Origin of the sequence: Streptomyces sp. NPDC002884 (assembly GCF_040295245.1) — a bacterium.
In the GTDB taxonomy this organism is placed as follows: Bacteria; Actinomycetota; Actinomycetes; order Streptomycetales; family Streptomycetaceae; genus Streptomyces.
In genome coordinates this window covers 297,439-353,818 of the sequence record NZ_JBEOVB010000007.1, presented here as the reverse complement: position 1 = coordinate 353,818, position 56,380 = coordinate 297,439, and the positions used below count along the sequence as shown (strand labels likewise).

The 56,380-nt window shown below is 71.3% G+C and carries 52 protein-coding genes; 31 read left to right on the top strand and 21 right to left on the bottom strand.

What is annotated here, in order from left to right; translation table 11 throughout:
• Positions 1 to 280 precede the first annotated feature (280 nt).
• Positions 281 to 3,634: an AfsR/SARP family transcriptional regulator gene (locus ABT070_RS18125; RefSeq protein WP_351761335.1), complete on the top strand. Its 3,354-nt coding sequence runs from the start codon at positions 281 to 283 to the stop codon at positions 3,632 to 3,634.
• Positions 3,635 to 3,640: 6 nt separating this feature from the next.
• On the opposite strand, the gene ABT070_RS18120 is transcribed toward ABT070_RS18125, so the two are convergent.
• From ABT070_RS18120 to ABT070_RS18095, 6 genes are all read right to left on the bottom strand, one after another.
• Positions 3,641 to 4,426, bottom strand: a complete 786-nt coding sequence (locus ABT070_RS18120; RefSeq protein ID WP_351761333.1) for an AfsR/SARP family transcriptional regulator — start codon at positions 4,424 to 4,426, stop codon at positions 3,641 to 3,643.
• Positions 4,427 to 4,868: 442 nt separating this feature from the next.
• A complete protein-coding gene (locus ABT070_RS18115) occupies positions 4,869 to 5,930 on the bottom strand; it encodes an ABC transporter ATP-binding protein (RefSeq protein WP_351761330.1) in 1,062 nt (353 codons plus the stop codon).
• Between the two features lie 26 nt (positions 5,931 to 5,956).
• Positions 5,957 to 6,994: an ABC transporter ATP-binding protein gene (locus ABT070_RS18110; protein WP_351761328.1), complete on the bottom strand. Its 1,038-nt coding sequence runs from the start codon at positions 6,992 to 6,994 to the stop codon at positions 5,957 to 5,959.
• Positions 6,995 to 7,042: 48 nt separating this feature from the next.
• Positions 7,043 to 8,023, bottom strand: a complete 981-nt coding sequence (locus ABT070_RS18105; RefSeq protein WP_351761325.1) for an ABC transporter permease — start codon at positions 8,021 to 8,023, stop codon at positions 7,043 to 7,045.
• 102 nt (positions 8,024 to 8,125) lie between these two features.
• Entirely contained in the window at positions 8,126 to 9,928 is a 1,803-nt protein-coding gene (locus ABT070_RS18100; RefSeq protein WP_451102476.1) for an ABC transporter substrate-binding protein, read from the bottom strand.
• Between the two features lie 37 nt (positions 9,929 to 9,965).
• Positions 9,966 to 10,955, bottom strand: a complete 990-nt coding sequence (locus tag ABT070_RS18095; protein WP_351761322.1) for an ABC transporter permease — start codon at positions 10,953 to 10,955, stop codon at positions 9,966 to 9,968.
• A 592-nt stretch (positions 10,956 to 11,547) separates the two neighbouring features.
• On the opposite strand from ABT070_RS18095, the gene ABT070_RS18090 reads away from it, so the two are divergent.
• From ABT070_RS18090 to ABT070_RS18070, 5 genes are read left to right on the top strand one after another with little or no spacing between them, the layout of a single operon-like run.
• The gene (locus ABT070_RS18090; protein ID WP_351761319.1) at positions 11,548 to 13,179 is read left to right on the top strand and encodes a peptide ABC transporter substrate-binding protein; all 1,632 of its coding nucleotides are present in this window, start codon (positions 11,548 to 11,550) and stop codon (positions 13,177 to 13,179) included.
• A 6-nt stretch (positions 13,180 to 13,185) separates the two neighbouring features.
• On the top strand, positions 13,186 to 14,109 hold the full coding sequence (locus tag ABT070_RS18085; protein WP_351761317.1) for an ABC transporter permease: 924 nt from the start codon (positions 13,186 to 13,188) through the stop codon (positions 14,107 to 14,109).
• A gap of 4 nt (positions 14,110 to 14,113) precedes the next feature.
• Positions 14,114 to 15,118: an ABC transporter permease gene (locus ABT070_RS18080; RefSeq protein WP_451102484.1), complete on the top strand. Its 1,005-nt coding sequence runs from the start codon at positions 14,114 to 14,116 to the stop codon at positions 15,116 to 15,118.
• A 7-nt stretch (positions 15,119 to 15,125) separates the two neighbouring features.
• Positions 15,126 to 16,154, top strand: a complete 1,029-nt coding sequence (locus ABT070_RS18075) for an ABC transporter ATP-binding protein (RefSeq protein WP_351761311.1) — start codon at positions 15,126 to 15,128, stop codon at positions 16,152 to 16,154.
• Complete coding sequence (locus ABT070_RS18070) at positions 16,147 to 17,235, top strand: ABC transporter ATP-binding protein (RefSeq protein ID WP_351761310.1); 1,089 nt, start codon at positions 16,147 to 16,149, stop codon at positions 17,233 to 17,235. The genes ABT070_RS18075 and ABT070_RS18070 overlap by 8 nt, the downstream gene beginning before the upstream one ends.
• Positions 17,236 to 17,391: 156 nt before the next feature.
• Here the strand turns inward: ABT070_RS18070 and ABT070_RS18065 are convergent, their stop codons facing one another.
• Entirely contained in the window at positions 17,392 to 19,509 is a 2,118-nt protein-coding gene (locus ABT070_RS18065; RefSeq protein WP_351761307.1) for a S9 family peptidase, read from the bottom strand.
• Positions 19,510 to 19,690: 181 nt separating this feature from the next.
• Here ABT070_RS18065 and ABT070_RS18060 point away from each other — a divergent pair, with 181 nt between their 5' ends.
• From ABT070_RS18060 to ABT070_RS18025, 8 genes are all read left to right on the top strand, one after another.
• Entirely contained in the window at positions 19,691 to 19,885 is a 195-nt protein-coding gene (locus ABT070_RS18060; protein ID WP_093781468.1) for a hypothetical protein, read from the top strand.
• Positions 19,886 to 19,949: 64 nt separating this feature from the next.
• Positions 19,950 to 20,900 (top strand): N-acetyl-1-D-myo-inositol-2-amino-2-deoxy-alpha-D-glucopyranoside deacetylase, encoded by a 951-nt coding sequence (mshB, locus tag ABT070_RS18055; RefSeq protein WP_351761304.1) that lies wholly within the window; start codon positions 19,950 to 19,952, stop codon positions 20,898 to 20,900.
• Positions 20,900 to 21,310, top strand: coding sequence for a DUF6113 family protein (locus ABT070_RS18050; protein ID WP_351761301.1), 411 nt, complete (start codon positions 20,900 to 20,902; stop codon positions 21,308 to 21,310). The genes mshB and ABT070_RS18050 overlap by 1 nt, the downstream gene beginning before the upstream one ends.
• A 153-nt stretch (positions 21,311 to 21,463) precedes the next feature.
• Positions 21,464 to 23,971 carry a hypothetical protein gene (locus ABT070_RS18045; protein ID WP_351761298.1) on the top strand — a complete coding sequence of 836 codons (2,508 nt, stop codon included), beginning with the start codon at positions 21,464 to 21,466 and terminating at the stop codon, positions 23,969 to 23,971.
• 91 nt (positions 23,972 to 24,062) lie between these two features.
• Positions 24,063 to 24,998, top strand: coding sequence for an ABC transporter ATP-binding protein (locus tag ABT070_RS18040; RefSeq protein ID WP_351761296.1), 936 nt, complete (start codon positions 24,063 to 24,065; stop codon positions 24,996 to 24,998).
• Positions 24,995 to 25,735, top strand: coding sequence for an ABC transporter permease (locus ABT070_RS18035; RefSeq protein WP_351761293.1), 741 nt, complete (start codon positions 24,995 to 24,997; stop codon positions 25,733 to 25,735). The genes ABT070_RS18040 and ABT070_RS18035 overlap by 4 nt, the downstream gene beginning before the upstream one ends.
• A gap of 5 nt (positions 25,736 to 25,740) precedes the next feature.
• Positions 25,741 to 26,940, top strand: a complete 1,200-nt coding sequence (locus ABT070_RS18030; protein WP_351761463.1) for a sensor histidine kinase — start codon at positions 25,741 to 25,743, stop codon at positions 26,938 to 26,940.
• Positions 26,937 to 27,554: a response regulator gene (locus ABT070_RS18025; protein WP_351761290.1), complete on the top strand. Its 618-nt coding sequence runs from the start codon at positions 26,937 to 26,939 to the stop codon at positions 27,552 to 27,554. The genes ABT070_RS18030 and ABT070_RS18025 overlap by 4 nt, the downstream gene beginning before the upstream one ends.
• Before the next feature lie 43 nt (positions 27,555 to 27,597).
• Here the strand turns inward: ABT070_RS18025 and ABT070_RS18020 are convergent, their stop codons facing one another.
• On the bottom strand, positions 27,598 to 28,440 hold the full coding sequence (locus ABT070_RS18020) for a transglutaminase family protein (RefSeq protein ID WP_351761287.1): 843 nt from the start codon (positions 28,438 to 28,440) through the stop codon (positions 27,598 to 27,600).
• On the bottom strand, positions 28,437 to 29,432 hold the full coding sequence (locus tag ABT070_RS18015; RefSeq protein ID WP_351761285.1) for a GNAT family N-acetyltransferase: 996 nt from the start codon (positions 29,430 to 29,432) through the stop codon (positions 28,437 to 28,439). The genes ABT070_RS18020 and ABT070_RS18015 overlap by 4 nt, the downstream gene beginning before the upstream one ends.
• Before the next feature lie 140 nt (positions 29,433 to 29,572).
• On the opposite strand from ABT070_RS18015, the gene fdxA reads away from it, so the two are divergent.
• Together fdxA and ABT070_RS18005 are read left to right on the top strand one after the other, a co-directional pair.
• Positions 29,573 to 29,893 (top strand): ferredoxin, encoded by a 321-nt coding sequence (gene fdxA / locus ABT070_RS18010; RefSeq protein WP_003973842.1) that lies wholly within the window; start codon positions 29,573 to 29,575, stop codon positions 29,891 to 29,893.
• A 130-nt stretch (positions 29,894 to 30,023) separates the two neighbouring features.
• A complete protein-coding gene (locus ABT070_RS18005; RefSeq protein WP_351761282.1) occupies positions 30,024 to 31,121 on the top strand; it encodes a bifunctional succinyldiaminopimelate transaminase/glutamate-prephenate aminotransferase in 1,098 nt (365 codons plus the stop codon).
• Positions 31,122 to 31,214: 93 nt separating this feature from the next.
• On the opposite strand, the gene ABT070_RS18000 is transcribed toward ABT070_RS18005, so the two are convergent.
• Both ABT070_RS18000 and ABT070_RS17995 read right to left on the bottom strand, forming a co-directional pair.
• Complete coding sequence (locus tag ABT070_RS18000; protein ID WP_351761279.1) at positions 31,215 to 31,664, bottom strand: ATP-binding protein; 450 nt, start codon at positions 31,662 to 31,664, stop codon at positions 31,215 to 31,217.
• A 320-nt stretch (positions 31,665 to 31,984) separates the two neighbouring features.
• On the bottom strand, positions 31,985 to 32,989 hold the full coding sequence (locus ABT070_RS17995) for a heavy metal transporter (protein ID WP_351761276.1): 1,005 nt from the start codon (positions 32,987 to 32,989) through the stop codon (positions 31,985 to 31,987).
• 94 nt (positions 32,990 to 33,083) lie between these two features.
• Between ABT070_RS17995 and dapE the strand changes: the two genes are divergently transcribed.
• Both dapE and ABT070_RS17985 read left to right on the top strand, forming a co-directional pair.
• Complete coding sequence (gene dapE, locus ABT070_RS17990; protein WP_351761273.1) at positions 33,084 to 34,163, top strand: succinyl-diaminopimelate desuccinylase; 1,080 nt, start codon at positions 33,084 to 33,086, stop codon at positions 34,161 to 34,163.
• Positions 34,164 to 34,311: 148 nt separating this feature from the next.
• Positions 34,312 to 35,070: an LOG family protein gene (locus ABT070_RS17985; protein ID WP_351761271.1), complete on the top strand. Its 759-nt coding sequence runs from the start codon at positions 34,312 to 34,314 to the stop codon at positions 35,068 to 35,070.
• A gap of 75 nt (positions 35,071 to 35,145) precedes the next feature.
• Here ABT070_RS17985 and folP read toward each other — a convergent pair whose 3' ends face one another.
• Positions 35,146 to 36,006 (bottom strand): dihydropteroate synthase, encoded by an 861-nt coding sequence (gene folP / locus ABT070_RS17980; RefSeq protein WP_351761268.1) that lies wholly within the window; start codon positions 36,004 to 36,006, stop codon positions 35,146 to 35,148.
• Positions 36,007 to 36,136: 130 nt separating this feature from the next.
• On the opposite strand from folP, the gene ABT070_RS17975 reads away from it, so the two are divergent.
• Positions 36,137 to 36,493, top strand: a complete 357-nt coding sequence (locus ABT070_RS17975) for a DivIVA domain-containing protein (protein ID WP_385675892.1) — start codon at positions 36,137 to 36,139, stop codon at positions 36,491 to 36,493.
• Positions 36,490 to 37,089, top strand: a complete 600-nt coding sequence (locus tag ABT070_RS17970; protein WP_351761262.1) for a DNA-3-methyladenine glycosylase I — start codon at positions 36,490 to 36,492, stop codon at positions 37,087 to 37,089. The genes ABT070_RS17975 and ABT070_RS17970 overlap by 4 nt, the downstream gene beginning before the upstream one ends.
• 66 nt (positions 37,090 to 37,155) lie before the next feature.
• Here ABT070_RS17970 and chcB read toward each other — a convergent pair whose 3' ends face one another.
• The gene (gene chcB, locus ABT070_RS17965) at positions 37,156 to 37,947 is read right to left on the bottom strand and encodes a 2-cyclohexenylcarbonyl CoA isomerase (RefSeq protein WP_351761259.1); all 792 of its coding nucleotides are present in this window, start codon (positions 37,945 to 37,947) and stop codon (positions 37,156 to 37,158) included.
• A gap of 378 nt (positions 37,948 to 38,325) precedes the next feature.
• Here chcB and ABT070_RS17960 point away from each other — a divergent pair, with 378 nt between their 5' ends.
• Positions 38,326 to 38,493: a DUF3117 domain-containing protein gene (locus tag ABT070_RS17960; protein ID WP_003966491.1), complete on the top strand. Its 168-nt coding sequence runs from the start codon at positions 38,326 to 38,328 to the stop codon at positions 38,491 to 38,493.
• A gap of 157 nt (positions 38,494 to 38,650) precedes the next feature.
• Here ABT070_RS17960 and ABT070_RS17955 read toward each other — a convergent pair whose 3' ends face one another.
• Positions 38,651 to 39,349: an O-methyltransferase gene (locus ABT070_RS17955; protein WP_351761460.1), complete on the bottom strand. Its 699-nt coding sequence runs from the start codon at positions 39,347 to 39,349 to the stop codon at positions 38,651 to 38,653.
• Between the two features lie 163 nt (positions 39,350 to 39,512).
• Between ABT070_RS17955 and sigE the strand changes: the two genes are divergently transcribed.
• The 5 genes from sigE to ABT070_RS17930 all read left to right on the top strand — a co-directional run bounded on the left by sigE (position 39,513) and on the right by ABT070_RS17930 (position 45,418).
• Positions 39,513 to 40,304, top strand: a complete 792-nt coding sequence (gene sigE, locus ABT070_RS17950) for an RNA polymerase sigma factor SigE (protein WP_351761256.1) — start codon at positions 39,513 to 39,515, stop codon at positions 40,302 to 40,304.
• Positions 40,301 to 41,260: an anti-sigma factor family protein gene (locus ABT070_RS17945; RefSeq protein ID WP_351761254.1), complete on the top strand. Its 960-nt coding sequence runs from the start codon at positions 40,301 to 40,303 to the stop codon at positions 41,258 to 41,260. The genes sigE and ABT070_RS17945 overlap by 4 nt, the downstream gene beginning before the upstream one ends.
• Positions 41,261 to 41,432: 172 nt before the next feature.
• Positions 41,433 to 43,832 carry a trypsin-like peptidase domain-containing protein gene (locus ABT070_RS17940; protein ID WP_351761251.1) on the top strand — a complete coding sequence of 800 codons (2,400 nt, stop codon included), beginning with the start codon at positions 41,433 to 41,435 and terminating at the stop codon, positions 43,830 to 43,832.
• Positions 43,833 to 44,117: 285 nt separating this feature from the next.
• Positions 44,118 to 44,588 carry a sec-independent translocase gene (locus tag ABT070_RS17935; protein WP_351761249.1) on the top strand — a complete coding sequence of 157 codons (471 nt, stop codon included), beginning with the start codon at positions 44,118 to 44,120 and terminating at the stop codon, positions 44,586 to 44,588.
• A 170-nt stretch (positions 44,589 to 44,758) separates the two neighbouring features.
• Complete coding sequence (locus ABT070_RS17930) at positions 44,759 to 45,418, top strand: hypothetical protein (protein ID WP_351761247.1); 660 nt, start codon at positions 44,759 to 44,761, stop codon at positions 45,416 to 45,418.
• 86 nt (positions 45,419 to 45,504) lie between these two features.
• On the opposite strand, the gene ABT070_RS17925 is transcribed toward ABT070_RS17930, so the two are convergent.
• Genes ABT070_RS17925 through ABT070_RS17915 form a run of 3 tightly spaced genes read right to left on the bottom strand, consistent with a single transcriptional unit; the run spans position 45,505 to position 48,563 of the window.
• Positions 45,505 to 46,638, bottom strand: coding sequence for an Mrp/NBP35 family ATP-binding protein (locus tag ABT070_RS17925; protein WP_351761244.1), 1,134 nt, complete (start codon positions 46,636 to 46,638; stop codon positions 45,505 to 45,507).
• Between the two features lie 43 nt (positions 46,639 to 46,681).
• Positions 46,682 to 47,278, bottom strand: a complete 597-nt coding sequence (locus tag ABT070_RS17920) for a DUF1003 domain-containing protein (RefSeq protein WP_351761242.1) — start codon at positions 47,276 to 47,278, stop codon at positions 46,682 to 46,684.
• Positions 47,268 to 48,563, bottom strand: coding sequence for a magnesium transporter MgtE N-terminal domain-containing protein (locus ABT070_RS17915; protein WP_351761240.1), 1,296 nt, complete (start codon positions 48,561 to 48,563; stop codon positions 47,268 to 47,270). Before ABT070_RS17915 ends, ABT070_RS17920 begins: the two co-directional genes overlap by 11 nt.
• 211 nt (positions 48,564 to 48,774) lie before the next feature.
• Between ABT070_RS17915 and ABT070_RS17910 the strand changes: the two genes are divergently transcribed.
• Complete coding sequence (locus ABT070_RS17910; RefSeq protein WP_351761237.1) at positions 48,775 to 49,527, top strand: hypothetical protein; 753 nt, start codon at positions 48,775 to 48,777, stop codon at positions 49,525 to 49,527.
• Between the two features lie 68 nt (positions 49,528 to 49,595).
• Here ABT070_RS17910 and ABT070_RS17905 read toward each other — a convergent pair whose 3' ends face one another.
• Entirely contained in the window at positions 49,596 to 50,114 is a 519-nt protein-coding gene (locus ABT070_RS17905) for a hypothetical protein (protein WP_351761235.1), read from the bottom strand.
• A 32-nt stretch (positions 50,115 to 50,146) separates the two neighbouring features.
• Positions 50,147 to 51,277 (bottom strand): magnesium and cobalt transport protein CorA, encoded by a 1,131-nt coding sequence (locus ABT070_RS17900; RefSeq protein ID WP_351761232.1) that lies wholly within the window; start codon positions 51,275 to 51,277, stop codon positions 50,147 to 50,149.
• Positions 51,278 to 51,768: 491 nt separating this feature from the next.
• Here ABT070_RS17900 and ABT070_RS17895 point away from each other — a divergent pair, with 491 nt between their 5' ends.
• Entirely contained in the window at positions 51,769 to 52,353 is a 585-nt protein-coding gene (locus ABT070_RS17895; protein ID WP_351761230.1) for a suppressor of fused domain protein, read from the top strand.
• 61 nt (positions 52,354 to 52,414) lie between these two features.
• On the opposite strand, the gene ABT070_RS17890 is transcribed toward ABT070_RS17895, so the two are convergent.
• A complete protein-coding gene (locus ABT070_RS17890; protein ID WP_351761227.1) occupies positions 52,415 to 53,638 on the bottom strand; it encodes an MFS transporter in 1,224 nt (407 codons plus the stop codon).
• A 158-nt stretch (positions 53,639 to 53,796) separates the two neighbouring features.
• Between ABT070_RS17890 and ABT070_RS17885 the strand changes: the two genes are divergently transcribed.
• The 3 genes from ABT070_RS17885 to ABT070_RS17875 all read left to right on the top strand — a co-directional run bounded on the left by ABT070_RS17885 (position 53,797) and on the right by ABT070_RS17875 (position 56,129).
• Complete coding sequence (locus ABT070_RS17885; protein ID WP_351761224.1) at positions 53,797 to 54,438, top strand: DUF6758 family protein; 642 nt, start codon at positions 53,797 to 53,799, stop codon at positions 54,436 to 54,438.
• 173 nt (positions 54,439 to 54,611) lie between these two features.
• Complete coding sequence (locus ABT070_RS17880) at positions 54,612 to 55,469, top strand: PHP domain-containing protein (protein ID WP_351761222.1); 858 nt, start codon at positions 54,612 to 54,614, stop codon at positions 55,467 to 55,469.
• Positions 55,470 to 55,523: 54 nt separating this feature from the next.
• Positions 55,524 to 56,129, top strand: a complete 606-nt coding sequence (locus ABT070_RS17875) for a MarC family protein (RefSeq protein ID WP_020127905.1) — start codon at positions 55,524 to 55,526, stop codon at positions 56,127 to 56,129.
• A 77-nt stretch (positions 56,130 to 56,206) separates the two neighbouring features.
• Here the strand turns inward: ABT070_RS17875 and ABT070_RS17870 are convergent, their stop codons facing one another.
• On the bottom strand, positions 56,207 to 56,359 hold the full coding sequence (locus ABT070_RS17870) for a DUF8834 family protein (RefSeq protein ID WP_351761219.1): 153 nt from the start codon (positions 56,357 to 56,359) through the stop codon (positions 56,207 to 56,209).
• Between the last annotated feature and the right edge of the window lie 21 nt (positions 56,360 to 56,380).

Sequence of the window (56,380 nt, the reverse complement as noted above, 5' to 3'; positions counted from 1 at the left end):
GGGTCGCCGCCGGCCGGGCCGGGGCGCAAGGCGGATGAAAGATCGCCGAAAGGCTCCGGAAAGGCGGCTCGGCGAGACTCTCGTACGGGGCGGGCGACCGACGGGGGACACGCGGCGCCCGCCCCGATCCGGCTCCGGCCGCCCCGCCTCGTACGGCACCCGGCCACCGCCGTGGCCGCGGCCCGGGGGATTGGCCGGATCCCGACGCCGGGGGAGCCGTCGGTTCCTCTTGGGGGAGGTCGGCGTTGCCCGGCAGTCGCCCCTGGACTACGTTCTGTGAATGCTCACCCCACGGCCCCGGTTCCGCCTGCTCGGACCGCTGGACGTCGAGATCGACGGACGGGTCGTCGTACTCACCGGCCGGCAACGCGCGCTGTGTGCCGTGCTCCTGCTGCACGCCAACCATGTCGTCTCCGTCGACCGGCTGATCCAGTGCCTGTGGGACGACCGGCCGCCCGGCGCGGGCGCGGCCCGGGTACGGGCCCTCGTCGCGGAGGTGCGGCGCGCCCTCGGCCCGGCGGGGACGGAGCTGCTGACCACCCGGCGGCCCGGCTACGTCATGCACGCGGGCCCGGACGAACTCGACCTGCTGGCCTTCGAGAACCTCATCAGGGACGCCTCGCGGGCCGCGGCCGACGGCGACTGGCGAACGGCCCGGCGCAGCGGCGAACAGGCCCTCGCGCTGTGGCGGGACGAGCCGCTGCCCGACCTGCCGGAGGTCGCGGTGCGCGAGGCCGAGCGCCAACGCCTCGCCGAACTGCACCTCGTCGCCCGCGAAGGCGTGGCCGAGGCGGGGATCGAGACCGGCCGGCACCGGGAGGCCATCGCCGAACTCCTGCGGCTGACCGCCGCCCACCCGCTGCGCGAACGCCCGCACGGCCTGCTGATGCGCGCCCTGCAGCAGGACGGCCGCAGTGCCGAGGCCCTGGAGCTGTACACCGCGCTGCGCCGACGCATGGTCGACGAACTCGGCATGGAACCCTCGGCCGAGCTCAGGGACCTGCACCAGCGGCTGCTACGGGGCGGCGGACTCCCCACCGGCGCCCCGCCCGAGCGGTCCGCCCCGGCGTCCGAGCGGCCCGTGCCGCGCCAACTCCCGCCCACCCCACGCCGTTTCGTGGGCCGGGACGGTGAACTCGGCCGCCTCGACTCCTGTCTGCGCACCGCGGAACCGCTCGCCCTGATCGTGGGACCTGCGGGCGTCGGCAAGAGCGCCCTGGCGCTGAACTGGGCCCACCGGGTCGCCGACCGCTTCCCCGACGGCCAGCTCTTCCTCGACATGCGGGGCTTCGACAACGCCGAGCCGATGACCCCCGGAGAGGCTCTGCCGCTGCTCCTCCAGGGCCTGGGCTGCGCCCCGCGCGACATCCCGCTGGGCGCCGAGGCACAGACCGCGCTGTACCGGACGCTGCTCGCCGAACGCAGGGTGCTGGTCGTCCTGGACGACGTGGCCGACGCGTCGTACGTACGCCGGCTGCTGCCTGCCTCGGCGGGCTCGCTGACCCTGGTGACGAGCCGCGACAAGCTGAGCGGCCTGGTCACCCTGGACGGCGCCTACCGGGTGTCCTGCGACGTCCTCGACAGCGCCGCCGCACTGGAGCTGATCAGCGGCGCGGTCGGCGCGGAGGCCGTCGCCGCCGATCCGGAGGCCGCGGCGCGGCTCGTCGAACTCTGCGACCACCTGCCGCTCGCGCTGTGTGTCGCGGGCTCCTGGATCGGTGACCGGCCGGGCAGCATCCGGGCGTACGTCCGTGACCTCGCGGACCGGGGGCGACTGGCCCGGCTGCATGTCGAGGGCGAGGAGTCCGTCGCCGTACGGGCCGCGCTCGACCTGTCGTACGGGGTGCTGCCGGAGGAGGCCCGGCGGGCCTTCCGCTCGCTGGGCGTGCTGCCGGGCACCGGCCGGTCGGTACCCGCGGCCGCCGCGGCCGCCGGTACCGACGAGCATCGCCTGGCCGACCTGCTGCGGCTGGCCCAGCGGGTCCATCTGCTGCGCGACGTCGAGCACGGCCGCCCGGCCTGGCACGACCTCGTGCACGAGTACGCCCGTGACCGCACGGCCGCCGAGGACGCCCCCGACGAGCGCGCCGCCGCCGTCACCCGCGTCCTCGACCACTACCTCCAGAGCGTCGTCAACGCGGCCGCCACGGCCGGCCTGTACGTCATGCGCACCCGCCCGCCCGCCGTCGAGGGCTCCCTGCCACGGGAGTTCGCCGGCACCGAGGAGGCGTACGCCTGGTTCGACGGCGAGTGGGACGACATCGCGGCCGCGATCGGACACGCCGCCGAGCACGGCCCCGCGCCGTATGTGTGGTGGCTGGTGGACGCGCTCCAGGACCTCTTCCACCACCGCAGGCCGCTCTCCGACTGGATGCGGCTGGCCACCCTCGCCCGCGAGGTGGCCGCGCGCGGCGGCGACGAGGTCGGCCAGGCCTCCATGTGCCTGTCCCTGGGCAGCGCCCGCTGGCGCAACGGGGACCTGCGGGGCGCCCTCGCGGAGTACGAGGAGGCGGAGGAGCTGGCCCGCCGGGCCGGCTGGGCGTACGGCGAGGCCGGCAGCCTCCAGGGCAAGGGCGTCACCCTCAAGCTGCTGGGCGAGCTGCGCCGCGCACTGCCCTGCTACGACCGTGCCCTCGCGCTCTACCGCACCCTGGACAACCTCAGGAACGTGGAGATCATGCTGATCAACACGGCGTCCCTGAACCTCGCCCTGGGCCGCCTGGACGCGGCCGAGGAGGCGGCGTGCGCGGCCCTCGACCTGATCGGCGACACGGTCCACCACAACCGTGCGATGGCCCTCGTCAACCTCGCCCTGGTCCGGCAGAAGCAGGCCCGGTTCGACGAGGCGGCGGCGGCGCTGCGCACCTGCTTCCTGGTCTCCCGCGACTCCGGGTCCACCTATACGGAGGCCGTGGCCCTGGAGGCGCTGGGCCGGGTCCGCGCCGACGCCGGCCAGGACGACCGCGCGCTCCTCGCCTACGAGGACGCCCTCGCCGTCTCCCGGCGGGTGGAGAACCGCAACTGCCAGGTCGACAGCCTGGTCGGGGTCGCCTCGGTGAAGCTGCGCGCGGGGCGCGCCGAGGAGACGGCCCAACACCTCGACGCCGCCTTCGAGATCGCCGAGCGCACCGGCCACCGGGCGGGCCTCGTCGAGGTCCTGCTGGCCCGCGCCGACCTGGCCCGCGCCCAGGGCCGCCCGGCCGACGCCCTGGACCAGCTGGAGCGCGCCGAACGCCTCGCGGCCGACGGCAACCCCCTCACCCTCCCGCGCGTCCACCTCACCACCGCCCTGACGCTCCTCGACCCGGACCCGGACACCGGCACCGGTACCGCCCCGGACCGGGCCCGGGACGCGGCGGCCCTGGCGGCCGACCTCGCCCGGAGTTCCGGCCAGCGCCTCCTGCACGCCCGCGCCATGGCGGCCCTGGCCTCTGCCCACGAGGCCCACGGCGAGGCCGGGCCGGCGCAGGAGGCGAGGACGGAGGCGACCGCCCTGTGCACGGCGCTGGGCGTCCGGCACCCTCCCGGGACGCGCCCCCCGCACCGCCCGCCGCCCCACCACCGTCACCGCGAGCTCCCCGCGGACGCCGAGTCCCGCCTCACCCTGTACCTGACCGAGCACTTCGACGGCTGAGCCGCTTCAGACGGAGTGGGCGTACGCGCTGCCGAGGCGCAGCCGCGGGTCGTGGGCGAGGATCCGTTCGTGCAGGGACCGCACGTCCGGGCCCGGTTCGCAGCCCAGCAGGTCGATCATCCGCAGGCGCAGCAGCTGGAAGCAGTCCAGCGCGTCCGCCTGGCGTCCCCCGCGGTGCAGGGCGAGCATCAGCAGGCCTGTGACCTTCTCGTCGAAGGGGTGCATCTCGGCCAGCCAGTGCAGCTGCGGCAGGCACTCCTCGTGCCGCCCCACGCGCAGGTACAGCTCGGTGCTGCCGACCAGGGCCTCCCGGTGCTCGCGCCGCAGCGTCACCCGCGTGGTCTCCGCCCAGGTCGTGCGCACGTCGGACAGCGGCTCGCCCCGCCACAGCTCCAGGGCCCGCGCGTAGAGGCCGAGGGCCGCCTCGGTGTCGCCGGCGCGGGCGTCCTGCTGGGCCTGCCGGACCAGGGCGCGGAACCGTGCGGTGTCGACGCAGCGCTCGTCGATCGCGAGGACGTATCCGCCCCGCTTCCGGATCAGTTCGAAGCCCTCGGTCAGCTGCCCGTCGGCCCGCAGCGCCTTCCGCAGCCGGGTGGCCTGGATGTACAGGGCGTCGCGCGGGTGCTGGGGCCGGCGCTCCTGCCACACGCGCTCGATCAGCGTCTCGTCGGCGACGAACGCGCCGGGGGTCCAGGCCAGTGCCGCCAGCAGCAGTTTGGTGCCGTGCGGAAGCGGCAGCTTGTCGCCGGAGCGGGCCCGTGCCTCTACGCAGCCCAGCAGCTGAATTTCCATGTACCCCCCGTACCTCGAACCACTCGAGTCACCACTGTGCGCGCGCGGTGTTCGGCTGGCGCATGGATGCTGCACGGCTGCCGCCGGCTTGGCTCGGCCGGGGGCGCGGTGGGGCGCGGTGGGGTGCGGGCGGGGGTTGTGGTGCGTCGGTGGGTGCGGGTGCGTGGTGGCGATTGCGCAGTTCCCCGCGCCCCTGAGGGGGGTGGTTCCGGCCTGTGGTGTCGGGTGCGGGTTCGTCGTGGCCGGTCGCGCGGTTCCCCGCACCCCTGGGGGCCCTGCGGGCCCCACAGGGCCCCGGGCCTCATGAGGCCGGGCCGGGAACGGTGAAGGCCCGCGCTGGGTGAGCGCGGGCCTTCGTCCCCTGGATCGGACGTTCATGGGCTCGGGTCAATGGGCCGAGAAAGTCCGCTCCGGAAGGGGGCGGCTGACGAAAAGGGGTGTGTCAGGCCGCCGCCTCGGGGTCCTTGGCGAGACGGGGAGCCGGCACGCCGGCCGGGACCTCCGCCGTCTCGGGGTAGTGGCACGCCGTCAGGTGGCCGGGCTTGTTGCCCTCGACCTGGACCAGCGGCGGCGCCTCGGTCGCGCACTTCTCCGTCGCCTTCCAGCAGCGGGTGCGGAAGCGGCAGCCGGAGGGCGGGTTGATGGGCGAGGGCACGTCACCGACGAGGCGGATGCGCTCACGGCCCTCGGTTCCCTCGTCCTGCACGGTGGCCTCGGGCACGGCGGACAGCAGCGCCCGGGTGTACGGGTGGCGCGGGTTGCCGTACAGGTCGTCGCGGTCGGCGATCTCGACGATCCGGCCGAGGTACATGACCGCCACGCGCTGGGAGAAGTGCCGTACGACGGCCAGGTCGTGGGCGATGAAGACGAACGCGATACCCAGGTCCCGCTGGACCTTCTGGAGCAGGTTGACGACCTGCGCCTGGATGGACACGTCGAGCGCGGAGACCGGCTCGTCGGCCACGATCAGCTTCGGCTCCAAGGCCAGTGCGCGGGCGACACCGATGCGCTGGCGCTGGCCGCCGGAGAACTCGTGCGGGAAGCGGTTGTAGTGCTCGGGGTTGAGACCCACGATCTCCAGCAGTTCGCGCACGCGTGTCTCGCGCCCGCCGGCCGGGTGGATGTCGTTGATCTCCATCGGCCCGGAGATGATCTTGCCGACCGTCTGGCGCGGGTTCAGCGACGCGTAGGGGTCCTGGAAGATCATCTGGATCTCGGACCGGATCGGCGCCAGCTGCCGGCGGCCCGCGTGCGTGATGTCCTCGCCGCGGTACGAGATCCGGCCGCCCGTCGGTTCGAGCAGCCGGGTGATCAGCCGGCCCGTCGTCGACTTGCCGCAGCCGGACTCGCCGACCAGACCCAGGCTCTCGCCCTCGGCGACCTGGAAGTCCAGCCCGTCGACGGCCTGCACGGCACCGACCGTACGCCGGATCGGGAAGCCGCCCTTGATCGGGAAGTGCTTGGTGAGCCCGGAGACGTCCAGGAGGGGGGTGGTGTCGCTCATGGTGGTGAAATCCCGTCTTCTGTACGTCAGTTCGCCGCGCTGCCGGCGAGGTCGGAGAAATACTCGGCGCGCTGGTCGGGGGTCAGGTGGCAGGCGGAACCCCGACCGTCGGTGACCTCCAGCGGCGGCTGCTCCGTGGAGCACAGGCCCCCTTCGACCTTCTCGGCGAAGGTGCAGCGGGGGTGGAAGCGGCAGCCCGACGGCGGGTTCAGCAGCGAGGGCGGCGAACCGGGGATCGGGTTGAGCGGAACGTCCACCGGGTGGTCCAGGCTCGGCATCGAGCTCAGCAGGCCCAGCGTGTAGGGGTGCTGCGGGCTCTGCAGCACCTCCCTCTTGGTGCCCCGCTCCACGCACCGGCCGCCGTACATCACCAGGACGTCGTCGGCGATGTCGGCGATGACGCCCAGGTCGTGCGTGATGAAGATGATCGCCGTGCCGAACTCCTGCTGGAGGTCCTTGAGGAGGTCCATGATCTGGGCCTGCACCGTCACGTCGAGGGCCGTGGTCGGCTCGTCGGCGATCAGCAGCTCAGGGTCGCAGACCAGCGCCATGGCGATCATCGCGCGCTGACGCATACCGCCGGAGAACTGGTGCGGGTAGTCGTCGACCCGGACCTCCGGCTGCGGGATCCCGACCCGCCTCAGCATCTCGATCGCCCGGGTGCGCGACTCGCTCTTGGAGGCGCCGGTGTGCTTGCGGTACGTCTCGGCGATCTGCTTGCCGATCGTGTGGTACGGCGACAGCGAGGCCAGCGCGTCCTGGAAGATCATCGACATCTTGTTGCCGCGCAGCCGCTCGAGCTGCCTCTCGGAGGCGGTCAGCAGCTCCTTGTCGTCCAGCACGACCTCGCCCTCGATCGCCGTCCGGTCGCGGTCGTGCAGACCCAGGATGGCCAGGTTGGTGACCGACTTGCCGGAACCCGACTCGCCCACGATGCCGAGCGTCTTGCCCTTCAGCAGGTCGAAGGAGAGCCCGTCGACGGCCTTGACGATGCCGTCCTCGGTGGAGAAATGGACTTTCAGGTCCCTGACGGAGAGGAAGGGCTGCTGATCGGTGCTCGTCACGGGGACGCTCCTGGGGGGTGATGCGAGAGGTAGGGGGCTTGGCGGAGGTCAGGCGAGCCGGATCCGCGGGTCGATGAGAGCGTAGACGGCATCGACGATGATGTTGAAGAACACGATGGCGCCCGCGGCCAGGAGGGTCACGCCCAGCAGCATGGGCAGGTCGCTCTGGTCCACGGACTTCACCGCGAGCCGGCCGATGCCCGGAAGGCTGAAGGTCTGCTCGGTGATGATGGCGCCGCCGATCAGCGTGCCGAGGTCGATGCCGAACACCGTGACGATGGGGCCCATCGCGCCGCGCCAGGCGAACCGGAAGAACACGTTCGCCCGGGACAGGCCCTTGGCGCGGGCCGTACGGACGTAGTCCTCGCTCAGTTGCTCCACGAGCTGCGAGCGGGTCATACGGGTGTAGTTGGCGGTGAAGATGATCGCCAGGACCAGCCAGGGCAGCAGGAGTCCGGAGAACCAGGCGACCGGGTCGTCGGTGAAGGGGGTCCACGACGGCTGGTCGAGCCATCCCAGCTTCGCGACGAAGTAGAACATCGCGATGTAGCCGACGAAGTAGATCTGCAACGAGGAACCGAGCAGCGACGCCGAGCTGGCGAACTTGTCCAGGAGCTTGCCCTGCTTGAGGGCCGCGAGCATGCCCGCGCCGACGCCGAGGACCAGGAAGACGGCGGCCGCGCCGAAGGCGAGCGAGAGGGTCGTCGGCAGGCGGTCCATGATCGTGTCGAAGACCGGCACGTTGTTGGCGAAGGAGTAGCCGAAGCAGGGCGCGTCGCAGTACCCGTAACCGGCGTAGTCGCGACCGGCGAAGACGCCCTTCAGCCAGTACCAGTACTGCACCGGGATGGAGTGGTCGATGCCCAGGTTCTTCCGGATCTGCGCGAGGTTCTCAGGCGTGCAGTTCTTGCCGCAGGACATCATGGCGGGGTCGCGCGGCACGGCGTAGAAGAGCCAGAAGGTGATGGCGCTGATGATCAGGAGAATGACCATCGCGCCGATGACTCGGCGGACAAGGAAGCGGAACATGAGGCGTGACTTTCCGGACGGGGCGCCGTAGCCGCGGTAAGGAGAGGGGGGTGGGCCGCAGGGGGGTGGCCATGGTGATGACCACCCCCAGGGGGCGTGCGCTTACTTCTTGGCGTAGAGCTTGGAGAGCGCGACGCAGGTGTTGGCGCTGTCCCAGATGACGTTGCCGACCTTGGAGCCGTACAGGTAGTTGCGGATCTTGTGGTAGTCCGGGACCACGGCGGCCAGCTCCATGATCATCTTGTCGATGTTGCCCCAGGCCTTGTTGGCCTCCTTCGGGTCCGCGATCTGCGAAGCCGCGTCGATGGCCTTGTTGACGCTCGGGTCGTTCAGCTGGGCGTAGTTGCTGCGGCCGTCGCCGATGTTCTTGCCGCTCCAGCAGGGGTAGAACTGCGAGTAACCGCCCGGCCAGTCCGGGCTCCAGCCGGCCGCGAACAGGTCGAAGTCGTTGTCGATCTTGCCGATCTGGGTGTAGAAGGTCGACTTGTCGACCTGCTTGTTGACGACCGTGAAGCCGGCCTCTTCCAGCGCGTTCTTGATGGCGACGGCGGTCTTCACCGCGGTGTCCGACTGCTGGAAGGCGATGACCAGCTTCTGGCCGACCTTGCCGGCCTCCTTCAGCAGGGCCTTGGCCTTCACCGGGTCGCCGCCCGGCTTCTTGTCCACGCCGTACAGGTCGAACTTGGTGTAGCCGGGCGTCACCGGGGCAAAGATCGTGGTGGCGATCTCCTGGCTGTAGGCACCGCCGCCGATGGTCTGCAGCTGCTGGTGCGGCCAGGCGTAGTTGATGGCCTGGCGGACCTTGAGGTCCTTGATGCGGGTCATGTTGATCGGCCAGTAGTAGGTGACCGTGTCGACCGCGGTGAGGACGCGCTTCTTCAGATCGGCGTTGGTGAGGACCTGGGCGATGCGCTCGGGCGCGACCTCGTTGAAGATCGGCACCGCGTACTGGTCGGTGCCCTTGTCCGCGATCCAGCGGTCGGTGGACGCCACCAGCTCGTAGCCCATCTGGAACAGGTACTTGTCCGGGTAGGCGTTGCGGATCGCGTCCGTCTTCGGGTCCCAGTGCTCGTTGCGCACGTAGGTCATCGACTTGCCGATGTTGCGGCTCTCGACCTTGTACGGGCCGCAGGAGATCGGCTGCTTGTCGTACTTCTCCTTGGTGTCGTGCTTCTTCGGCACCAGGGAGTAAGCGCGCATCGCCAGCGTGAAGTTGAAGTCGGCGCGGGCTTCGTTCAGACGGAAGGTGATGGTCTTGCCGTCGACCTCGATGGAGGCGAGGCTCTTGCCCTCGTACGGGCCCTTGTACTTGTCGCCGCCCACCAGGAAGTCCTGGACGTAGCGCGGACCCTCGGTGACGAAGGTGGCGAAGAGACGCTCGAAGGTGTGGCGGAGGTCGTCCGAGGAGACCTCGGCGCCGTCCTCCCACTTCAGACCGTCCTTCAGCGTGAAGGACCAGGTCTTGCCGCCGTCCTTCATGGTGCCGGCGTCGGTCGCGGCGTCGCCGACCAGGGTGGCGTTGCCCTTGGCGTCCAGCTTGTAGCCGGTCAGACCGCGCATGATCGGCACGGTGATGGCGCCCTCGGTGGAGACGTAGATCTGCGCCGGGTCCATGTGGTCCATGTCGAACTGCTGGAGCGAGTAGATCGTCCCGCCCTTGACCGCACCCGTCACCTCGGGGGCCGGACCGGTGGAGTCGGCCTTGGTGCCGACCGGGATCTCGACGGTCTTGGCCCCGGTGACCTTGGGGGCCTTGTCCTGCGAGGAGCCCCCCTCGCTGCCGCTGCTGCAGGCGCTCAGCACCGACGTCGACGCCGCGGCGACGCCGGTGGCGATGAGGAAGTTTCTGCGCGAGAAGGACATGCTGCCTGCCTTGAAGTGGGAGTGATGAGAGAGGTCCGGCACCCCGGCGTCCTTGCCGTGGTCCTGAAAGGCGTCGGAGCTAGCGCTTGGACTTGGGGTCGAGTGCGTCGCGCACCGAGTCGCCGAGCAGGTTGAACGCGAGGACGAAGATCACCATGGACAGGCCCGGGAAGAGCATGAAGGTGAGGTCCTCGGTGTAGAAACTTGCACCCCGCGCGATCATGACGCCCCAGTCCGGGGTCGGGTCGATCATGCCGACGCCGAGGAAGGCGAGACCCGCCTCGGCGGTGACGTACGCCGGGAGCATCAGCGTGGTCTGGATGATGATCGGCGTCCACAGGTTGGGCAGCAGCTCCTTGAAGACGATGCGCCCCGGTGATGCACCCGTGACCTTCGCGGCCTCCACGAACTCCCGTTCGCGCAGGCCCAGTACCTGGCCGCGCAGCAGACGGGCGATGGACGCCCACCCGAAGGCGGAGAGGACGATGATCAGAGCTGTGGCCCGCAGCCAGGTCGGGATCTCCTCGTCGGGGGCGACGAACAGACCGAACACGACCGGCATGAAGGCGATGAAGAAGAGCGTGGACGGGAACGACAGCAGGATGTCGATGACCCGGCCCACGAGATAGTCCGTCTTGCCGCCGAGGTAGCCCGCGGTGGTGCCGATGACCACACCGAGGACCACGGTGAGCACGGTGGCGGCGAGCGCGATGCCCAGCGAGTTGCGGATCGCGTAGAGCAGGAAGGTGAAGACGTCACGACCGAGCTGGGGTTCGATGCCGAACCAGAACTCGGGGCTCATGCCGCCGTTCGGGCCGGACGGGTACGCGAAGGCGTTCAGCAGTTCCGGACGCTGGCTCGCGTAGGTCGTGTAGGGGTCCTTGCCGTACAGCTTGGCGATCAGCGGAGCGGCGATCGCGATCACGAAGAAGAAGATCACGACATAGGCGGATATGACACCGGTGCGGTCGCGCTTGAAACGCTTCCAGGCCAGTCGACCGGGAGAGCGTCCTTCGCTGGCCTTCGGGGCGACGGAAGCGGCCGACTTCTCGACGCTCTCGTCGGTCACCTCAAGCGGGGCAGCCGCTGATGGAGTTGGGGGGGTCATGGTGCTCCTGGCCCAAGGGAGGGTCTGATGACTCCGCAGGGCACTCCCTACGGGCTACGCCGGACTTTTTCAACGCAATTCGTTCAAGGTCAATAAATTCTGGTCTCCCTTGGTCTTCTCTTTACTTTCTTTACCTGGTCTTGACCATATCGTAGCTACGCGTGTAGCGCGCCGTAATCGTTCCGTGTCTGAATTCGGGCCAACTGCGCAAAGCGGTCAATGAGTTCGATATTCGGACGCCAGGGTGTCGGAATGCGTACATCTCAGGGTCACAATCCAACGGTTCTGCATCGGATGGTGAAGATCCGTTGCGCACTGCACCGAAGATCCATTGTGACCTGCGAAGAAGATCCTTTTCGACCCCCCACCAGGATCCTGCTGCCGGCGTCCGGCGGATCCGTGCCGTCCCCCGAATAGCCCCGCAAGGGCCTCCCGTTGGGCGCGGCCCGTGTGCGCTATGCACTTTTTAAGTCGATATTTACCGGTACTGGATCAGTGCTTCGGTGCTGACGGCACAGCGCTCGGGTAAAGCGCGGTCAATGAGGAGGCATCCATGCGTGGAGCCACGCACGCCAAGTGGGCCGCATGCGCGGCGGCGGCAGCACTCGCGGCGACGGCGTGCGGGGGCGGGGGGAGCGACGGCGGCGGCGAGGGCGGCGCGGTGCTCAGCTCCTCCTGGGGAGACCCGCAGAACCCGCTGGAGCCCGCCAACACCAACGAGGTGCAGGGCGGCAAGGTCCTCGACATGATCTTCCGCAGCCTCAAGAAGTACAACCCGGAGACCGGCGCGGCCGAGGACATGCTGGCCGAGAAGATCGAGACCACGGACTCCCAGAACTTCACGATCACCGTCAAGGACGGCTGGACGTTCAGCAATGGCGAAAAAGTGACGTCGAAATCCTTCGTCGACGCCTGGAACTACGGCGCGAGTCTGAAGAACAACCAGAAGAACGCGTACTTCTTCGAGTACATCGACGGCTACACCGCGGTCCACCCTGCCGACGGCACCGCGCAGAGCGCCGGCGCCCTCGCCGGGCTCAAGGTGGTCGACGACACGACCTTCACCGTCAAGCTCAAGCAGAAGTTCTCCACCTTCCCCGACACCCTGGGCTACCCCGCCTACGCCCCGCTGCCGCAGGCCTTCTTCACCGACCACGCGGGCTGGCTCAAGAAACCCGTCGGAAACGGGCCGTACACGATCGACTCGTACACCAAGGGCTCCCAGATGGCCCTGAAGAAGTGGGACGGCTACCCCGGGGACGACAAGGCGCAGAACGGTGGCGTGACCCTGAAGGTCTACACCGACAACAACACCGCCTACACCGATCTGCTGGCCGGCAACCTCGACCTCGTCGACGACGTGCCCGCGGCCCAGCTCAAGAACGTCAAGAACGACCTCGGCGACCGCTATCTGAACACCCCCGCCGGCATCATCCAGACCCTGGCCTTCCCGTTCTACGACAAGAAGTGGAACACCACCGGCTCGGAGAAGGTCCGCACCGGTCTCTCCCGGGCGATCGACCGCAAGCAGATCACCGAGACGATCTTCCAGAACACCCGCACCCCCGCCACCGACTGGACCTCCCCGGTGCTCGGCGAGGAGGGCGGCTTCAAGGAAGGCCTGTGCGGGGACGCCTGCGAGTACGACCCCGCCGCGGCGAAGAAGCTCGTCCAGGAAGGCGGCGGCCTGCCCGGCGGCCAGGTCAAGATCACATACAACGCGGACACCGGATCGCACAAACAGTGGGTCGACGCGGTCTGCAACTCGATCAACAACGCCCTCGACAACGACAAGGCCTGCGTCGGCAACCCGGTCGGCACGTTCGCGGACTTCCGCACCCAGATCGGCGACCGGAAGATGACCGGACCCTTCCGGGCCGGGTGGCAGATGGACTACCCCCTCATCCAGAACTTCCTCCAGCCGCTCTACTACACGAACGCCTCCTCCAACGACGGCAAGTGGTCCAACAAGGACTTCGACAAGCTCGTCGACCAGGCCAACGCCGAGACCGACACGGCCAAGGCCGTGGAGACCTTCCAGCAGGCCGAAGAGGTCGTCCGGGACAACATGGCGGCCATCCCGCTCTGGTACCAGAACGGCAGCGCCGGCTACTCGGAGCGGCTCTCGAACGTCAAGCTCAACCCGTTCTCCGTCCCGGTCTACAACGAGATCAAGGTCAGCTGACCCGCCATGGGCCGGTATGTGATCCGGCGTCTGCTCCAGATGATCCCGGTGTTCATCGGCGCCACGCTGTTGATCTTCCTCATGGTGAACGTGATGGGCGACCCCATCGCGGGTCTCTGCGGTGACCGGCAGTGCGACCCGGCCACCGCCGCCCAGCTGAAGAAGGAGTTCGGCCTCGACAAGCCCGTCTGGCAGCAGTACCTGACCTACATGGGGAACGTCTTCACCGGAGACTTCGGTACGGCGTTCAACGGCCAGCCGGTCACCGAGCTGATGGCGACGGCCTTCCCGGTCACCATCCGGCTGACGATCGTCGCGATCTTCTTCGAGATCGTCATCGGCATCACCCTCGGTGTCCTGACGGGCCTGCGCCGCGGCCGGCCCGTCGACACCGGGGTCCTGCTGCTCACCCTCGTCGTGATCTCCGTCCCCACTTTCGTCACCGGCCTGCTGCTCCAGCTGCTGCTCGGCGTCGAATGGGGGTGGATCAAACCGTCGGTCTCCTCGGAGGCCACCTTCGGTGAGCTGATCGTGCCGGGCCTGGTGCTCGCCTCCGTCTCCCTGGCGTACGTCACCCGGCTGACCCGCACCTCCATCGCGGAGAACCGACGGTCCGACTACGTCCGGACGGCCGTCGCCAAGGGGCTGCCCCGCCGCCGGGTCGTCACCCGGCACCTGCTGCGCAACTCCCTCATCCCCGTGGTCACCTTCATCGGCACCGACATCGGCGCCCTGATGGGCGGCGCGATCGTCACCGAGCGCATCTTCAACATCCACGGCGTCGGCTTCCAGCTCTACCAGGGGATCCTCCGCCAGAACACCCAGACCGTCGTCGGCTTCGTGACCGTCCTCGTCCTGGTCTTCCTGGTGGCCAACCTGGTCGTCGACCTCCTGTACGCCGTACTCGACCCGAGGATCCGCTATGCCTGAGCCGATGCCGCCGGAGCACCATCTGCCGGGCGCGGGCCGCACCCCGGAGGAGGGCGCCATCGCCGACACCGGCATGGGCGGCACGATGGACCTGGCCACGGCGGAGGGAGAGACCCTCGAGAAGACGACCGACGGCGGGCCACAGGGCACCGGGCCGTCCGAGAAGGCCCGTTCCCTCTGGTCCGACGCCTGGCGGGACCTGCGCCGCAACCCGGTCTTCATCATCTCCGGCCTGGTCATCCTCTTCCTGGTCTTCATCTCCCTGTGGCCCGGTTCCATCACCTGGCTGAGCCCCCTCAAGTGCGACCTCGCCAAGGCCCAGGAGGGTTCCCAGCCCGGCCACCCGTTCGGCTTCGACGGCCAGGGCTGCGACGTCTACACGCGCGTCGTCTACGGCGCCCGTACGTCCGTCACGGTCGGCTTCCTGGCCACGCTCGGAGTCGCCCTGCTCGGCAGCGTGCTGGGCGGTCTCGCCGGGTTCTTCGGCGGGGCGGGGGACTCGATCCTGTCCCGGATCACCGACATCTTCTTCGCCATCCCGGTCGTCCTCGGCGGCCTGGTCCTCCTCTCCGTCGTGACCAGCAATACGGTCTGGCCGGTCATCGGGTTCATGGTGCTGCTCGGCTGGCCCCAGATCTCCCGGATCGCCCGCGGCTCGGTGATCACCGTCAAACAGAACGACTTCGTCCAGGCGGCCCGGGCCCTCGGCGCCTCCCACTCCCGGCTGCTGCTGCGGCACATCGCGCCGAACGCGGTGGCCCCGGTGATCGTCGTGGCGACCATCGCGCTCGGCACGTTCATCTCGCTGGAGGCGACCCTGTCCTACCTCGGCGTCGGACTGAAGCCGCCGACCGTCTCCTGGGGCATCGACATCTCCGCCGCCTCGCCCTACATCCGCAACGCCCCGCACGCCCTGCTGTGGCCCTCGGGCGCCCTGGCCCTCACGGTCCTGGCGTTCATCATGCTCGGCGACGCGGTGCGCGACGCCCTCGACCCGAAGCTGAGGTGACGGCCGGATGCTGCTCGAAGTACGCGACCTGCACGTGGAGTTCCGCACCCGGGACGGGATCGCCAGGGCCGTCAACGGCGTCAGCTACGGCGTGGACGCGGGAGAGACCCTGGCCGTGCTCGGCGAGTCCGGCTCCGGCAAGTCCGTCACCGCCCAGGCGATCATGGGCATCCTCGACATGCCGCCCGGCCGGATCACCGGCGGCGAGATCCTCTTCCGCGGCAAGGACCTGCTGCGCTTCAAGGAGGAGGAGCGCCGCAAGGTCCGCGGCGCCGAGATGGCGATGATCTTCCAGGACGCCCTGTCGTCCCTGAACCCCGTGCTGTCGGTGGGCGACCAGCTGGGCGAGATGTTCGTCGTGCACCGCGGGATGTCCAGGAAGGACGCGCGGGCCAAGGCCGTGGAGCTGATGGACCGGGTCCGTATCCCGGGCGCCCGGGAACGGGTCAGGGACTACCCGCACCAGTTCTCCGGCGGCATGCGCCAGCGCATCATGATCGCGATGGCGATGGCCCTGGAACCGGCGCTCATCATCGCCGACGAGCCCACCACCGCCCTCGACGTCACCGTCCAGGCGCAGGTCATGGACCTGCTCGCGGAGCTCCAGCGCGAGTACCACATGGGCCTGATCCTCATCACCCACGACCTGGGCGTGGTCGCGGACGTGGCCGACCGGATCGCGGTGATGTACGCGGGCCGGATCGTCGAGTCGGCCCCGGTCCACGACATCTACAAGGCCCCGGCCCACCCCTACACCCGCGGCCTGCTCGACTCCATCCCGCGCCTGGACCAGAAGGGCCAGGAGCTCTACGCCATCAAGGGCCTGCCGCCCAACCTCATGCACATCCCGCCCGGCTGCGCCTTCAACCCGCGCTGCCCGATGGCCCAGGACGTGTGCCGTACGGACGTACCCCCGCTGTACGAGGTCGACGGGGGCGTCGAGGGAGACGCGGCCGTCGGGCCGGTCGGCTCCGGCGGCTCCGGTGCGGACCGCACGAGCGCGTGCCACTTCTGGAGGGAGTGCCTGCATGGCTAGTTCCGCATCGGCCGAGCCGATCCTCGAGGTGAGCGGGCTGGTCAAGCACTACCCGCTCACCCAGGGCATCCTGTTCAGGAAGCAGGTCGGCGCGGTCAAGGCCGTCGACGGCGTCGACTTCACCCTCCACCGCGGCGAGACCCTGGGCATCGTCGGGGAGTCCGGCTGCGGCAAGTCCACGGTCGCCAAGATGCTGGTCAGCCTGGAGAAGCCGACGGCGGGGGAGATCCGCTACAAGGGCGAGGACGTCACCGGCCTGTCGGGCAAGGCGCTGCGGGCGGTCCGGCGCAACATCCAGATGGTCTTCCAGGACCCGTACACCTCGCTCAACCCGCGCATGACCGTCGGCGACATCATCGGGGAGCCGTACGAGATCCATCCCGAGGTGGCGCCCAAGGGCGACCGGCGGAGGAAGGTCCAGGACCTGCTGGACGTCGTCGGGCTCAACCCCGAGTACATCAACCGCTACCCGCACCAGTTCTCCGGCGGCCAGCGGCAGCGCATCGGCATCGCGCGGGGGCTGGCCCTGCGGCCGGAGGTGATCGTCGCCGACGAGCCGGTGTCCGCGCTGGACGTGTCGGTCCAGGCGCAGGTGATCAACCTGCTGGACCGGCTCCAGAGCGAGTTCGACCTCTCGTACCTGTTCATCGCCCACGACCTCTCGATCGTCCGGCACATCTCGGACCGGGTGGGGGTGATGTACCTCGGCCGGATCGTGGAGATCGGCCGCGACGCCGAGATCTACGACCACCCGACGCACCCCTACACCCAGGCCCTGCTCTCCGCGGTCCCCGTACCGGACCCGGAGGCGCGGGAGCACCGGGAGCGGATCATCCTGGCGGGCGACGTCCCGTCCCCGACGAACATCCCCTCCGGCTGCCGCTTCCGCACCCGCTGCTGGAAGGCGCGGGAGCGGTGCGAGCGGGAGGTGCCGACGCTGGCCGTCCCGGCGGAGTTCCGCCTCGCGACCGGCCCGGCGGCACACGCCTCGGCGTGTCACTTCGCGGAGGAGAAGCAGGTGGTCCCGCCGGAGGAGGCACCGGGAAAAACGCGGGACGATCACGGTGACGGGTCGCCATAGACACCCAAACGCGCATCAACCGCGTTAACACGCAGGCAACTTGACCGACCCGATTCCGATATACGGACGGGCCACTCTGAACAGCGTACGGCCGTGCGGGTGCCGTAAACGGGCCGGGAGCGCCATGTCTCCCGGCCCGTTGCCGCGCCTGCGGCACTACGCCGGCCCGAGCGAACGCCTGAGGAAGTCCACCTGGAGCAGGAGCAGGTTCTCCGCGACCTGTTCCTGGGGCGTCATGTGGGTGACACCCGACAGCGGGAGCACCTCGTGCGGGCGGCCGGCGGCCAGCAGGGCCGAGGACAGCCGCAGGGCGTGGGCGACGACCACGTTGTCGTCGGCCAGGCCGTGGACGATCATCAGCGGGCGATGGGGTTCGGCGGGCGAGGAGAGCCCCTCGTCGGTGACGAGCGAACTCTTCGCGTACGCCTCCGGGGTGGTGGCCGGGTCGCCGAGGTACCGCTCGGTGTAGTGGGTGTCGTAGAGCCGCCAGTCGGTCACCGGGGCGCCCGCGATGGCGGCGTGGAAGACGTCGGGGCGGCGCAGCACCGCGAGCGCCGCGAGCCAGCCGCCGTAGGACCAGCCGCGGATCGCCACCCGGGAGAGGTCGAGGGGATGACTCTTCGCCAGATCCTGCAGCGCCTCGATCTGGTCGTCGAGGCTGACCGTGAGGTCGTGGTGGATCGCCTTCTCCCAGCCGGGGGAGCGGCCCGGGGTGCCCCGCCCGTCAGCGACGATCACCGCGAAGCCCTGGTCGGCGAACCACTGCGAGGTCAGGTGCGCGTTGTGCGCGGCGAGGACCCGGGGGCCGTGCGGGCCGCCGTAGGGATCCATGAGTACGGGCAGGGGGGTGTCACCGGGGTAGTCCGTAGGCATAAGCACGGCGCACGGGATTCGTCGTGCGCCCCCCTGGGTGAGGAGTACGCGGGGGGACAAGCCGGGGTCTTCGGCATGAGACCGGACAGTCGCCGCGAGCTTCCCGTCCCGCAGAACCCGCGCCACGCTGCCCGGCCGGTCCGGCACCGCCGACACCAGAACGGTCACGTTCCCCGAGCGCACCGCCGAGTGCACCCCGGGCTCCTGGGAGAGGCGCTCGACGCCGAGTTCGTTGACGCGGTAGACGTGCACCTCGCCGGTTTCCGGCACGGCCGCGTCCGCCCCGGCCGAGGCGGCGACCAGTACGTCGTCGGACGTGACGTCGAGTACCGCACGCACGTGCAACTGGGCTCCCGTCAGCGGGCGTTCACCCACCGCGAGGACCCGGGCGCCCCCCTCGTCGGCGATCCTGACCAGCTGTCCCGACGGGCTCCAGCACGGCACCCCGGGGAAAAGATCAAGCCAAATCCGATCTTCGTCGGCGTGCACCATCCGGGTCGCCCCCGTGTCGGTGTCCACCGCCAGGAACAGCTGACTGCGCTGGTCGCGCGCCTGCACGAGCAGCAGCGGCGCTCCCGCCTCTGACCAGTGCACTCGCGCCAGATACGGAAAGCGCGCCCGGTCCCAGACGACCTCCGTGCGCACCCCGTCGAGCCCGAACACGAACAGTCGCACCTCCGCGTTGGGCGTCCCGGCAGCCGGATAGGGCACGTGTTGTGGGTCACGTTTCGGCTGGGCCGGATCGGAGATCCACCACCGCTCCACCGGCGTGTCGTCCACCCGCGTGACCAGCAGTCGATCCGATTCCGGAGCCCACCAGAACCCCCGCGTGCGGTCCATCTCCTCGGCCGCGATGAACTCGGCCAATCCATAGGAAACCGTGTCGGATTCCGGCTCCGCCAGCGCCCGGTCGCCCTCGCCCTCGGCCCCGACCACCCGCAGGGCGCCCCCGACGACGTACGCGACGAGGCGTCCGTCGGGGGACGGCCGGGGGTCGATCACCGGCCCGGGGACCGCCAGTCCGGTCGCCGTGCCGGCCCGCAGCTCCGCCGTGAAAAGCCGCCCTGACAAGGCGAAAGACGCCAGCTCGACGGCCGCGTCGGTGGCGTATCCGACGATCCCGGCGCCCCCCTCACGGGTGCGCTCGCGGCGTGCGCGCTCCTGCGGCGAGAGGTCCTCCGAGGTGCCCCCGAGGAGGGCGCGGGGATCGGCGGCCGGGCGCTCCGAGCCGTCCGCCGGGTCGAGGACCCACAGCGCGCCCGCGCGGTCCGTGCCGGAGCCGGAGCGCAGGAACACCACCCGCGAGCCGTCGGGGGCCACGGTGAACGAACGCGGCGCGCCGAGGGTGAAACGCTGGGTGCGGGCGTGCCTGCGGGGGAAGGAGTCGGACTCGGTCGTCATCCTCCGACCATATTGGCCATGCGACCCCCTTGTGCGGCTGTGCGCCGCGAGATGCGCACCCACACATAGTTATGATCACTAGCGCAGTGTGGGTATGAACCTGCTGGCTGATGTATGGATTTACACGTTCCCCTGTTCTGCTTTTGCCCCCACGTCCCCGGGTCCTTGGAGGTGAACCGCCGTGGCACTCTCGATTTCGGCGGTGGTGCTGCTGGCGATCGTCGTCTTCTTGCTGATCAAGAAGTCGGGGCTGAAGGGCGGTCACGCAGTCGTCTGCATGCTGCTCGGCTTCTATCTGGCCTCCTCGACGATCGCGCCCACGATCAGTGACCTGACGACGAGCGTGGCGAGCATGATCGGCAGCATCAAGTTCTGACGCGTGCCGATCGTGCGGCTGCCCCTGCGCGGGAGATGTAGTCCTGCCTCGTAGGGTTGGCCCCATGACGGAACTCCCCTCCCCCAACCTCCGGCCGGGGGGACCCCCATCGCGCGCCGCCCGGCGTCTGCTGCTGGTGCACGCGCACCCGGACGACGAGTCGATCAACAACGGCGCGACGATGGCCAGGTACGCGGCCGAGGGTGCCCATGTGACCCTGGTCACCTGCACCCTCGGCGAACGCGGCGAGGTCATCCCGCCGGAGCTGCGGCACCTGACCGGTGCCGCCCTGGGGGAGCACCGGCGTCGTGAACTCGCGGCCGCCATGGCCGAACTCGGCGTCGACGACTTCCGTCTGCTCGGCGGCGCCGGCCGTTACGGCGACTCCGGGATGATGGGCCTTCCCGACAACGACGACCCCGCCTCCTTCTGGCGGGCCGACGTCGACGAGGCCGCCGCGTTCCTCGTCCAGGTCATCCTCGAGGTGCGCCCCCAGGTCCTCGTCACCTACGACGACGACGGCGGCTACGGCCACCCCGACCACATCCAGGCCCACCGCGTCGCCATGCGTGCCGCGGAGCTGGCCGAGGGCGCCGGGTGGCGCATCCCCAAGGTGTACTGGAACCGCGTCCCGCGCCCCGTCGCCGAGGCCGCCTTCGCCCGGCTCCGGGACGAGCTGCCGGGGCTGCCCTTCGACAGGAGCGCCGTCGTGCCCGACGTACCGGGTGTGGTGGACGACGACCGGGTCACCGCCGAGATCGACGGCGGCCCCGCGTACACCGCCGCCAAGGCCGCCGCGATGCGCGCGCACGCCACCCAGGTCGAAGTCGCGCCCGGTGAGCGGTACTTCGCGCTCTCCAACGAGCTCGCGCAGCCCCTGTTCCCGGCCGAGTACTACGAACTCGTCCGCGGGGAGCCCGCTCGGGGGACTCGGGACGGCCAGGGGGACCAGGGGAGCCGGAAGAGGGAGAACGACCTGTTCGCCGGTACGGGCGACGTGGCGGGGGTGGCGTGATGTCCGACCGTGGTTCGATGCTCGCCCAGCCGCTGCGGATGCCCCCCGGCGGACGGATCGCCGCCTACGCGGGGCTCCTGCTGCTGGGCGCGCTCGCCGGTCTCGCCGGGGCGCTCGTCCAGGCCGGCTGGTTCCCGGGCGGCCTGCTCCTCGCGCTCGCGGGCGCGGCCGGGCTGTTCCTCGGCGGGGCGCGGGCGCTCGGCAGCCGCGCCGGGGCCGTCGCGCCCGCCGCCGGCTGGATGCTCTCCGTCATCCTGTGCACGGCGGGCCGCCCCGAGGGCGACTTCCTGTTCGGTGCGGGAGGCGGTTCCTACCTCTTCCTGCTCGGTGGCATGGCACTTGCTGTGATCTGCGCCACCATTGGTTTGGGGCGGCAACCGGTCGGCGGCGACGTCCGACTTGGCAAGTGACGTACCACTTCACCGTGGCGTGCAGGTGCGAGTCCCGTGTGGGTTTCCCCGGCGGTCGTGGGGTACCGGCCAGAGGTGGCCAGTATGGTGGTGCGCGCCGCCGAACTGCCCGTGAGGCCGTGCGGGCGGCGGAGCCAACCTGGAGAACCTGCCTTGAGTCGTGAAACTGACAGTCCGTCCTCCGGGCCCAACGGGCGCGGCGGAGCCGCATACCCCTCGGGCACGCCGCCGTACGGCACCCCTGTGGTGTCCGACGCCGGTGCGGACGCGGGCCGTTCGTCCGCGCAGCCGGAGGAACGCAAGACCGAGACCACGCTGACGACCCGGATCCGCATCAACATCCCGGGTTCGCGGCCCATTCCGCCGGTCGTGGTGCGCACACCCGTCGCCGACGCGGAGAGCAAGGGCGGCGACGGCCCCGACGGCAACACCCATGCCGGTGCCGACCCGCAGTCGGCGCCGCCCGCGGCCGCCGTCGGCTACTCCTCGTCCGACACGGGCTCGTTCGAGCTGCCCGCCGAACCCGCGGCCGCCGCGGAGACCAGCAACTGGTTCGCGCCCCGCAAGTCCGGGCCGGCCAAGGGCGGGCAGGGCGGCGGCTCCACCAACGGCGCGGGTCTGCCGGGCGGTTCCGCCGCCGGTACGGGCGCGCCCACGGGTGCCCCCGCCGGCGCGGCGGGACCGGGCGCCGGCACCGGTGCAGGCGCGCCGGGCGGCGCGCGGCCGGGCAACGGACGTCCCGGCGGTGTGGTCGGTTCCATGAGCGTGCCGGGCGGTTCGCGTCCCGGCGGCACCAACGGCGCCGGGATCCCCGGTGGCGCCACCGGCGGTCCCGTGGCTCCGGGACACGGCGGCGGCACGGGCTCCTTCGACGTCACCGAGGCACTCGCCGCGGGCTCGCTCGGCAACGGCCAGCGGCCGGGCCAGCCGCCGGTGCAGGGACAGGGACCGGGGTCGGTACAGGGGCCGGGGCAGGGTGCCGGCGGTGCCGAGCCGCGTCGCGACAACCTGCCGTACTTCTCCGACAACGGCCAGAACAATCACGGCCAGCAAGGCCAGGCCGCCCAGAACGGCGGCAACGGCCAGCACGGCTTCGGCGCGCCGAACGGCACGCCGGGCCAGGGCCCCCAGGGCGGTCTCCCGGCCGGCCCCGGCGGCTCCTACGACTTCAACGGCCCGGACGGACCCGGTGGTCCCGGCGGCCGCGGCGGCCCGCAGGGCGGCCCCGCGGGCCCGACCGGCGGTCCGGTCACGGGCGACGGCCCGATGGTGCCCCCGATGGGCGGCGTCCCGCACGGCGCGGTCGGCGCCCCCGGTGCTCCGGGTGTGTCCCGCCCGCCCGGCGCCCCCGGTGGACCCGGCGGCCCGAACGGCCGTGGCGGTCCGGGTGGGCCCGGCGGCCAGGCGGGTCCCGGCGGTCCGCGTGCCGTCGGCGCCGGACCCGGCACCGGTCGTCTGCCCGGCGGTGGCCTGAGCGACGACACCGCGATCCTCACCCCGCAGAAGCACGTCCCCGACCCGGGTGCGGGCGGCTACGGCGGCCGTCCCGTCGACAACGTCTCCGGGCACACCGTCACCAGCGGCATCCCCGTCGTGCCCGGCGGCCAGGGCGGTACCCGCACCGACGGGCCCCTGCCGCACACCCCGCCGAAGGCCCCGGCGCCGGCCCCGCAGAGCGCCCCCGCGGGCGACTCCAGGAACGCCAAGAAGAAAAAGAAGAAGGGCCGCAGCAAGCTGCCCCTGCTGGGCGGCCTGGTGGTCGTCGCGGGGATCGGCCTCTACGGCGCCGGCCTGCTGATGAACCACTCCGACGTGCCCAAGGGCACCACCGTGCTCGGGGTCGACATCGGCGGCGGCACCAGCGACGACGCCGTCAAGAAGCTCGACGACGCCTTCGACAAGCGGGTCACGCAGGCACTGAAGCTGTCCGTCGACGGCGACACCGTCGTCCTGAAGCCCGATCAGGCGGGCCTCCAGTTCGACATGCAGGCCACGGTCGACGACGCCGCCAAGAGCGACTACAACCCGGTCTCCGTGATCGGCTCGCTGTTCGGGCAGCACCGCGAGGTCGAGCCCGCGATGCCGGTCGACGAGGAGAAGCTGCAGGCGGCCCTCACCACCGCCGCGGGCGGCTCCGGCTCGGCCACCGACGGCACGATCAAGTTCGAGGCCGGCAAGGCCGTCGCCGTCTACGGCAAGGCGGGCAAGGGCATCGACGCGGCGCAGGCCCAGGAGTCCGTCGTCGCGGCCTACCGGAGCCAGGTGGAGACGGGCACGACCACCGCGGTGAAGGTCCCGACGACCGACAAGCAGCCGACGATCTCCGACGCCGAGGTCGACCGGATGATGAAGGAGTTCGCCGAACCGGCGATGTCCGGCAAGGTCACCGTCATGACCGACGCCGCGCACACGGTCTCCTTCAGCCCGAAGAACTCCCTGTGGAAGTTCCTCCAGGTCAAGGCGGTCAACGGCAAGCTCGTCGAGAGCTACGACCAGGCCGCGCTGACCGAGCTCTACGGCGGCACCTTCAACGGTGTGCTGATCACCCGCGGCACCGGCCAGAAGACGGCCGTCACGGTCCAGGACGTCATCGGCGCCCTGCGTCCGGCCCTGAAGAGCGCGACGGAGCGGACCGGGGTCATCGACATCGACCCGAGCTGACCCGACGGCGGTGCCGCATGACATCTGTCATGCGGCACCGAGGACGGCTGACACTGCCGCCCACCCGGCCCCCGGGGCGATGATCGATGTCATGACGACGACAGCACCGGTGGTCGGGTTCGACCAGGTGAGCAAGAGTTTCGGGGACGTACGGGCCGTGGACGGCCTGACGCTCGCGCTGCGCCCGGGGGAGACCGTGGCGCTGCTCGGGCCCAACGGGGCGGGCAAGTCGACCACCCTCGATCTGCTCCTCGGCCTCAAGCAGCCCGACAGCGGCACGGTCCGCATCTTCGGCACCGGCCCGCGCGAGGCGATCGTCGCCGGCCGGGTCGGCGCGATGCTCCAGAGCGGCGGGCTGATGGACGAGGTCACGGTCGCCGAACTGGTCGCCCTGGCCTGCGGACTGCACCCCAGGCCGTACCGGGCCGCCGATGTGCTGGCCCGCGCGGGCATCGCCCAGATCGCCGACCGCAAGGTCGACAAGCTCTCCGGCGGCCAGGCCCAGCGGGTCCGGTTCGCCCTCGCCACCGCCGGCGACAGCGACCTGATCGTCCTGGACGAGCCCACCACCGGCATGGACGTCACCACCCGGCAGGCGTTCTGGGCCACCATGCGCGAACAGGCCGACCAGGGCCGCACGGTCCTGTTCGCCACCCACTACCTCGAAGAGGCCGACGCCATCGCCGACCGGGTGCTGGTCCTGCACCGGGGCCGGCTCCTCGCCGACGGCACGGCGGCCGAGATCAAGGCCAGGGCGGGCGCGCGCAGGATCGCGTTCGACCTGGCGGACGGGTTCGACGAGGCCGCCCTGCGCGCCCTGCCGTTCCTCACCACCCTCACCGTGTCCCACAGCGGCTCGGCCGCGGGATCGGACCGGACCGTGCGCATCCAGTCCACCGACGCCGACGCCACCGTGCACGCGGTCTACGGCCTCGGCCTCTACCCCCGCAACCTCGAAGTCGCCGGGCTCGGCCTGGAGCAGGCCTTCGTCGCCCTCACCACCGCCGAGGAGGCGAAGTCCAAGTGAACGGCCTGATCAAGCTGGAACTCACCCGCGCCCTGCGCAACCGCAAGTTCCTGTTCTTCTCGGTGATCTACCCCTCGGTCCTGTTCCTGCTCATCGCGGGCAGCGCCGACAGCACGGAGAAGGTCGACGGCACGGGCCTGACCCTGCCGACCTACATGATGGTCTCGATGGCCTCCTTCGGCGCCCTCACCGCCGTCCTGATGGGCAACAGCGAGCGCATCGCCAAGGAGCGCCAGAGCGGCTGGGTGCGGCAGCTGCGCCTGACCACGCTCCCGGGCCGCGGCTACGTCCTGGCGAAGACGGCGAGCGCCGCCGTGGTCAGCCTGCCCTCCATCGTCGTCGTCTTCGCCGTCGCCGCGGCCGTGAAGGGCGTACGCCTGGACGCCTGGCAGTGGTGCGCCCTCACCGGCGCGATCTGGGCGGGCAGCCTGGTCTTCGCCGCCCTGGGCGTGGCGATCGGCTACCTCGCGAACGGGGACGCGGTCCGCCCGATCACGATGATCACCTACTTCGGCCTGTCGATCCTCGGCGGTCTGTGGATGCCGACGACGACCTTCCCGACCTGGCTCCAGGACATAGCCAAGTGGGTGCCGACGCACGCGTACGCTGCCCTGGGGCAGTCCATCGAGCAGAGCCAGGCCCCGCACGCCAAGGACATCGTCATCCTGGTCGTCTTCTTCGCCCTGTTCACGGGCGGTGCGGCCTGGCTGTACCGGAAGGACACGCTGAAGGCGTGAGCGCCATGACGGACGACCTGCTGACCGAGAAGGCCCGGCGCGGGTCACCGATCGCGCTGGGCGAGACCGCCCGTACCCCGCGCGAGCTGTGGCGGCGCAAGCTGCTGTGGATCGGCGTCTGGCTGGTGTTCCTCAGCTCGCCGGTCCACGACCTCGTCTCCGGCGACCACACCACCGGCGGCACGGTGGCCGGCTGGCTGGGTCTGGCGGTGTTCGTCACCGTCTACCTGTCGCTGCTCTTCCGGGACATGGGGGCCGCGCCCTACCCCCTGGGGCTCGTCGCCGCCCTGATCGGCTCCATGGCGGTGCTCGCCACCGTCCTCTGCCTCACCCTCGGCTCCGCCTGGCTCGGCCTGTACTGCTACGTCTCCGTGGCCTGCGGGATGGTGCTCCCGCTGCGAGCGGCGTTCTGGACGATCCCGGGCACGGCCGCGGTGCTGCTCCTCGTCGGCCTGCGCACCGACGAGGAGGAGGCGCTGAACCTTCTCCTGCTGGTGCTGCTCATCGGCTTCGCGATGACCGGGGTGAGCCAACTGGTCCGCACGACGGTGGAGTTGCGCAAGGCCCGCGCGACGGTCGCCCAGCTCGCCGCCAACGAGGAACGGCTGCGCCTGGCCAGGGACCTGCACGACCTGCTGGGCCACTCGCTCTCCCTGATCACGCTCAAGAGCGAGCTGGCCGGCCGGATGCTCCCCGGGCACCCCGACAAGGCCGCCCAGCAGGTCGCCGACATCGAACAGGTGAGCCGCCAGGCCCTGGTGGACGTCCGGGAGGCCGTCACCGGCTATCGGCGCCCCCGGCTGGCCGCCGAACTCGCGGGCTCGCAGGTCGCGTTGACGGCGGCCGGCATCGTCGCCGTGATTCCTGCCGAACCGGATCTCGACGGCGTCCCCGAGGAGAGCGAGTCCGCCCTCGCCTGGACCCTGCGCGAGGCGATCACCAACGTCGTACGGCACAGCGGCGGCGCCCGCTGCACGGTGGACCTGGTGCGACGCCAGACCCTGGACGGCCCCGTCCTCGAACTCTCCGTCGAGGACGACGGCTCCGGCGGCTCCGGCAAGGGCCCCGGCAACGGCCTCACCGGCCTCGCCGAACGCCTGGAGAAGGCCGGCGGCACCCTGGAGGCGGGCCGCGTCAGGCGTGGCTTCCGGCTGACCGCCCGGGTCCCGGCCGGCCCGGTGCCGGACGTAGGATCCCGCTCATGACTGGTGGCACGATCAAGGTCCTGCTGGCCGAGGACCAGTCGATGGTCCGCGAGGCCCTGGCGGCGCTGCTCGGCCTCGAGGACGACATCGAGGTGGTCGTCCAGGTGGCCCGCGGCGACGAGGTCCTCGCGGCCGCCCGCGCCCACGACGTCGACGTGGCCCTCCTCGACATCGAGATGCCGGGCGCGACGGGCATCGAGGCCGCCGCGCAACTCCACAAGGAACTACCGGGGTTGAAGCTCGTGGTGCTCACGACCTTCGGCCGCCCCGGCTATCTGCGCAGTGCCATGGAGGCCGGTGCCGACGCCTTCCTCGTCAAGGACGCGCCCGCGGCACAGCTCGCGGAGGCGGTCCGCAAGGTCCTGGCGGGCGAGCGGGTCATCGACCCCACGCTCGCGGCAGCGGCCCTCGCGGGCGGCGCCAACCCCCTCACCGACCGCGAACGGGAGGTCCTGCGCGCGGCGGCCGACGGTTCGACGAACGCGGAACTGGCGTCCGCCCTGCACCTGTCCCAGGGCACGGTCCGCAACTACCTCTCCACGGCGATACAGAAACTGGCCGTGCGCAACAGGGCCGAGGCGGTACGGACCGCGAGGGAGAAGGGCTGGCTGTGAGAGGCAGCGCCCCGACGGGCCTGCGACGCGCCTTCCACGGGCCTCAGTTCAGCATGGCCCGCGCGGCGAACGCCTCCTTGCGCACCCGCTCCGCGGCCCTCTCGTCCACGACCTCCACCAGCCCCGCGTACTCCTCCAGCTCGTCCGCCCCGCCGATGAAGTCCCCGCGCTGAACCAGCAACTGCCCCTTCTCGTACCGCAACCGGGCCGGATGGGAGGGCACGGCCAACGCCAGCTCCACGGCCCACAGCGCGACATCCGACCGCTCCGGCCGGGCCATGGCCCACGACCGGATGTTGTTCAGGATCCGCGTCACGACGTCCAACGGCTCCGCCGGGGTCAGCATCGACGGCTCCAGCCGCGCCCCCGTCGCCCCGGTGACCAGCGACTCCGCGTCGTCGCCCGACAGGATCCGGCCCCCGTCGAAGGGATCGACGAGCACCTGCCGCCCGAGATCCGCGGGCGGCCCGAACCCCACCACGAAGTGCCCCGGCAGCGCGACCCCGTACACCGGCGCGCCGGCCCGTCGCGCCACCTCCACCCACACCACGGACAGCAGGATCGGCAGGCCCCGCCGTTGCACCAGCACCCGATGCAGCAGCGACGACTCCAGCCGCTCGTAGTCCGCGGCCGCACCGCGGAACCCGTACCGCTCGCCGAGCAGCTCGCGCAACGCCACCGCCCACTCCCGCGGCCCGCCCGGCCGGTACGGCAGCTGCCCCGCCAGCCGGTCCAGCTCGATCTGCGCGGCGTCCAGTGCGGCCTCGTCCAGTTCCGGGTCCGGCTGCGCGCCGATCAGCAGGCACAGCAGCGCCAGATCGGGCCGCTCGGCCCGGGCCTCCTCGGCGAACCGCCGCCGCACCTCACCGGCGTCGAACCCGCTCACGAAGACTCCCGGTAGTGGTGGTACGCGTGATGCGCCGCGAAGCCCATCCCGGCGTACAGCGCCCGCGCCCCCGCGTTCCTCTCCTCCACCTGGAGCCAGGCCGCCGACGCGCCCTCCTCCAGCGCCCGCCCGGCGAGCGCGGCCATGACCACGGTGGCCAGCCCCCGCCGCCGCTGCGCCGGATCGACCTCGACCGCCGCGAACCCGGCCCACCGCCCGTCCACGACGCACCGCCCGATGGCGGCGGGAGCCCCGCCGGACTCCCCGGGCACGGACGCGAACCACACCGAGGGCCCTCCTCCCAGCACCTTCAGGGCCACCGCGCTCACCCCCTTGCGCTGATACCGGGCCAGCCACGCCTCGTCGGCCTCCCGGGCCAGGACCACCCCCTCGGCCGCCGCCCGGTCGGCGAGGGGCGCGAGTGCCCCGATCCACAACTCGGCGCTCACCTCACGCGTCCACCCGCGCCGCTCCAGCTCCGCGCACAGCAGCTCCTGGGTGCCCTCGGCCCCCGTCGCGGTCTGGACGTAGGCGGGCAGCCCGCGCTCGCCGTACCACCGCCGTACGACGTCCAGGGCCTCGTCGAGCGGGACGCCCGGCGAGCCGAGCGGCAGCACCGAGTTGGCCCGGCGCGTGAACCCGGCGGCGGCCCGCAGCTCCCACTCGCCGAGCCGCGCGCTCTCCAGCGGACGCCACGCCCGGGAGGTGATCTGCGCGAGTTCCTCGTAGCCGGCGGCCGGACCCCGGCGGCGGGCCGGGGCGGGCGGTACGACCTTCCCGGCGACCAGCGAGGACGCGTCAATACGGACGCTCTCGCCGCTCTTCCGTGTGATCACGAGCACACCGGCGTCCCATGATGTGAGAACACCCACCGTGTCGGTGAATTTCCCCTCGGTGGTACCCGCCTCGGTCAGGCATCGTACGGAGACACGTTTGCCCACGTCAGCAGTGGTGATGCGGACCTCGAGGCGTCCGGCGGCCGAGATTTCCACAGGTCAGTTCACCCCTCCTGTTCGGATCATGCCCAAGAACGGAGATACTAGAGGCGGGCATCGACGACGCCGCGCTTCCGCGCGCCAGGCGGCGGAGCCTGAGGAGGCCCGCCAGCGCCCTATCGAGGAGGAACGACAGCGTGACCTACGTCATCGCGCAGCCTTGTGTCGACGTCAAGGACAAGGCGTGCATCGAAGAGTGCCCGGTCGACTGCATCTACGAGGGCCAGCGGTCCTTGTACATCCACCCGGACGAATGTGTCGACTGCGGCGCCTGTGAGCCGGTCTGCCCGGTCGAGGCGATCTTCTACGAGGACGACACTCCGGAGGAGTGGAAGGACTACTACAAGGCGAACGTCGAGTTCTTCGACGAGCTCGGCTCGCCCGGCGGCGCAAGCAAGCTGGGTCTGATCGAGCGCGACCACCCCTTCGTCGCCGCGCTGCCGCCTCAGAACCAGTAACAGCGGCCCGCACTCGTGCTTCCTCGGTCCCGTACGGCCTGATCGCCTCAGATCACCGTGCGGGGCCGAGGCGTTTGCCGTGAGGGGCACGTGAGGGGCAGCTGCCGTACCAGAAAGTGAGCCAGAAGCCGTGTCCGCAGTCTCCGACCGTCTCCCCACCTTTCCCTGGGACAAGCTGGCGCCGTACAAGGCGACGGCCGCGGCCCATCCGGACGGCATCGTCGACCTCTCCGTCGGCACCCCCGTCGACCCGGTCCCCGAGCTGATCCAGAAGGCCCTGATCGACGCGGCCGACTCACCCGGCTACCCGACGGTCTGGGGCACGCCCGAGCTGCGCGACGCGATCACCGACTGGGTGGAGCGGCGGCTCGGCGCCCGCGGGGTGACCCACCGGCACGTGCTGCCGATCGTCGGCTCCAAGGAACTGGTCGCCTGGCTCCCCACCCAGCTGGGCCTCGGCCCCGGCGACCGGGTCGCCTACCCGCGCCTGGCCTATCCGACCTACGAGGTCGGCGCCCGCCTGGCCCGCGCCGGGTACGAGGTCTACGACGACCCCACGGACCTGGACCCGGCGGGGCTGAAGCTGCTCTGGCTCAACTCGCCGTCCAACCCCACGGGCAAGGTGCTCTCCAAGGACGAGCTGACCCGGATCGTGGCCTGGGCCCGCGAGCACGGCGTGCTGATCTTCTCCGACGAGTGCTACCTGGAGCTGGGCTGGGAGGCCGACCCGGTCTCGGTCCTCCACCCGGACGTCAACGGCGGCTCGTACGAGGGCATCGTCTCGGTCCACTCGCTGTCGAAGCGCTCGAACCTGGCGGGCTACCGGGCGGCCTTCCTGGCGGGCGACCCGGCCGTCCTGGCCCCGCTCCTGGAGATCCGCAAGCACGGCGGCATGATGACGTCGGCGACCACGCAGGCGGCGGCCGTGGCGGCCCTCGGCGACGACGCCCATGTCCGTGAGCAGCGCGAACGCTACGCGGCCCGCCGCACCGCACTGCGCGAGGCGCTGCTCTCCCACGGCTTCCGCATCGAACACAGCGAGGCCAGCCTCTACCTCTGGGCCACCCGGGGCGAGTCCTGCTGGACCACCGTCGCCCACCTGGCGGACCTGGGCATCCTGGTGGCCCCCGGCGACTTCTACGGCGAGGCGGGCGAGAACTTCGTACGCGTGGCGCTGACGGCGACCGACGAGCGGATCGCCACGGCGGTCGCGAGGCTCGCCCGCTAGGACGGCCCCAGGCGCCGCCCTGCGGGCCGTGAACGGCGAGACGGGGCCCAGGGAGCACCCTGGACCCCGACACCGGCTCGAGGGCCGCAGGCGTCAGCCGAGCGGCAGGCTCTTCACCGGCAGGGTCTTGGCGCCGGGCAGCCCGCCCTTGGTGAGCGAGTCTGTCGGCAGTCCGCCCTTGGTGGCGGTCGACGCGGTCTCCCCGAGGAGGCCCCCGGCGGAGCCCGCGGTCTCGCCGGCCGTCTTCTGTGCCGCAGGCGCCGCCTTCTTCACGGCCTTGCCGCCGGTCTTGCCCGCGGCCGGCACCGTCTGCTTGACGGCCTTGCCGCCGGTCTCACCCGCGAGCCCGGCGACGTTCTGTGCCGCGCTGTCGACCGTGTTGCCGACGCCCGCCGCGTCCAGGGCGGTCAGGCCGCCGAGGTTCGGAGCGGCGGGGAGGGCGGGGGCCGCACTGGCGGAGCCGGCCACACCGACCCCGGCGGCCGCTCCCGCAGCGACAAGCAGCGCGGCACGGGCGATCCGGCGGGTCAGGGGGAGGGACATGATGCTCCTTCGACGGGAGAGAACAAGGACTGTCTGTGACTGCTGTGACACGGTGACTGTCTGTCTGTCCGGGCCCGGACGGAGTGACTACCGCTCGAAGCCCACGAAGGTTGCGCACGGCCGACGTAAAGAGTTGGCAATGCGTCGCATTATCGCCTGCGGATAAAAACGGGCAAAAACCGCCCGATGTGAAAGTCCGTCAAACCCCTGAAGCCCTTGGTCCGCAAGGGATTCGCCGGATGCGGGGGTGACGGCGCGAAAACCTGATCACCCGGCCACCCGAACGGTCCGTACATGACCCGGCCGAGTGAAGACCCGTACTACTGAGCGGTGACGATCCGTACGCTCCCCGTGCCGCCGCCCGCGCCCGCGGACCCGGCGGCCTCCGCACTGGTCGAGCCGGTCGCGCGCCACCGGCTGTCGGTGTTCCCCGAGACCCACTCCCGGCCCGCGTACGAGACGCGCTCGATGCGCAGCGCCGAGGCGTTGGCCACCGCCCAGTGCGCCAGTTGCCAGCCGCGCTCGCCGACGCTGCGCCCATCGGCGGTGGCGTCCTCGGCCACGGGCAGCGTGACGGTCCGCCCGTGGCTCTCGGCGGCCGGCGTGCCCGGGTCCGCCGAGGGTGCGGACGAGGCGTCCCCCGCACCGGCCTCCGCGCCCGCCTGCTGGAGCGCCTTCCGCCCGAAGTCCCGGACCAGCGCCGCCCGCACCGCGTCCGGGCCGGTGGCCGTCGTCGTGGCGGCCGAGCGGCCGTTGCAGGTCAGCGTCGCCGCCGCGGTCCCGGTCAGCGCCGCGGCCAGCACCGTGGCATCCGGCTCGTGCTTGGCGTACGCCTCCGGATAGCCGCTGCGCTGCACGCGCTGCGCGGCGACGGTGAGCGGGAGTTCGGTGTAGTCGCGGACCTTCGCGAGGTGCTCGTAGAAGATGTTCGCCGCGTACGCCGGGTCCGTGACCTGCTTCTCGGTGCCCCAGCCCTGCGAGGGCCGCTGCTGGAACAGGCCGAGCGAATCCCGGTCGCCGTGGGTGAGGTTGCGCAGCCCCGACTCCTGGAGGGCGGTCGCGAGCGCGATGGCCACGGCCCGCTCGGGCATGGACCGGCCGGTGCCGACGGCGGCGATCGTGGCCGCGTTCACCGCCTGCTCCGGTGTGAACTCGTACGTCGCCCCGTTCGCGCCGCCGGAGACGACTCTGCAGCCCGGATCGTCCGTGCCGCCGGTGACGTACTGCACCACGACATAACCCGCGACGGCGGACAGGACCACGCAGGACGCCCCGAAACGGAGGAGGCGGCCGCGGCGCTTGGGGGAGGGGGACGGCTCTGGCACGCGTACAAGGTACTGGAGAGTACTGAGGAGGAGGAGGCCCGTGCGCTGAGCGCGGAAATCCAGGACGTTCAGCCGGCGCGTTAGGGTCGACGGCATGGCCGACACCCCGCTTGACCTCACTCTGGACGCCGCCGCACTCACCGCGCGGCTCGTCGACTTCCGTTCGGAGAGCGGCACCGAGAAGCCGCTCGCGGACGCGATCGAGGCCGTCCTGCGCGCGCTGCCCCACCTGACGGTGGACCGTTACGGCAACAACGTGATCGCCCGGACGAACCTGGGCCGCGCGGAGCGCGTGGTCCTCGCCGGCCACATCGACACGGTCCCGATCGCCGACAACGTCCCCTCGCGGCTGGACGAGGACGGGGTCCTGTGGGGCTGCGGCACCTGCGACATGAAGTCCGGGGTGGCGGTCCAGCTGCGCATCGCGGCGACGGTCCCGGCCCCCAACCGCGACCTGACCTTCGTCTTCTACGACAACGAGGAGGTCGCCGCCGACCTCAACGGCCTCAAGCACGTGGCCGAGCACCGTCCGGAGTGGCTGGCGGGCGACTTCGCGGTGCTGCTGGAGCCCTCCGACGGCCAGGTGGAGGGCGGCTGCCAGGGCACCCTGCGGGTCCTGCTGAGGACGACCGGCGAGCGGTCCCACTCGGCGCGCAGCTGGATGGGCTCCAACGCCATCCACGCGGCGGCCCCGATCCTGGCCCGCCTGGCCGCCTACGAGCCGCGCTACCCGGTCATCGACGGCCTGGAGTACCGCGAGGGGCTCAACGCGGTGGGCATCAGCGGCGGGGTGGCCGGCAACGTCATCCCCGACGAGTGCGTCGTCACCGTCAACTTCCGCTACGCGCCGGACCGGAGCGAGGCGGAGGCCGTCGCCCACGTCCGCGAGGTCTTCGCCGACTGCGGGGTGGCCGAGTTCGTGGTCGACGACCACAGCCCGGCCGCCCTCCCCGGCCTCTCCCACCCGGCCGCGGCGGCCTTCATCAAGGCGGTCGGCGGCACCCCGATGCCCAAGTACGGCTGGACGGACGTGAGTCGCTTCTCCTCGCTGGGCGTCCCCGCGGTCAACTACGGCCCCGGCAACCCGCACTTGGCGCACAAGCGGGACGAACGCGTGGAAACGGCCAAGATCCTGGCGGGCGAGGAGCGGCTGAGGGCCTGGCTGACCGCCTGACAGGACCCTCACCCGGGGGCGCTTCGTGGCGGACACGCCGACGTCCCCCGTCCGTAACCCGCGTAGATCTACGCTGAGGCGGAACAAACTTCCCCGGCTCTCGGGTTCGCCCGGGCCGGGGAGGCCCCAATCGTGGAGGGAGCTCACCATGGCCACAGGGAACCCCGAGGGCAAGAAGCAGCCACCGGACGAACAGCGCCTGGGACCGGTCCTCCGCAGGCGGGACCAGGTGCAGTCGAGCACCACGGACCAACGGCTGCTGGACGAACGGGCCCCCTCCGACTGGGTCCACACGGACCCCTGGAGGGTCCTGCGGATCCAGTCGGAGTTCATCGAGGGCTTCGGCACCCTCGCCGAACTCCCCGCGGCGATCAGCGTGTTCGGCTCCGCCCGCACCCCCGCGGGCTCCGCGGAGTACGAGGCGGGCGTACGGCTCGGAGGCGCCCTCGTCGACGCCGGGTGGGCCGTGATCACGGGCGGCGGCCCGGGCGCGATGGAGGCGGCCAACAAGGGCGCCTCCGAAGCGGGCGGCGTCTCGGTGGGCCTGGGCATCGAGCTCCCCTTCGAGCAGGGACTCAACCCGTACGTCGACATCGGCCTGAACTTCCGCTACTTCTTCGTGCGGAAGATGATGTTCGTGAAGTACGCGCAGGGCTTCGTGGTCCTGCCCGGCGGACTGGGCACCCTGGACGAGCTCTTCGAGGCCCTCACCCTCGTCCAGACCCAGAAGGTCACCCGCTTCCCCATCGTCCTCTTCGGCACGGAGTACTGGGGCGGCCTGATCGACTGGCTGCGCAACACCCTGATCGCGCAGGGCAAGGCCTCCGAGAAGGACCTCCTCCTCTTCCACGTCACGGACGACGTGGAGGAAGCGGTGGCCCTGGTGTCGAAGGAAGCGGGCCGCTGACGTTCCGGCCGTCCGGCGTGTGAGGCGAGGCCCGTCCGGGCCGGGACGGGAAGGGGCGGCGGGGGCGAGGAAGAACTAGGCGAGCCCCCGCCGCGCCACCGCCGGCGCCCGATGCCCCGCGATGGTGGCGACCATGTCGACCACCTGCCGGGTCTCCGCCACCTCGTGCACCCGGTACACCTGCGCCCCCAGCCACGCCGACACGGCAGTGGTCGCCAGGGTCCCGACGACCCGCTCCTTCACCGGCCGGTCCAGCGTCTCCCCGACGAAGTCCTTGTTGGACAGGGACACCAGCACCGGCCACCCCGTCTCCACCATCTCCCCGAGCCGCCGGGTCGCCTCCAGGCTGTGCCGGGTGTTCTTCCCGAAGTCGTGCCCCGGATCGATCATGATCGACTCCCTCGGCACGCCCAGCTCCGCGGCCCGCTCCGCCAGTCCCACGGTGACTCGCAGGATGTCGGCCATGACGTCGTCGTACGTCACCCGGTGCGGGCGGGTCCGCGGCTCGGCGCCCCCCGCGTGCGTGCACACCAGCCCGGCCCCGTACCGCGCCGCGACCTCCGCCAGCCGCGGATCGACGCCGCCCCAGGCGTCGTTGAGCACATCGGCCCCCGCCTCGCAGACCGCCTCGCCGACCTCGGCCCGCCAGGTGTCCACGCTGATGATCACGTCCGGGAAGCGGCGCCGCACCTCGGCCACGAAACCGACGGTCCGCCGGGCCTCCTCCCGCGCGGTGACCTCTTCACCGGGACCGGCCTTGACGCCGCCGATGTCGATGATCGCCGCCCCCTCGGCCACGGCCTGCTCCACGCGCGCGAGGGCCGGCTCGTCGCGGAAGGTCGCCCCCTGGTCGTAGAAGGAGTCGGGGGTCCGGTTCACGATCGCCATGATCACCGGCTCGTGCGCGCCGAATTCACGCCTGCCCAGCCTGAGCATGCCCTGTGACCTCTCCTAGTACGTCCTGCACATCCACCGCCTGCGACCCTAACCGTCGGACCCGCATGGCACGATCGGACCCAAGCACATCCACTCCGAGCACACCGAGCGTGGGGACCCACCGATGGTTATGTTCTTGTTCCTGGTCATCGCGCTCGCCGTCGTGGTCGCCGCGGTGACACTCGCCGTGGTGGGCGGCGGCGAGGGCACCGGCCCGCTGCCGGAGGTCGCCCCCGAGCGGCTGCACGACCCGCTGCCCCCGGACCGCCCGGTCGACCGCTCCGACATCGACCACCTGCGCTTCCCGCTGGCCGTCCGCGGCTACCGCATGGCCGACGTGGACGACGCCCTCAACCGCGTCGCCGCCGAACTCGCCGAGCGCGACGCCCGCATCGCCGACCTGGAGTCCGCCCTGGCCGGTGCCAGGACCCCGGTCGGCGGCGGCCAGGTCTCCATGGAGAAGCCGGCCCCCGAGGACCAGCAGTGACCGACGGGAACGCCCTCGCCGGCGCGGACGGCGCGCTGCGCTGCCCCTGGGCCCTGTCCACACCGGACTACGTGACCTACCACGACGAGGAGTGGGGCCGCCCGGTCCACGGCGACGACGCGCTGTTCGAACGCCTCAGCCTGGAGGCCTTCCAGTCCGGCCTGTCCTGGATCACGATCCTGCGCCGCCGCCCCGGCTTCCGCGCCGCCTTCGCCGGCTTCGAGATCGCCTCGGTCGCCGTCTTCACCGACGAGGACCGCACCCGCCTGCTCGCCGACCCGGGCATCATCCGCAACCGCGCCAAGGTCGACGCCACGCTCGCCAACGCGCGCGTGCTGGCCGGCTGGGCGCCCGGTGACCTGGACGAGCTGATCTGGTCGCACGCCCCCGACCCGGCCGGCCGGCCGGTCCCGAAGACCCTGGCCGACGTGCCGGCGGTGACGGAGGAGTCGACGGCCCTGTCGAAGGCCCTCAAGAAGCGGGGCCTGCGCTTCGTGGGCCCGACGACGGCGTACGCGCTGATGCAGGCGTGCGGCCTGGTGGACGACCACCTGGAAGCCTGCGTGAGCCGTCTCGGCCCGTCCGGCCACGCCTGAGGACGAGGCCGGCGCAGGAGCGAGGCCGGGGCCGGGGTGACGGCCCCCGGCCAGCCCGGTCGGCGGTCACTTGCCGAGGTACCTCGGCTCCTCCTTGTTGACGAAGGCCCGCACCGCGATCGCGTGGTCCTCGGAGGCCCCGGCCCGCGTCTGCAGCTCGTCCTCCCGGTTCAGCGTCTCGGCCAGCGTGTGGGAGGACCCGTACGCCACCGCTTCCTTGATCGCCGCGTACGCCACCGTCGGCCCCTCGGCCAGCATCCGCGCCAGCTGCTCGGCCGCGGTGCGCAGCGAGGCCGCCGGCACGATCCGGTTGGCGATACCCAGCTCGTGCGCCTCCTTGGCCGTGATGCTGCGGGGGAAGAGCAGCAGGTCGGCGGCCCGGCCCGGACCGATCACCCGGGGCAGGGTCCACGAGACACCGGAGTCGGCGGTGAGCGCGACCCCCGCGAACGAGGTGTTGAAGGACGCGGTGTCGGCCACGACGCGGTAGTCCGCGGCCAGCGCGAAACCGAAGCCGGCGCCGGCGGCGACCCCGTTCACGGCGGCGACCACCGGCTTCGGCGCCTCGGTCAGCGCCCGCACGATCGGGTTGTAGTGCTCCGCGACCGTGCTCATGACCTGCTTCGAGCCTTCGGCCAGCAGCCCGATGTGCTCCTTGAGGTCCTGTCCCACACAGAACGCCCGCTCGCCGGCGGCGGTCAGCAGCACGGCCCGCACGGCGTCGTCGGCAGCCGCGGACTGGACCGCGTCCCGGAGGGCGACCTTGGTCGCGATGTTCAGCGCGTTCATCGCCTCGGGGCGGTTCAGCGTGATTGTCGCGAGTCCGTCGCTCACCTCGTAGAGCACGGTGTCGGCCATGGCGTTTCCCCTCCGTGTCGCGGCTCCGGCGTACTACTGGTCAGTACGTCCGGTGTACGAGGACAGCATGGCGGAGATCACCGTCCGAGGACCGGACCCGACATGTGACCTGCGTCAAAGAATTCGGGAGGGTTTCCGGTCCGCGGAAGTCCGTGCGGCGGTGCAGTATCGCAGTCACATCGCCGAATTGAGTGGTTTTGCTCGCGCGCGTTGCCCAAGCGATGCCGACTGATGTTGGTCATCGGGTCCTGAGATGCGGGATAATGGCCTGGAAGCAATGTGTTCGATGCCGGTGTCGTGTGTCCCACGCTGGACCGCGGCTGCCCTCCATGGGCCGTCGGCTTTGGCGATGAGCTGGTTTCAGGAAGGGGAACGAGCATGGCGGCCATGAAGCCGCGAACGGGTGATGGCCCGCTCGAGGTGACCAAGGAGGGGCGGGGCATCGTCATGCGCGTTCCGCTCGAAGGCGGCGGTCGACTCGTCGTCGAGCTGACCCCCGATGAGGCCGACGCGCTCGGCGACGCCCTCAAGAAGGTCGTCGGCTGACGCGCGAGCGACCCTACTCTTTCGACCGCTCCGGCATCCTCCAGGGTGCCGGAGCGGTCGTTTTCTCAGCTTTCCCGCGGTCCGCCGCGGCCGCGTGGCCCGAAAGGCCCAAGGGCCGCCCACGGGTCGGCGGCGCGCGAGCCGGGCGCTCCCGGTCTCAGCGCTTGACCGCGCACAGCAGGCCGTCGCCCACCGGCAGCAGCGACGGCACCAGCTCCTGGCTCTCGCGCACCGCCCGCAGCAGTTCCCGGATCCGTATGACCTCGGTGGGCTGCGGTCCGGAATCGACCGTGCGGCCGTTGGCGAAGACGCCCTCGAACACGACGAGGCCGCCCGGACGCAGCAGGCGCAACGATTCAGCGAGGTACTCGAGGAGTTCCAGACGGTCGCCGTCGCAGAAGACCAGGTCGTAGCCGGCGTCCGCGAGGCGGGGCAGGACGTCGAGCGCGCGGCCGGGGATGAACCGGGCCCGGTTGCTGGCGAAGCCACAGGCACGGAAGGCCTGGCGGGCGAACTGCTGGTGCTCCGGCTCGGGGTCGACGGTCGTCAGGACGCCGTCCGGGCGCATTCCGTACAGCAGGTGGATCCCGGAGACGCCGGTGCCGGTACCGATCTCCGCGACCGCTTTCGCGTCCACGGTGGCGGCGAGCATCCGCAGCGCGGCGCCCGTGCTGGGCGACACCGAGCGCAGCCCTGCCTCACGTGCCCGGTCACGGGCCCAGTGCAGCGCTTCGTCCTCGGCGGCATAGGCGTCGGCGAACGCCCAGCTTGCCTGCCGGTTGCCGGTAATGACCCTCTCCTGTCCCCGTGGTTGCCTGGGCGTGACTGTATCCGTTGCCGCCGGGAACCCGCAGATGGGACCGCGCGTTTGAAGGGGTGGGAACGACAGCGGGGGGACACGGTTGGATCACGACGAGGGACCGGGTGTCGAGCAAGTGCTGACGCAGCCGTATGAGCCGTGCCGGCACAGATCAATTTCTCGTAAAACCGCTTATCCGGAGCTAACGGGCGAGGTGGCTATGGTAGGGGCTCCACTGGACATCACCACCAGAGCCGACAGGGGAGGTGCGGCCGCGCCTGTGGATCGGGGAGGAGCGCTGCGGCGCTTTCTCGGGTCGGCGGGCTGGCCGAAATCCGTGAACGACACCGCTGCTGACCACAGCCAGGCCGCCGGCACCGCCGCCGGCCCCGCCCAGACCGCGACCTTCTCCACCGACGCGGACGGGCAGGCGTGGACTCCGCCCACGTGGGAGGAGATCGTCAGTATGCACAGCGGCCGGGTCTACCGGCTCGCCTACCGTCTGACCGGAAACCAGCACGACGCCGAGGACCTCACCCAGGAGGTCTTCGTCCGCGTGTTCCGTTCGCTGTCGACGTACACCCCGGGCACCTTCGAGGGCTGGCTGCACCGCATCACCACCAACCTCTTCCTGGACATGGTCCGCCGCAAGCAGCGCATCCGCTTCGACGCGCTGGGCGACGACGCCTCCGAGCGGCTGCCCAGCAAGGAGCCCACCCCCCAGCAGGCCTTCAACGACGCCCACTTCGACGCGGACGTCCAGCAGGCCCTCGACACGCTCGCGCCGGAGTTCCGCGCCGCCGTCGTCCTCTGCGACATCGAAGGCCTGTCCTACGAGGAGATCGCCGCGACCCTGGGCGTCAAGCTGGGCACGGTCCGCTCGCGCATCCACCGCGGCCGCTCGCAGCTGCGCAAGGCCCTTGCGCACCGCTCGCCCGAAGCACGTGCCGAGCGCCGCTCCTTCGTGCCCCGCGTTCCCGCTCTGGGAGGAGGAAGGGGCGCGACCGCGTGAGTGGATCCCGACACAACGCCGCCGAGAGGATGCTCGCGGAGCAGCACCTCGGAGACCGGCTCTCCGCCCTGGTGGACGGCGAACTCGGTCACGACACCCGTGAGCGCGTGCTGGCGCACGTGGCGACCTGTCCGAAGTGCAAGTCGGAGGTCGACGCGCAGCGCCGGCTGAAGAACGTCTTCGCGGAAGTCGCCCCGCCGGCCCCTTCCGAAAGTTTCCTGGCCCGCCTTCAGGGGCTTCCCGGCGGAGGCGACCCGGACGGCGGCGGTATGCCGCTGCGTGGGGGCGGCTTCGCCGACGGAGTCTTCGGCGTGAGCGGAACAGGACGGGACGAGCCGTTCGAGTTCGGCTACGTACCCGCCCATGGCCCCGGGTCCGTCCTGTCACCGGCCTCGGACCGGGGCTTCCGTATCCACCCCGTCGGCCGTGGCGACCGCCACGACGCCGAACGCTCGCGCGGTATGCGGTTCGCGTTCGTCGCCGCCGGCGCGGTGTCGCTGGCCGCGATCGCTCTGGGCGGCATGACGACCGTCGCTCCGATCGACACCACCGCGGACGGCCGCGGGGGCTCGGGTTCCGGGAGCAATGTGACACCGGCCCGCACCCCGGGCACGGGCTCGGCGACGTCACCGGAGAACCAGCGCCGCCGTGCCGTCGGCCCGTTGCTCTCCCAGGACGTCCAGCTCGGCGACACCCCGGTCGCCCCGACCGAGGTGTCCGCACCGCTGCTGCCCGGCGTGCCCTCCCCGGCCGGCCGCGAACAGGCCCTGCACCGGCTCACCTCGCCCATGGTGGTCGGCGCCGCGGTGATGTCCCCGCTGATACGACCGCTCGGCACCACCCCGCCGATCACCCTGACCGCCCTGACCACCGCTCCGGAGGTCACCACACCCGGTCTGCTCGCCGCACCCGTCCCCGCCACCACCACCTCGCCCTCCTCGCAGAACACCCGCTGACCCCAGCCCCGCGCCGCTCCGCCACGAACCTGGTTGAATCCAGGGAGGATCCGGGGAGGACCGCGCCCTGCCGGCCAGCGGGGCGCGAAGGCGGAGTCCGCCGGACCGGTGCCCGAGCGTGCCGCCGGTCGGCGCCGTGGCCCCGGGGGAGCGGGCTCGAGTGGGGGAGTGCATGGACGACGGGAAGCCCACGAGGGCGAAGTGGTGGAGCCGGCCTCGACCGCAGGCGTCCCCGGGGGGACAGAGCCCCGGGGACCCGGCCGACGTCACGACGGCGGAGCCGGCCCCCGAGGAGACCAGCGGACGCGAGCCGTCGACCGGGACCGAGGACGAGGGCGACTTCGAACTGGCCCGACCCGCACGGCCGACACCTGCCACCACCGACGGCGACTACGAACTGAGCCGCCCCGCCGGAGAGACAACACCCCCGGTACTCCCCGTCCCGCCGACGGCTTCGGAGGCTTCCGCGACCCAGGAGGCCGCTGTGCTTCCGGCGGCCTCTGTGCTTCCGGCGGCTCCAGCGGCCCTGGAGGTCCCGGCAGCCCTGGAGGTCCCGTCGGCTCCGGAGGTCTATGCGGCTCCGGCGGTCCTGGAGGTTCCGGCGCCTGCGGAGGTCTATGCGGCCGCGGCGGTCCCGGAGGATCGGGCGGTCCCGGTGCCCTCGGCGGCTCCAGCGGAGCCGGTCGCCTCGGAAGCTCCGGTCGGCCCGGCCGACGCCGTCCTCCCCGCCGAGGTGACCGCTGAGGCGACCGCCGCGGAGCCGCCGCCGGTCCTCGTCGAGCGGCCCAAGCCCCTTCACGACCCCGACCCCTACAGCACCCCGCCGTACGGCGAACCGGGCCCCTGGGCGCCCGCACCGCCTGTCCAGCACCCGGCGGTGACATCCGCGCCCGCCCCCGCCGCACACGGCGCTGCGCAGGCCCCTCCCGCGCCCGGCGCCACGGTGCCGGCGACGGCGGAGTCCGGGGACCCCGCGACGGCCGCAGCGCCGGCCCCCGCCGCACACGGCACGGCACCGGCGACGAGGGAGTCCGGGCTCCCCGGAACAGCCGTAGCGCCCGTTCAGTCCGCTCAGCCCGTTCAGTCCGCCTCTCCCGTCCAGCCCGCCGGGCACACCGTGCCCGCGCCGACCGCGCCGACCGCACCGACCGTGCCCACCGGGCACACTGCGCCCGTGCCCGCCTCGGCCACCCCGCCCGCTGCGCCCCCGCTCACCGTGCCCGTGCCCGCCCCGGCCGCCCCCGGCGGGCCTCTCGGTGGTTCGGGCGGGGCGGAGGAGGTATCCGCAGGCGCGGCGGATCCCGCTGCCGGGCTCGCCGCCGACCCCTGGCACCGTTACGACCCCTGGTCCGCCACCCCCGTCGCCGGAGCCACGGGGCCCGGAGAGCGGCGCCACGGCGCGCTCGGCGGCGGCCCCCTCCAGTACACGGGTGCGGGCCTGCTCACCGAGGACCAGCGGCGCAGGCAGGTGCGCAGAAGGCTGGTCGGGGGAGCGCTGGCCGTCGCGCTGGTCTCCGGCGGGCTCGGCGGAGCCGTGGGCGTTTATTTGGAGCGCAACGGCGGCCTCAACCCGGTGGAGCTGCCGCAGGCCGCCGCGGAGCCCACCGGGCGGCCCGCGGACAGCGTGGCCGGGATCGCCGCGCGCGCCCTGCCCGGCGTCGTCACGCTGCATGTCAGCGGCAGCGAGGAGTCCGGTACCGGCACCGGCTTCGTGCTCGACTCGCTCGGCTACATCCTCACCAACAACCACGTCGTCGAGCCCGCCGGGGGCGACGGCGAGATAACCGTCGTCTTCAACGGGGGGCAGACCGCCGAGGCCGAGGTCGTCGGCCGGGACAGCGGATACGACCTCGCCGTGGTCAGGGTGACCGGGGTGAAGGGGCTGAAGCCGCTCTACCTCGGCAACTCCGACAACGTCCGGGTCGGTGACCCGGTGGTCGCCATCGGCGCCCCCTTCGACCTGGAGGGCACCGTCACCTCCGGCATCATCAGCGCCAAGGAACGGCCCATCACCGCCGGAGGCGAGAGCGGGGACGGGAGCGACGTGTCGTACGTCGACGCCCTCCAGACCGACGCGCCGATCAACCCGGGGAACTCCGGCGGGCCGCTCCTCGACGCGCAGGGCCATGTCATCGGCATCAACTCCGCCATCCGTTCCGCCGACGACGGCACCGACTCCGGCAGTGCCCGGGCCGGTTCGATCGGCCTGGGCTTCGCCATCCCGGTCAACCAGGGCAAGCGCGTCGCCGAGGAGCTGATCAACACCGGCAGGGCGACCCATCCGGTCATCGGTGTCACGCTCGACATGGACTACGCGGGCGACGGCGCCCGGGTCGGTACGGAGGAGGGGGCCGCGGGCTCCCCGGTCACCGCGGGCGGGCCCGCCGACCGGGCCGGCGTGCGGGCGGGGGACGTCATCACGGAGATCGACGGCCGGCGCGTCCACTCCGGCGAGGAGCTGATCGTCAAGACCCGCGCCCACCGCCCCGGCGACCGGCTGGCGCTGACGATCGAGCGGGACGGCCGCGAGCGCACCCTCACCCTGGTCCTCGGCTCGTCCGGCGGCGGCTGACGCGGCCCGCGCCCCGGCCCGGCCCTTTCCCCCGGCCCGGCCCTTTCCCCCGGCCCGGCCCTTTCCCAGGGATTGACAGAAACGTCACAGGTCAGGCCCCGAAACCCGGCCCCACAAGGCAAACAACGCGGAAAACCGGCCGGGTACACCTACTCGGACGTCCCCGGACGGTACCGGTCGGACAGGTGCGACAGGTACCGTGGACCCGGCCCGGACCACGGAAGACCCGAACTTGACCACTGAGGGCCGAGGGCCGAGGGCCGCGGACATCGCAAGGAGCTTCAGGTGTTCAATGACATAGGACCGCTCGAGCTGGTGACGATCGTCGTCCTGGCCGTGCTCGTCTTCGGTCCGGACAAGCTCCCGAAGGTCATCCAGGACGTGATGCGCACCGTCCGGAAGATCCGTGAGTTCTCGGAGAGCGCCAAGGCGGACATCCGCAGCGAACTGGGTCCGGAGTTCAAGGACTTCGAGTTCGAGGACCTCAACCCCAAGACGTTCATCCGCAAGCAGATGGACAACGACGAGCTGGGGCTGAAGGAGATCCGCAACGGCTTCGACCTGAAGAAGGAGATGGCCGAGGTCACGGACGCGGTCCACAGCCGTGACACGGACTCCTCCACCTCGGGTTCGTCGGCCTCGGCGATCTCGTCGGGTTCGGCGGGGTCCTCGGGAGACGGTCGTATCGACATGACCAAGAAGCCCGAGGAGTCCGCCAAGGACGAGCGTCCGCCCTACGACGCGGACGCCACCTGAGCCACTCGCGCCCCCCCGATGTGAGGGGGCGCACGCCGCACGCGCCGGGCGGCTTCCCGGCTGCCCGGAGCGGGGTGGCTATGCTGCCTGGTTGTTGTGCGGAGCGGACGAGTACGCCCGAAGGGGGGCGGGCCGGTCGTTCCGTCGAGAACGAGGAGGCGTCCGGGCACATGGAGACGACGAGTCGGGCAGTCGAGCAGACGCCGGCCGCGGAGGGCGGACAACAGGTCCCCTCCGCCCGGCGTACGGTCGACGGCTACTTGGAGGCGCCCTTCCCCTGGTACGGCCTCGACGAGGCCTTCACGGGGCCGCGCTGGCTGATGCAGGTGGGAGCGGCGGCCGACGGAGCGGTCGAGCACGGTTCCATCGGACACGGTGACGAGCCCTCCGTCCGGCACGAGACGGCCGGTGAGGACCGCGGGAAGTTCGCGGTCGTGGTGACCGTCGCCGCGAACCCCGTACGGCGCAGCCCGGACGGCACGGGCCTGCTGGAGGCCACCTCGGTGTCCTCGGCGGCCTGGCTCGCGGGGGTGGGTCTGCTGACCTTCACCTGGCCGGGCCAGATGGACCACAGCCTGCGCGACGACTGGCTGGACCAGCAGACCGAGACGGCGTGGGTCCTCGCCGACGACCTCACGGGAGCGGACTGGTCGACGCTGTCCCTGCCGGTCGACGGCGTCCCGACGTCCTTCCACTACCGCGAGTCGGAGTTCGGCTGGGTGCTGGCCGGCTCGACCTCGCAAGGGGTGCACGTGGGGGCGTACGGGAGGGGCATGAGCGCGTACGGCCTCGGTTTCGCCATGATCAAGGACATCGAGACGTACGCCTGATCGGCCTTACGACAGCGGGGGCGCCGTCCGGACCGGACGGCGCCCCCGCTGTCGTACGAAGGGGGAGTACGGGACCCGCGGCCGGGCTAGAACTTGTTCCGGGGCGTGATCCCGAGGGACAGCCCCGAGAGACCGCGCTGCCTGCCGCCCAGCTTGCCCGCGATGGCCCGCAGGGCGGAGCCCGCCGGGGACTCCGGGTCGGTCAGGACGACCGGCTTGCCCTCGTCGCCGCCCTCGCGCAGCCGGACGTCGATCGGGATGGAGCCGAGCACCGGGACGTTGGCGCCGGTCGTGCGGGTCAGCCCCTCGGCCACCGACTGTCCGCCGCCCGTGCCGAAGACGTCGACCATCTCATCGCAGTGCGGGCAGGGCAGACCGGACATGTTCTCGACCACGCCGACGATCTTCTGGTGGGTCTGGACGGCGATGGAGCCCGCCCGTTCGGCCACCTCGGCCGCCGCCTGCTGCGGGGTCGTCACGACCAGGATCTCGGCGTTCGGGACGAGCTGCGCCACGGAGATCGCGATGTCGCCGGTGCCCGGCGGGAGGTCGAGCAGCAGCACGTCCAGGTCGCCCCAGTACACGTCCGACAGGAACTGCTGGAGCGCGCGGTGGAGCATCGGGCCGCGCCAGACGACCGGGGCGTTGCCCGGGGTGAACATGCCGATGGAGATGACCTTCACGCCGTGCGCGGACGGCGGCATGATCATGTTCTCGACCTGGGTGGGACGGCCGTCCGCGCCCAGCATGCGCGGCACGCTGTGGCCGTAGATGTCGGCGTCGACCACGCCCACCTTGAGGCCGTCGGCCGCCATCGCCGCCGCCAGGTTCACCGTCACCGACGACTTGCCGACGCCGCCCTTGCCGGACGCGACCGCGTACACCCGGGTGAGCGAGCCCGGCTTGGCGAACGGGACCTCGCGCTCGGTCTGGCCGCCGCGCAGGGCGTTCGCCAGCTCCTTGCGCTGCTCGTCGCTCATGACGTCGAGGGTGACGTCGACATGGGTGACGCCGTCGACCCGGGAGACCGCGTCGGTCACCCGCTGAGTGATCGTCTCGCGCATCGGGCAGCCGGAGACCGTCAGGTACACGGTGACCGCGACCGTCCCGTCCGCGTAGATCTCCACCGACTTCACCATCCCGAGTTCGGTGATGGGCCGGTTGATCTCGGGGTCGTTCACCGTCGCCAGTGCCTCGCGCACCGCGTCTTCGCTAGCCATAAGGACGATGGTACGGCGAGCGGCGGTGGGGCAGGTAAGGCCGTCACCGGTCTTCTACGTCACGTCCCCGCGACCGTTCTGCCGGGAATACGGCATGTTCGCGGTGCCCGTCCCGCCGCTCGTCCAGTTCCTTGACCATGTCCTGGAGCTCGGAGCGGATCCAGTCCCGGGTCGCGACCTCGCCGAGACCGATCCGCAGGGCGGCGATCTCCCGGGTCAGATACTCGGTGTCGGCGATGGATCGCTCGTTCTGCTTGCGGTCCTGCTCCAGGTTGACCCGGTCACGGTCGTCCTGCCGGTTCTGCGCGAGCAGGATCAGCGGAGCCGCGTAGGAGGCCTGGAGCGACAGCATCAGGGTCAGGAAGATGAACGGGTAGTTGTCGAAGCGCAGGTCGCCCGGGGCGAAGATGTTCCACAGGACCCAGACGATGATGACGATCGTCATCCAGACGATGAACCGCCCGGTGCCCAGGAACCGCGCGATGCGCTCCGACAGCCGCCCGAAGGCCTCCGGGTCCCACTCGGGCAGGATCCGGTGCCGGGGCGACCGCGGCTGGTCCAGCCGGGCCCTGGGGCGGCTGGACGCCGTGGCGCCGGCCGGGGTGCGCTCGGCGCGGCCGGTCTCGCGGTCAGGAGTCATGCGGGCCCACCTCCTCGGTCGTGTCCTCGTCGAGGTGGAACTCCGTCTCCCGCCAGTCCTCCGGCAGCATGTGGTCCAGGACGTCGTCCACGGTCACCGCGCCCAGCAGCGAGCCGGCCTCGTCGACGACGGGCGCCGCGACCATGTCGTAGGTCGCGAAGAACCCGGCGACGACCGGCAGCGCCGCGTCCGGCGCCAGGGCCTGGAGATCGTCGTCGAGCATCGAACTGACCAGCGTGTACGGGGGGTCGCGCAGCAGGCGCTGGAAGTGGACCGTGCCGAGGTACTTGCCGGTCGGCGTCTCGTCGGGCGGGCGGCAGACGTAGACCTGGGCGGCGAGGGCGGGGGAGAGGTCGCGGTTGCGCACCCGTGCGAGGGCGTCGGCGACGGTGGCGTCGGGGCGCAGGATGATCGGCTCGGTGGTCATCAGCCCGCCCGCCGTGTGCTCCTCGTACGACAGCAGGCGCCGCATGTCGGCCGCGTCGTCGGGCTGCATCAGGCTCAGCAGCCGCTCCTGGTCCTGCTCCGGGAGTTCGGAGAGCAGGTCGGCCGCGTCGTCGGGGTCCATGGCCTCCAGGACGTCCGCCGCGCGCTCCTCCTTCAGCTTGCCGAGGATCTCGATCTGGTCGTCCTCCGGGAGCTCTTCGAGGACGTCGGCGAGACGGTCGTCGTCGAGGGCGGCGGCGACCTCGGCGCGCCGCTTGGGCGACAGATGGTGCAGGACGTTGGCGAGGTCGGCGGGGCGCAGCTGCTCGAAGGTGGCGAGGAGGCTCTCCGCGCCCTGTCCGTGCTCCTCCAGCGAGAACCCGGTGACCGCCGACCACTCCACGGTCAGCGTCTCGCCCTTCGCCCGCCGGAAGGCGGTCGCCTTCTTCCCCTTGCGCACGAAGACCCGGTCGAGCTCCCAGTCCCGGCGGGCCGGCAGCTGCTGCACCGACACGTCGAGGACGGTGACCTCCTCGCCGGTCTCGCCGAGCGTGACGCGCCGGTCGAGCAGCTCACCGAAGACGAGCCGCTCGGTGGGCCGCTGCTCGAAGCGGCGGACGTTGAGCACGCCGGTGGTGATGACCTGACCGGACTCGATGCCGGTGACCCGGGTCATGGGCAGGAAGATCCGGCGCCGCGTGGACAGTTCGACGACCAGCCCGAGCACCCTCGGCGGCCGCCGCCGCACCCGCAGCATGACGACCAGATCGCGCACGCGCCCCACCTGGTCGCCGCTCGGGTCGAAGACGGGAACGCCGGAGAGGTGCGACACGAAGATCCGCGGGGCGCCCGCTGCCATGACAGCACCTCCTTCTTCCGTACCGACGTCAGTGCTGTCGCCGCTGATGTCCTTTTCCCCATTGCCCGCTCGTGCGGGCTTCAGGCTAGCCCGTCCCGATCGGATCCGCCCTGGTGGGCGGTCCGGACGGACCGGCTCCGCCCGCCCGCCGCGCCCCCGGTACGCTGCCGTACGCCGCTCAGCACACCCCCGCAGAAAGGCGGCCTTCTCTGTGACTGCGATTCCCCAGGGCCGAACTCGCCGCGCCTCGCTGGTGAGCGCGATGTGCGCACTGGTCGTGGGCATGGGACTGACGGGGTGCAGCGAGGATCCGGACGCGGGCACGAACGGGGTGGGCAAGCTGCCCGCCGCGCAGATCCAGTCGAAGGCGAAGGCGGCCGCCGGCGCCGTGGACGCGGTGCGGCTGTCCGGGAGCGTGGTCACCAGCGGGCACACGTACAAGCTGGACATGAGCCTGAAGGCGGACGGCGGCACCGGGTCGGTCACCGCGGAGGGGGCCACCTTCCACCTGCTGCGGGTCGGCGAGCAGCTGTACCTGAAGGCCGACGCGGCGTTCTGGAACAACGAGGACGGCAAGTCCGGCGACGACGGTTCGGACACGGCGGCCGCCGACAAACTCGACGGCAAGTACGTGAAGGTGCCGACGGGCGACCCCTCGTACAAGAAGTTCAGCGGCTTCACGGACAAGGACCTCCTCCTCGACGGGCTGCTGACGCTGCACGGCTCGCTGGCCACCGACGGCCACCACGAGCAGTCCGGCGTCCGTACGATCCGCATCACCGGCGACGGCGGCTCCGGCGGCAAACTGGACGTGTCGCTGGAGGGCAAGCCCTACCCGCTGCGCCTGGAGCGCGCCGGAGGAGCCGGAACGCTGAGTTTCTCCTCCTGGGGCAAGGACTTCGCCCTGAAGGAACCGGCGAAGGACGAGACGGTGGACTACGGGAAGCAGCTCCCGACCTCGTGAGCCGCCGCTGACGGATCCGGTCGCCGACGGATGCGGTCGCTCGCGGAACCGTCCGCTCGAGGCGCCGGCTAGGCGCGTCTGCGCTTGCGCAGCAGCAGCTTCGGCAGGCCGGCCGGCGCCGGCTCGCGCGTGGTGGCGGGCGAGGGCACGGGCCGTGCGGCCAGGTCGCCGTCGGGCAGCGGCAGCGTGGCCCCCGTCGGCTCCAGGCGGAGCACCCGGCACTCGCGTGCCCAGCGCCCGGTCATCGCCTCGCCGTCGGGCGCGTTCAGCCGCTTGCCCTTGAGCTCGGCGACGGCCGCCTGCCACTCCTCGGAGCCGGGCGCGAGGAGCACGACCTTCGCCGCCCACGAGACCAGCCGGCCGCCCTTGTCCTTGCTGCGGACCGTGACCTCGGCGGAGCCGCCCTCGGTCAGTCCGGTCAGCGGCTGCTCCCCGGGCCCGTCGCCGACCACACAGGCCGCGCCCTCGTGCCACACGTGCCACAGCGCCCGCGCGGCCTGTTCGCCGGCACCCTGGACCCAGACGAGGCCGGACTTCTTGGTGGCCTCCTCGACGAGGGCCCGGTCGAGCAGCAGCTCTCTTGTCATGGGGTCACCCTAGCCAGCCGGCGCCGGGGTCCTCACAGCCAGCCGTTGCGCTTCAGCGTGCGGTGGATGCCGACACAGAGCGCCACCATGGCCGACATGACCACGGGGTAGCCGAACTTCCAGTGCAGTTCCGGCATGTAGTCGAAGTTCATCCCGTACACCCCGCACACCATCGTCGGTACGGCGATGATCGCGGCCCAGGACGTGATCTTCCGCATGTCCTCGTTCTGCGCGACGGACGCCTGCGCGAGGTTGGCCTGGAGGATCGAGTTGAGCAGTTCGTCGAAGCCGATGACCTGCTCCTGGACCCGGGCGAGGTGGTCGGCGACGTCCCGGAAGTACTTCTGGATGTCCGGGTCGACCAGCCGCATCGGCCGCTCGCTCAGCAGCTGCATCGGCCGCAGCAGCGGCGACACCGCGCGCTTGAACTCCAGTACCTCACGCTTGAGTTGGTAGATCCGGCCGGCGTCCGTGCCGCGCGGGGTGCCCTTGCGTCCCGGCGAGAACACCTCCGTCTCGACCTCGTCGATGTCGTCCTGGACGGCGTCCGCGACCGCGATGTAGCCGTCGACGACGTGGTCGGCGATGGCGTGCAGCACCGCCGAGGGGCCCTTGGCGAGCAGCTCGGGGTCGTCCTGCAGGCGGTGGCGCAGCGCGCGCAGCGAGCCCTGGCCGCCGTGCCGGACCGTGATGAAGAAGTCCTTGCCGGTGAAGCACATGACCTCACCGGTCTCGACGACCTCGCTGTTGGCCGTGAGCCGGTCGTGCTCGATGTAGTGGATGGTCTTGAAGACCGTGAAGAGGGAGTCGTCGTAGCGCTCCAGCTTGGGCCGCTGGTGCGCCTGCACGGCGTCCTCCACGGCCAGCGGGTGCAGTCCGAACTCGCTGGCGATACCGGCGAATTCGGCCTCGGTCGGCTCGTGCAGGCCGATCCACACGAAGCCTCCGTCGCGCCGTACCCGGCGCATGGCCTCCTGCGGGGTCGGCGGCTGCGTGTACGCGACACGCGCGCCGTCGCGGTAGACGGCGCAGTCGACGACGGCGGACGGCGTCGCGGGGTCGCGGGTGGTGTCGTAGGCGCCGGTGTCCATGCGCCCGCCCCCCTTGCGCAGGGAGGGACGGGCCGGGCGGACAACGGCACGGAGGTCGCGGATCATCGACATGGCAGGCTCCTTCGCGACTAGCAAAGAAAGACCGCCACGACGGGTGGAACTGCCCGGAATGAGGACGTCCTGAGTGCGGAGGTTTGGCACGTCCACAAAGCGGGGAGCACCGCTCCGTCGCGGTGGCGAGCTTCGCTACTGAATCAGACCGGAGAGATCTGGCAGATCAGACAGATCGAGCAGATCAGGTGACAAAAGAAACGAAGTGCTCTTCCGCATGAAGATGAGCGCGAGAGATGGCGACCAGCCGGGGGCCAAGAAGCCGGAGCAGCTGCGTCAGCGGCAGGAAGAGCGAGTGGTACTGCACGGGTGACTTCGATCCATGACAGCCCCACCTCCTCCAGCCGGTCCCTCGTAAGGGAGTCTCGTCTGCGTCGGGGCAAGATCGCGACGCTTCTGCGTGCTGCCCCGAACCACCGGGCAAGAATAGCAGTCGACTGAAGTGTCAAGGCGCTGCTTTGCCCCGCACTGACGAGTTCTATGCTCGCCGCATGGTTGATGTTCTTCCTCTGGTCGAGGCCCGTCTGCGCAGCGCGCTGGGCGAGCCGGACGCCCGCGCCGCGGTCACCTTCCTCGGTGCGGACCGCCTCGAGGTGCTGCGATTCCACGAGGGCGACGTCGTCCGCTACGCCACGCTCGGCATGTCCGCGCAGCCGATGAGCGACCCGACGGCGGTGCTCGCCGATCCGGTCGAGGGGCCGCGCGCCGAGCTGGTGCTGTCCGTCAGGCCCGGCGCGTCCGACACCGACAAGGTGCTCCGCCCGCTGGCCGTCCTCGCCGCGTCCCCGCAGGTCGAGGGCGTGGTCGTGGCCCCCGGCAGCTCGCTCGACGTGGGTGAACCCCTGTGGCCCGGCGCCCCGTTCACCTCGGTCCTGGTCGCCGAGCCGGGCGGTCTGGTCGAGGATCTCGACCTCGACGCGCCGCTCGACCCGGTCCGCTTCCTGCCCCTGCTCCCCATGACCCCCAACGAGGCCGCCTGGAAGCGCGTGCACGGCGCCCAGGCCCTCCAGGAGCGCTGGCTGACGAACGGGACGGACCTTCGGGATCCGTCCCGCAGGTCCGTCCCGCTCGATTGAGATCCGGGTGACCCATGTCACCAACGCTCGCGCGCCGGTCGTCAGTTGACGCCGGGTCGGCTCAGCCGGCGAAGACCGTGACCCCGTCCTGCGTCGCGTGCTTCGGCTGCAGTTCCTCGGCTTCGCGCGTGAGCGCCTTCCGCCGGACGACGACCACGACCGCGCCGAGCACCGCGGTCACCGCCGCGACGACGAACGGGACATGGATGTCGGTCCACTCCTCGATCTTCGGCGCGAAGTAGGGCGCGGCCGCCGCCGCGAACCACCGCACGAAGTTGTAGCCGGCGCTCGCCACCGGGCGGGGGGCGTCCGAGACGCCGAGCGCCAGCTCGGTGTAGACGGTGTTGTTCACGCCGATGAACGCGCCCGACAGGATCGTGCACACGATCGCCGTGGTGTGGTCGCCGTACCCGAGGGCGAACACGTCGACGGCGAGCAGCACCAGCGAGCCGCCGAGCACCTTGAGCGAGCCGAACCGCTCCTGGAGCCGCGGCGCCACGAGGACCGAGAAGACGGCGAGCAGCACGCCCCAGGCGAAGAACACCGCCCCCGACTTGTAGGGGGTCATGTTCAGCACGAACGGGGTGAAGGCCAGCACGGTGAAGAACGTGTAGTTGTAGAAGAACGCCGAGGCCGCCACCGAGGCGAGACCGCCGTGGCCGAGCGCCTTGATCGGGTCCAGGACGGAGATCTTCCGGGCCGGCTTCGGCTGGTCCTTGAGGAACACCGTGATGCACAGGAAGCCGATCGCCATCAGGAACGCGGTGCCGAAGAAGGGGTAACGCCAGCTGGCGTCGCCGAGCAGTGCGCCGAGCAGCGGCCCGCAGGCCATGCCGAGGCCGAGGGCGGACTCGTACAGCAGGATGGCGGCCGCGCTGCCGCCGGCCGCCGCGCCGACGATCACCGCGAGGGCGGTCGACACGAACAGCGCGTTGCCGAGTCCCCAGCCCGCCCGGAAGCCGACGAGTTCACCGACCGAGCCCGAGGTGCCCGCGAGAGCCGCGAAGACGACGACGAGGGCGAGGCCGGCCAGCAGCGTCCTGCGGCCGCCGATCCGGCTGGAGACGAAGCCGGTGACCAGCATCGCGAACGCGGTGATCAGGAAGTACGAGGTGAAGAGCAGGGAGACCTGGCCGGCCGTGGCGTCCAGCCCCTGGGCGATGGACGGCAGGATCGGGTCGACGAGGCCGATGCCCATGAAGGCGACGACGGACGCGCCGGCCGTCGCCCACACCGCCTTCGGCTGCCGCAGGATGCTTCCGGCTCCCGCATCGAATGGGTCCATGGTTCCGCTCACCCCTCGAAAGTAGTTGGTATATACACACGATAAGTTAGATCGCCTAATTAATGCAAGCTACACGCAAATCTTCGGGGCGCGTCACTTCCGTCCGGACGGGTGATCGTCCTTGACGTGGGCGGGCTCGGGTAGGACCGTGGGGCTCTATGAGGGGCGAACCCAGTTGCCCGAAGTGTGGTGGCCGGGTCAGGGCTCCCGGACTCTTCGCCGATTCCTGGCAGTGCGATGTGCACGGGACGGTGCATCCGCTTCAGCCCGTGATCCCGCCCAGCGTCGAGGCCCTCAGCGTCGTCGTGCACCGCACGCAGGTGCCCGTGTGGATGCCGTGGCCGCTGCCTGTCGGCTGGCTCTTCACGGGCGTCACGTACGCGGGGGACGACCGCAGCGGGGGCCGCGCCACCGCCGTGGCCTGCTCCGGGCCGGGCCCGCTCGGCGGTATGGGCGAGCTGATCCTGGTCGCCGAGGAACTGGGCGTCGGGCTCGGCGCGCGTTACGCCGGCGTCGACGGCCCGGACCCGGGCCCGTACATGAGCGTCGAGAAACCCCCGCAGGCCAAGGTCCTGGCCGCCGGCCGTCCGACCCCGCTCTGGCATGTCTCCGCCACCCCGGACGACCGGGCCGTCTTCGCGGGAGAGGCGCGCGGGCTGTGGCTGTGGGCCGTGGTGTGGCCCGAACAGTCCGGCCTGCTGATGTACGACGAGCTGGTGCTCACGGATCTGCGGGACGCGGGGGCCGAGGTGGACCTGGTGCCGTGCGGGGCGCTCTCGCCGCGGCTGCTGAAACCGTAGCGTTCCGCCTGGGGGCCGGCGGTCCCGTACGTGTGCCGCGCTCCGGGGTCTCGGGGGTTTCGGTGGCGCGCGTGTAGGGGGCGCTCGGGGCATTTGGGTGTGACAGGGGTGGGCTGACGACCGGCTATGCTGGAGCGTCCCCTTCCGTCCCGTCACCGCCTGGAGCTCGCGTCGTGCGCATCGACCTGCACTGCCACTCCACGGCCTCCGACGGTACGGACACCCCGGCCGAGCTGGTCCGCAACGCGGGTGCCGCCGGTCTGGACGTCGTCGCGCTGACCGATCACGACACCACTCGTGGATACGCCGAGGCCGTCGCCGCGCTGCCGCCGGGGCTCACGCTCGTGACCGGCGCCGAACTGTCCTGCCGGGTCGACGGCATCAGCATGCACATGCTGGCGTATCTGTTCGACCCCGAGGAGCCCGCCCTGCTCGCCGAGCGGGAGCTGGTGCGCGACGACCGGGTGCCGCGGGCGCGGGGCATGGTCGCCAGGCTCAACGAGCTGGGCGTCCCCGTCACCTGGGAGCAGGTCGCGCGGATCGCGGGGGAGGGGTCCGTCGGGCGGCCGCATGTCGCCACCGCCCTGGTGGAGCTCGGTGTCGTGCCGACCGTGAACGACGCCTTCACCGGGAACTGGCTGGCCGACGGCGGCCGGGCCCACGTCGCGAAGCACGAGACCGATCCCTTCGAGGCGATCCGGCTGGTCAAGGGCGCCGGCGGGGTCACCGTCTTCGCGCACCCGAGCGCGAGCAAGCGGGGCCGTACGGTGCCGGAGTCCGTGATCGCCGAGCTGGCGGCCGCCGGTCTCGACGGCATCGAGGTCGACCACATGGACCACGACGCGGACACCCGCGCGCGGCTGCGCGGGCTCGCCGCCGAGCTGGGACTGCTGGTCACCGGCTCGTCGGACTACCACGGCAGCCGCAAGACCTGCGTGCTCGGCGAGTACACGACCGACCCCGAGGTGTACGGGGAGATCACCCGGCGCGCCACCGGGGCGTTCCCGGTGCCGGGCACCGGCGGGGCCTGAGGCTCGCCTCCGCCCCGTCCGGTCCACCCCCTTTCCCGCAAGGCTCCTGTACTGATGTTCGACGTCGCCGTCTTCGGCTCCCTCTTCCTCACCCTTTTCGTCATCATGGATCCCCCGGGGATCACCCCGATCTTCCTCGCGCTGACCGCCGGACGCCCCGGCAAGGTGCAGAAGCGGATGGCCTTCCAGGCGGTCTGCGTGGCCGGCGGCGTGATCACCGTCTTCGGGCTCCTCGGGCACCAGATCCTCGACTATCTGCATGTCTCCGTCCCCGCGCTGATGATCGCGGGCGGGCTGCTGCTCCTGCTGATCGCGCTCGACCTGCTCACCGGCAAGACCGACGAGCCGAAGCAGACCAAGGACGTCAACGTCGCGCTCGTCCCGCTCGGCATGCCGCTGCTGGCCGGGCCCGGTGCGATCGTCTCCGTCATCCTCGCCGTGCAGAAGGCCGACAGCGCGGCGATGCAGGTGTCGGTCTGGGTGGCCATCCTCGCCATCCATGTCGTGCTGTGGCTGGTGATGCGCTACTCGCTGCTGATCATCAGGGTCATCAAGGACGGCGGCGTGGTCCTGGTGACGCGGCTCGCGGGCATGATGCTCTCGGCGATCGCCGTGCAGCAGATCATCAACGGGATCACCCAGGTGATCCGGGCCGGCTGACCGGACCCCGGTACGCGCAGAGCCCCCCACGGCGACGCCGTGGGGGGCTCTGAAATCTGTAAGGGTCGGGATCCGTGTTACGAGGCCGAGGTGTCGGCCGGGCGGATCCACAGCCGCTGCCCGATGGCGGCGGCCTGTTGAACGATCCGGTTGACGGAGGCGGCGTCCACGACGGTGCAGTCCACGGCCGTGCCGTCGACGTCGTCGAGTCGCATGATTTCGAAGCGCATCGGCTTCTCCCTTCGTCTGGT

Coding starts and splice junctions, on each gene's coding strand:
- ABT070_RS18030 (WP_351761463.1), top strand. CDS start 25,741: ATGACGGACGACCTGCTGACCGAGAAGGCCCGGCGCGGGTCACCGATC.
- ABT070_RS17925 (WP_351761244.1), bottom strand. CDS start 46,638: ATGGCTAGCGAAGACGCGGTGCGCGAGGCACTGGCGACGGTGAACGAC.
- ABT070_RS17930 (WP_351761247.1), top strand. CDS start 44,759: ATGGAGACGACGAGTCGGGCAGTCGAGCAGACGCCGGCCGCGGAGGGC.
- ABT070_RS18125 (WP_351761335.1), top strand. CDS start 281: ATGCTCACCCCACGGCCCCGGTTCCGCCTGCTCGGACCGCTGGACGTC.
- ABT070_RS17875 (WP_020127905.1), top strand. CDS start 55,524: ATGTTCGACGTCGCCGTCTTCGGCTCCCTCTTCCTCACCCTTTTCGTC.
- ABT070_RS18085 (WP_351761317.1), top strand. CDS start 13,186: ATGGGCCGGTATGTGATCCGGCGTCTGCTCCAGATGATCCCGGTGTTC.
- ABT070_RS18115 (WP_351761330.1), bottom strand. CDS start 5,930: ATGAGCGACACCACCCCCCTCCTGGACGTCTCCGGGCTCACCAAGCAC.
- ABT070_RS18080 (WP_451102484.1), top strand. CDS start 14,114: ATGCCGCCGGAGCACCATCTGCCGGGCGCGGGCCGCACCCCGGAGGAG.
- ABT070_RS17975 (WP_385675892.1), top strand. CDS start 36,137: ATGTTCTTGTTCCTGGTCATCGCGCTCGCCGTCGTGGTCGCCGCGGTG.
- ABT070_RS17920 (WP_351761242.1), bottom strand. CDS start 47,278: ATGACTCCTGACCGCGAGACCGGCCGCGCCGAGCGCACCCCGGCCGGC.
- ABT070_RS17890 (WP_351761227.1), bottom strand. CDS start 53,638: ATGGACCCATTCGATGCGGGAGCCGGAAGCATCCTGCGGCAGCCGAAG.
- ABT070_RS18065 (WP_351761307.1), bottom strand. CDS start 19,509: ATGACGACCGAGTCCGACTCCTTCCCCCGCAGGCACGCCCGCACCCAG.
- ABT070_RS18070 (WP_351761310.1), top strand. CDS start 16,147: ATGGCTAGTTCCGCATCGGCCGAGCCGATCCTCGAGGTGAGCGGGCTG.
- ABT070_RS17900 (WP_351761232.1), bottom strand. CDS start 51,277: ATGTCGATGATCCGCGACCTCCGTGCCGTTGTCCGCCCGGCCCGTCCC.
- dapE (WP_351761273.1), top strand. CDS start 33,084: ATGGCCGACACCCCGCTTGACCTCACTCTGGACGCCGCCGCACTCACC.
- ABT070_RS18040 (WP_351761296.1), top strand. CDS start 24,063: ATGACGACGACAGCACCGGTGGTCGGGTTCGACCAGGTGAGCAAGAGT.
- chcB (WP_351761259.1), bottom strand. CDS start 37,947: ATGGCCGACACCGTGCTCTACGAGGTGAGCGACGGACTCGCGACAATC.
- ABT070_RS18120 (WP_351761333.1), bottom strand. CDS start 4,426: ATGGAAATTCAGCTGCTGGGCTGCGTAGAGGCACGGGCCCGCTCCGGC.
- ABT070_RS17940 (WP_351761251.1), top strand. CDS start 41,433: ATGGACGACGGGAAGCCCACGAGGGCGAAGTGGTGGAGCCGGCCTCGA.
- ABT070_RS17985 (WP_351761271.1), top strand. CDS start 34,312: ATGGCCACAGGGAACCCCGAGGGCAAGAAGCAGCCACCGGACGAACAG.
- ABT070_RS17960 (WP_003966491.1), top strand. CDS start 38,326: ATGGCGGCCATGAAGCCGCGAACGGGTGATGGCCCGCTCGAGGTGACC.
- ABT070_RS18075 (WP_351761311.1), top strand. CDS start 15,126: ATGCTGCTCGAAGTACGCGACCTGCACGTGGAGTTCCGCACCCGGGAC.
- ABT070_RS18090 (WP_351761319.1), top strand. CDS start 11,548: ATGCGTGGAGCCACGCACGCCAAGTGGGCCGCATGCGCGGCGGCGGCA.
- sigE (WP_351761256.1), top strand. CDS start 39,513: ATGGTAGGGGCTCCACTGGACATCACCACCAGAGCCGACAGGGGAGGT.
- ABT070_RS17905 (WP_351761235.1), bottom strand. CDS start 50,114: ATGACAAGAGAGCTGCTGCTCGACCGGGCCCTCGTCGAGGAGGCCACC.
- ABT070_RS17915 (WP_351761240.1), bottom strand. CDS start 48,563: ATGGCAGCGGGCGCCCCGCGGATCTTCGTGTCGCACCTCTCCGGCGTT.
- mshB (WP_351761304.1), top strand. CDS start 19,950: ATGACGGAACTCCCCTCCCCCAACCTCCGGCCGGGGGGACCCCCATCG.
- ABT070_RS17885 (WP_351761224.1), top strand. CDS start 53,797: ATGAGGGGCGAACCCAGTTGCCCGAAGTGTGGTGGCCGGGTCAGGGCT.
- ABT070_RS18105 (WP_351761325.1), bottom strand. CDS start 8,023: ATGTTCCGCTTCCTTGTCCGCCGAGTCATCGGCGCGATGGTCATTCTC.
- ABT070_RS17870 (WP_351761219.1), bottom strand. CDS start 56,359: ATGCGCTTCGAAATCATGCGACTCGACGACGTCGACGGCACGGCCGTG.
- ABT070_RS18000 (WP_351761279.1), bottom strand. CDS start 31,664: ATGTCCCTCCCCCTGACCCGCCGGATCGCCCGTGCCGCGCTGCTTGTC.
- ABT070_RS17895 (WP_351761230.1), top strand. CDS start 51,769: ATGGTTGATGTTCTTCCTCTGGTCGAGGCCCGTCTGCGCAGCGCGCTG.
- folP (WP_351761268.1), bottom strand. CDS start 36,006: ATGCTCAGGCTGGGCAGGCGTGAATTCGGCGCGCACGAGCCGGTGATC.
- ABT070_RS18050 (WP_351761301.1), top strand. CDS start 20,900: ATGTCCGACCGTGGTTCGATGCTCGCCCAGCCGCTGCGGATGCCCCCC.
- ABT070_RS18025 (WP_351761290.1), top strand. CDS start 26,937: ATGACTGGTGGCACGATCAAGGTCCTGCTGGCCGAGGACCAGTCGATG.